The 56,024-nt window shown below is 73.4% G+C and carries 53 protein-coding genes (2 of these 53 running past the window's edge); 39 read left to right on the plus strand and 14 right to left on the minus strand.

The window, feature by feature from the left end:
• The 4 genes from dop to prcA all read left to right on the plus strand — a co-directional run.
• A protein-coding gene (gene dop, locus ACZ5NJ_RS00740; RefSeq protein WP_468761209.1) for a depupylase/deamidase Dop crosses the window boundary here: on the plus strand, window positions 1-1,115 show its 3' portion. Its footprint begins 397 nt before the window's first position; the window shows 1,115 of its 1,512 coding nt (coding positions 398-1,512); the start codon falls outside the window, past its left edge; it ends in the stop codon at window positions 1,113-1,115.
• A gap of 184 nt (window positions 1,116-1,299) precedes the next feature.
• Entirely contained in the window at window positions 1,300-1,512 is a 213-nt protein-coding gene (locus ACZ5NJ_RS00745) for a ubiquitin-like protein Pup (RefSeq protein WP_042803062.1), read from the plus strand.
• A gap of 217 nt (window positions 1,513-1,729) precedes the next feature.
• A complete protein-coding gene (gene prcB, locus ACZ5NJ_RS00750) occupies window positions 1,730-2,569 on the plus strand; it encodes a proteasome subunit beta (protein ID WP_468761211.1) in 840 nt (279 codons plus the stop codon).
• A 40-nt stretch (window positions 2,570-2,609) separates the two neighbouring features.
• Complete coding sequence (gene prcA, locus ACZ5NJ_RS00755) at window positions 2,610-3,374, plus strand: proteasome subunit alpha (RefSeq protein WP_468761213.1); 765 nt, start codon at window positions 2,610-2,612, stop codon at window positions 3,372-3,374.
• A 61-nt stretch (window positions 3,375-3,435) separates the two neighbouring features.
• On the opposite strand, the gene ACZ5NJ_RS00760 is transcribed toward prcA, so the two are convergent.
• Window positions 3,436-4,431 carry a LacI family DNA-binding transcriptional regulator gene (locus tag ACZ5NJ_RS00760; protein ID WP_468761215.1) on the minus strand — a complete coding sequence of 332 codons (996 nt, stop codon included), beginning with the start codon at window positions 4,429-4,431 and terminating at the stop codon, window positions 3,436-3,438.
• Window positions 4,432-4,568: 137 nt separating this feature from the next.
• On the opposite strand from ACZ5NJ_RS00760, the gene ACZ5NJ_RS00765 reads away from it, so the two are divergent.
• The 12 genes from ACZ5NJ_RS00765 to ACZ5NJ_RS00820 all read left to right on the plus strand — a co-directional run bounded on the left by ACZ5NJ_RS00765 (window position 4,569) and on the right by ACZ5NJ_RS00820 (window position 16,630).
• Complete coding sequence (locus tag ACZ5NJ_RS00765) at window positions 4,569-5,807, plus strand: MFS transporter (protein WP_468761217.1); 1,239 nt, start codon at window positions 4,569-4,571, stop codon at window positions 5,805-5,807.
• Window positions 5,808-5,865: 58 nt separating this feature from the next.
• On the plus strand, window positions 5,866-7,227 hold the full coding sequence (pafA, locus tag ACZ5NJ_RS00770; RefSeq protein WP_468761219.1) for a Pup--protein ligase: 1,362 nt from the start codon (window positions 5,866-5,868) through the stop codon (window positions 7,225-7,227).
• 130 nt (window positions 7,228-7,357) lie between these two features.
• Window positions 7,358-8,362 (plus strand): FKBP-type peptidyl-prolyl cis-trans isomerase, encoded by a 1,005-nt coding sequence (locus ACZ5NJ_RS00775; RefSeq protein ID WP_468761221.1) that lies wholly within the window; start codon window positions 7,358-7,360, stop codon window positions 8,360-8,362.
• Between the two features lie 55 nt (window positions 8,363-8,417).
• The gene (locus tag ACZ5NJ_RS00780; RefSeq protein WP_468761223.1) at window positions 8,418-8,810 is read left to right on the plus strand and encodes an FKBP-type peptidyl-prolyl cis-trans isomerase; all 393 of its coding nucleotides are present in this window, start codon (window positions 8,418-8,420) and stop codon (window positions 8,808-8,810) included.
• A gap of 128 nt (window positions 8,811-8,938) precedes the next feature.
• Window positions 8,939-9,895: a helix-turn-helix transcriptional regulator gene (locus ACZ5NJ_RS00785; RefSeq protein WP_468761225.1), complete on the plus strand. Its 957-nt coding sequence runs from the start codon at window positions 8,939-8,941 to the stop codon at window positions 9,893-9,895.
• 43 nt (window positions 9,896-9,938) lie between these two features.
• A complete protein-coding gene (locus ACZ5NJ_RS00790) occupies window positions 9,939-10,907 on the plus strand; it encodes a helix-turn-helix transcriptional regulator (protein WP_468761227.1) in 969 nt (322 codons plus the stop codon).
• Window positions 10,908-10,922: 15 nt separating this feature from the next.
• Entirely contained in the window at window positions 10,923-11,156 is a 234-nt protein-coding gene (locus ACZ5NJ_RS00795; protein WP_468761229.1) for a hypothetical protein, read from the plus strand.
• Between the two features lie 23 nt (window positions 11,157-11,179).
• On the plus strand, window positions 11,180-11,389 hold the full coding sequence (locus ACZ5NJ_RS00800) for a hypothetical protein (protein WP_468761231.1): 210 nt from the start codon (window positions 11,180-11,182) through the stop codon (window positions 11,387-11,389).
• Between the two features lie 213 nt (window positions 11,390-11,602).
• The gene (tatA, locus tag ACZ5NJ_RS00805; protein WP_468761233.1) at window positions 11,603-11,893 is read left to right on the plus strand and encodes a Sec-independent protein translocase subunit TatA; all 291 of its coding nucleotides are present in this window, start codon (window positions 11,603-11,605) and stop codon (window positions 11,891-11,893) included.
• A 59-nt stretch (window positions 11,894-11,952) separates the two neighbouring features.
• Window positions 11,953-12,918: a twin-arginine translocase subunit TatC gene (gene tatC / locus ACZ5NJ_RS00810; RefSeq protein WP_468761235.1), complete on the plus strand. Its 966-nt coding sequence runs from the start codon at window positions 11,953-11,955 to the stop codon at window positions 12,916-12,918.
• 112 nt (window positions 12,919-13,030) lie between these two features.
• Window positions 13,031-15,883 carry a DEAD/DEAH box helicase gene (locus tag ACZ5NJ_RS00815; RefSeq protein ID WP_468761237.1) on the plus strand — a complete coding sequence of 951 codons (2,853 nt, stop codon included), beginning with the start codon at window positions 13,031-13,033 and terminating at the stop codon, window positions 15,881-15,883.
• Window positions 15,884-15,973: 90 nt separating this feature from the next.
• Complete coding sequence (locus tag ACZ5NJ_RS00820) at window positions 15,974-16,630, plus strand: TetR/AcrR family transcriptional regulator (RefSeq protein WP_468761239.1); 657 nt, start codon at window positions 15,974-15,976, stop codon at window positions 16,628-16,630.
• On the opposite strand, the gene ACZ5NJ_RS00825 is transcribed toward ACZ5NJ_RS00820, so the two are convergent.
• From ACZ5NJ_RS00825 to ACZ5NJ_RS00840, 4 genes are all read right to left on the minus strand, one after another.
• On the minus strand, window positions 16,627-17,604 hold the full coding sequence (locus ACZ5NJ_RS00825) for a pseudouridine synthase (RefSeq protein ID WP_468761241.1): 978 nt from the start codon (window positions 17,602-17,604) through the stop codon (window positions 16,627-16,629). The two genes, ACZ5NJ_RS00820 and ACZ5NJ_RS00825, sit on opposite strands and share 4 nt — an antisense overlap.
• 18 nt (window positions 17,605-17,622) lie before the next feature.
• Window positions 17,623-19,179, minus strand: coding sequence for a serine hydrolase (locus ACZ5NJ_RS00830; RefSeq protein WP_468761243.1), 1,557 nt, complete (start codon window positions 19,177-19,179; stop codon window positions 17,623-17,625).
• A gap of 103 nt (window positions 19,180-19,282) precedes the next feature.
• Entirely contained in the window at window positions 19,283-20,128 is an 846-nt protein-coding gene (locus tag ACZ5NJ_RS00835; protein WP_468761245.1) for a siderophore-interacting protein, read from the minus strand.
• Between the two features lie 49 nt (window positions 20,129-20,177).
• Window positions 20,178-21,083: a 5'-3' exonuclease gene (locus tag ACZ5NJ_RS00840; RefSeq protein ID WP_468761988.1), complete on the minus strand. Its 906-nt coding sequence runs from the start codon at window positions 21,081-21,083 to the stop codon at window positions 20,178-20,180.
• Window positions 21,084-21,209: 126 nt separating this feature from the next.
• Here ACZ5NJ_RS00840 and ACZ5NJ_RS00845 point away from each other — a divergent pair, with 126 nt between their 5' ends.
• The 3 genes from ACZ5NJ_RS00845 (at window position 21,210) to ACZ5NJ_RS00855 (ending at window position 24,862) form a co-directional block, all read left to right on the plus strand.
• On the plus strand, window positions 21,210-23,324 hold the full coding sequence (locus ACZ5NJ_RS00845; protein ID WP_468761247.1) for a Dyp-type peroxidase: 2,115 nt from the start codon (window positions 21,210-21,212) through the stop codon (window positions 23,322-23,324).
• Between the two features lie 268 nt (window positions 23,325-23,592).
• Window positions 23,593-24,141, plus strand: a complete 549-nt coding sequence (locus tag ACZ5NJ_RS00850; RefSeq protein ID WP_395512980.1) for a helix-turn-helix domain-containing protein — start codon at window positions 23,593-23,595, stop codon at window positions 24,139-24,141.
• Window positions 24,142-24,145: 4 nt separating this feature from the next.
• Window positions 24,146-24,862: a helical backbone metal receptor gene (locus ACZ5NJ_RS00855; RefSeq protein ID WP_468761249.1), complete on the plus strand. Its 717-nt coding sequence runs from the start codon at window positions 24,146-24,148 to the stop codon at window positions 24,860-24,862.
• A gap of 42 nt (window positions 24,863-24,904) precedes the next feature.
• Here the strand turns inward: ACZ5NJ_RS00855 and ACZ5NJ_RS00860 are convergent, their stop codons facing one another.
• A complete protein-coding gene (locus tag ACZ5NJ_RS00860; RefSeq protein WP_468761251.1) occupies window positions 24,905-26,032 on the minus strand; it encodes a TDT family transporter in 1,128 nt (375 codons plus the stop codon).
• A gap of 70 nt (window positions 26,033-26,102) precedes the next feature.
• On the opposite strand from ACZ5NJ_RS00860, the gene ACZ5NJ_RS00865 reads away from it, so the two are divergent.
• Both ACZ5NJ_RS00865 and ACZ5NJ_RS00870 read left to right on the plus strand, forming a co-directional pair.
• Complete coding sequence (locus tag ACZ5NJ_RS00865; RefSeq protein ID WP_468761253.1) at window positions 26,103-27,023, plus strand: LysR family transcriptional regulator; 921 nt, start codon at window positions 26,103-26,105, stop codon at window positions 27,021-27,023.
• Between the two features lie 276 nt (window positions 27,024-27,299).
• The gene (locus tag ACZ5NJ_RS00870) at window positions 27,300-27,650 is read left to right on the plus strand and encodes a hypothetical protein (protein ID WP_468761255.1); all 351 of its coding nucleotides are present in this window, start codon (window positions 27,300-27,302) and stop codon (window positions 27,648-27,650) included.
• Between the two features lie 28 nt (window positions 27,651-27,678).
• Here ACZ5NJ_RS00870 and ACZ5NJ_RS00875 read toward each other — a convergent pair whose 3' ends face one another.
• The 4 genes from ACZ5NJ_RS00875 to ACZ5NJ_RS00890 all read right to left on the minus strand — a co-directional run bounded on the left by ACZ5NJ_RS00875 (window position 27,679) and on the right by ACZ5NJ_RS00890 (window position 31,617).
• Window positions 27,679-28,458 carry a hypothetical protein gene (locus ACZ5NJ_RS00875; protein ID WP_468761257.1) on the minus strand — a complete coding sequence of 260 codons (780 nt, stop codon included), beginning with the start codon at window positions 28,456-28,458 and terminating at the stop codon, window positions 27,679-27,681.
• A gap of 85 nt (window positions 28,459-28,543) precedes the next feature.
• Window positions 28,544-29,251 (minus strand): gamma-glutamyl-gamma-aminobutyrate hydrolase family protein, encoded by a 708-nt coding sequence (locus ACZ5NJ_RS00880; protein ID WP_468761259.1) that lies wholly within the window; start codon window positions 29,249-29,251, stop codon window positions 28,544-28,546.
• 54 nt (window positions 29,252-29,305) lie between these two features.
• Window positions 29,306-30,763: an ethanolamine permease gene (gene eat, locus ACZ5NJ_RS00885; RefSeq protein ID WP_468761261.1), complete on the minus strand. Its 1,458-nt coding sequence runs from the start codon at window positions 30,761-30,763 to the stop codon at window positions 29,306-29,308.
• Between the two features lie 107 nt (window positions 30,764-30,870).
• Window positions 30,871-31,617, minus strand: coding sequence for a FadR/GntR family transcriptional regulator (locus ACZ5NJ_RS00890; RefSeq protein ID WP_468761263.1), 747 nt, complete (start codon window positions 31,615-31,617; stop codon window positions 30,871-30,873).
• A 77-nt stretch (window positions 31,618-31,694) separates the two neighbouring features.
• Here ACZ5NJ_RS00890 and ACZ5NJ_RS00895 point away from each other — a divergent pair, with 77 nt between their 5' ends.
• From ACZ5NJ_RS00895 to ACZ5NJ_RS00910, 4 genes are all read left to right on the plus strand, one after another.
• Entirely contained in the window at window positions 31,695-33,059 is a 1,365-nt protein-coding gene (locus ACZ5NJ_RS00895; RefSeq protein WP_468761265.1) for a glutamine synthetase family protein, read from the plus strand.
• Window positions 33,060-33,261: 202 nt separating this feature from the next.
• On the plus strand, window positions 33,262-34,641 hold the full coding sequence (locus tag ACZ5NJ_RS00900) for an aldehyde dehydrogenase family protein (RefSeq protein WP_468761267.1): 1,380 nt from the start codon (window positions 33,262-33,264) through the stop codon (window positions 34,639-34,641).
• A gap of 5 nt (window positions 34,642-34,646) precedes the next feature.
• Window positions 34,647-35,438 (plus strand): 3-oxoacyl-ACP reductase, encoded by a 792-nt coding sequence (locus ACZ5NJ_RS00905; RefSeq protein WP_045948825.1) that lies wholly within the window; start codon window positions 34,647-34,649, stop codon window positions 35,436-35,438.
• A 115-nt stretch (window positions 35,439-35,553) separates the two neighbouring features.
• The gene (locus ACZ5NJ_RS00910) at window positions 35,554-36,831 is read left to right on the plus strand and encodes an HAD family hydrolase (RefSeq protein WP_468761269.1); all 1,278 of its coding nucleotides are present in this window, start codon (window positions 35,554-35,556) and stop codon (window positions 36,829-36,831) included.
• Here ACZ5NJ_RS00910 and ACZ5NJ_RS00915 read toward each other — a convergent pair.
• Window positions 36,828-38,021 carry an amino acid deaminase/aldolase gene (locus tag ACZ5NJ_RS00915; RefSeq protein WP_468761271.1) on the minus strand — a complete coding sequence of 398 codons (1,194 nt, stop codon included), beginning with the start codon at window positions 38,019-38,021 and terminating at the stop codon, window positions 36,828-36,830. The two genes, ACZ5NJ_RS00910 and ACZ5NJ_RS00915, sit on opposite strands and share 4 nt — an antisense overlap.
• Window positions 38,022-38,150: 129 nt before the next feature.
• On the opposite strand from ACZ5NJ_RS00915, the gene ACZ5NJ_RS00920 reads away from it, so the two are divergent.
• From ACZ5NJ_RS00920 to ACZ5NJ_RS00930, 3 genes are read left to right on the plus strand one after another with little or no spacing between them, the layout of a single operon-like run.
• Window positions 38,151-38,975 (plus strand): hypothetical protein, encoded by an 825-nt coding sequence (locus ACZ5NJ_RS00920; RefSeq protein ID WP_468761273.1) that lies wholly within the window; start codon window positions 38,151-38,153, stop codon window positions 38,973-38,975.
• Entirely contained in the window at window positions 38,972-40,234 is a 1,263-nt protein-coding gene (gene mycP / locus ACZ5NJ_RS00925; RefSeq protein ID WP_468761275.1) for a type VII secretion-associated serine protease mycosin, read from the plus strand. Before ACZ5NJ_RS00920 ends, mycP begins: the two co-directional genes overlap by 4 nt.
• 12 nt (window positions 40,235-40,246) lie before the next feature.
• Window positions 40,247-40,987, plus strand: a complete 741-nt coding sequence (locus ACZ5NJ_RS00930; protein WP_468761277.1) for an SseB family protein — start codon at window positions 40,247-40,249, stop codon at window positions 40,985-40,987.
• Window positions 40,988-41,069: 82 nt separating this feature from the next.
• Here ACZ5NJ_RS00930 and ACZ5NJ_RS00935 read toward each other — a convergent pair whose 3' ends face one another.
• The gene (locus tag ACZ5NJ_RS00935) at window positions 41,070-41,435 is read right to left on the minus strand and encodes a DUF1844 domain-containing protein (protein WP_468761279.1); all 366 of its coding nucleotides are present in this window, start codon (window positions 41,433-41,435) and stop codon (window positions 41,070-41,072) included.
• A 325-nt stretch (window positions 41,436-41,760) separates the two neighbouring features.
• On the opposite strand from ACZ5NJ_RS00935, the gene infC reads away from it, so the two are divergent.
• The 10 genes from infC (at window position 41,761) to ACZ5NJ_RS00985 (ending at window position 52,942) form a co-directional block, all read left to right on the plus strand.
• Window positions 41,761-42,474, plus strand: a complete 714-nt coding sequence (infC, locus tag ACZ5NJ_RS00940) for a translation initiation factor IF-3 (protein ID WP_468761281.1) — start codon at window positions 41,761-41,763, stop codon at window positions 42,472-42,474.
• 102 nt (window positions 42,475-42,576) lie between these two features.
• Window positions 42,577-42,771: a 50S ribosomal protein L35 gene (gene rpmI, locus ACZ5NJ_RS00945; RefSeq protein WP_030387121.1), complete on the plus strand. Its 195-nt coding sequence runs from the start codon at window positions 42,577-42,579 to the stop codon at window positions 42,769-42,771.
• Between the two features lie 101 nt (window positions 42,772-42,872).
• Window positions 42,873-43,259 (plus strand): 50S ribosomal protein L20, encoded by a 387-nt coding sequence (rplT, locus tag ACZ5NJ_RS00950; protein ID WP_007263143.1) that lies wholly within the window; start codon window positions 42,873-42,875, stop codon window positions 43,257-43,259.
• A gap of 135 nt (window positions 43,260-43,394) precedes the next feature.
• Window positions 43,395-44,252: a TrmH family RNA methyltransferase gene (locus ACZ5NJ_RS00955; protein WP_468761283.1), complete on the plus strand. Its 858-nt coding sequence runs from the start codon at window positions 43,395-43,397 to the stop codon at window positions 44,250-44,252.
• A 55-nt stretch (window positions 44,253-44,307) separates the two neighbouring features.
• Window positions 44,308-45,429 carry a sensor histidine kinase gene (locus ACZ5NJ_RS00960; protein WP_468761285.1) on the plus strand — a complete coding sequence of 374 codons (1,122 nt, stop codon included), beginning with the start codon at window positions 44,308-44,310 and terminating at the stop codon, window positions 45,427-45,429.
• A 167-nt stretch (window positions 45,430-45,596) separates the two neighbouring features.
• The gene (gene pheS / locus ACZ5NJ_RS00965) at window positions 45,597-46,724 is read left to right on the plus strand and encodes a phenylalanine--tRNA ligase subunit alpha (protein WP_468761287.1); all 1,128 of its coding nucleotides are present in this window, start codon (window positions 45,597-45,599) and stop codon (window positions 46,722-46,724) included.
• Entirely contained in the window at window positions 46,724-49,252 is a 2,529-nt protein-coding gene (gene pheT / locus ACZ5NJ_RS00970) for a phenylalanine--tRNA ligase subunit beta (RefSeq protein WP_468761289.1), read from the plus strand. Before pheS ends, pheT begins: the two co-directional genes overlap by 1 nt.
• A 174-nt stretch (window positions 49,253-49,426) precedes the next feature.
• Window positions 49,427-50,560 (plus strand): PP2C family protein-serine/threonine phosphatase, encoded by a 1,134-nt coding sequence (locus ACZ5NJ_RS00975; protein ID WP_468761991.1) that lies wholly within the window; start codon window positions 49,427-49,429, stop codon window positions 50,558-50,560.
• Between the two features lie 461 nt (window positions 50,561-51,021).
• A complete protein-coding gene (locus ACZ5NJ_RS00980; protein WP_468761291.1) occupies window positions 51,022-52,359 on the plus strand; it encodes a transcriptional regulator in 1,338 nt (445 codons plus the stop codon).
• A gap of 52 nt (window positions 52,360-52,411) precedes the next feature.
• Complete coding sequence (locus ACZ5NJ_RS00985; RefSeq protein ID WP_468761293.1) at window positions 52,412-52,942, plus strand: NUDIX hydrolase; 531 nt, start codon at window positions 52,412-52,414, stop codon at window positions 52,940-52,942.
• Here ACZ5NJ_RS00985 and ACZ5NJ_RS00990 read toward each other — a convergent pair.
• A complete protein-coding gene (locus ACZ5NJ_RS00990) occupies window positions 52,929-54,260 on the minus strand; it encodes an acyltransferase family protein (RefSeq protein WP_468761295.1) in 1,332 nt (443 codons plus the stop codon). The two genes, ACZ5NJ_RS00985 and ACZ5NJ_RS00990, sit on opposite strands and share 14 nt — an antisense overlap.
• Before the next feature lie 72 nt (window positions 54,261-54,332).
• Complete coding sequence (locus ACZ5NJ_RS00995) at window positions 54,333-55,235, minus strand: 3-hydroxybutyryl-CoA dehydrogenase (protein ID WP_389610736.1); 903 nt, start codon at window positions 55,233-55,235, stop codon at window positions 54,333-54,335.
• A gap of 155 nt (window positions 55,236-55,390) precedes the next feature.
• Between ACZ5NJ_RS00995 and ACZ5NJ_RS01000 the strand changes: the two genes are divergently transcribed.
• Window positions 55,391-56,024, plus strand: the 5' portion of a protein-coding gene (locus ACZ5NJ_RS01000) for a glycoside hydrolase family 10-like protein (protein ID WP_468761298.1). Its footprint extends 644 nt past the window's final position; only the first 634 of its 1,278 coding nucleotides appear in the window; its start codon is at window positions 55,391-55,393; its stop codon lies beyond the right edge, outside the window.

Below are 56,024 nucleotides of genomic sequence, written 5' to 3' on the forward strand. Positions count from 1 at the left end.
TGCCCGGCGCCCAGCCGATCCACCTCTACAAGAACAACACCGACAACAAGGGCGCCTCCTACGGCACGCACGAGAACTACCTGATGAAGCGGGAGACCCCCTTCTCGGACATCGTGCGCCACCTGACGCCCTTCTTCGTCTCCCGCCAGGTCGTCACCGGAGCCGGCCGGGTCGGCATCGGGCAGGACGGGCGCGAGCACGGCTTCCAGATCAGCCAGCGCGCGGACTACTTCGAGGTCGAGGTCGGACTGGAGACCACCCTCAAGCGCCCCATCATCAACACCCGCGACGAGCCCCACTCGGACGCGGAGAAGTACCGCCGGCTGCACGTGATCATCGGGGACGCGAACCTCTCCGAGATCTCCACGTACCTCAAGCTGGGCACGACCGCGCTGGTCCTGTCCATGATCGAGGACGGGTTCATCAACGTCGACCTGGCCGTGGACCAGCCGGTGCGCACCCTGCACCAGGTCTCCCACGACCCGGACCTCCAGCACCTGATCACGCTCCGCAGCGGGCGCACCCTGACCGCCGTACAACTCCAGATGGAGTACTTCGAGCTGGCCAGGAAGTACGTGGACGAGCGGTTCGGCACCGACGCGGACGAGCAGACCAAGGACGTCCTGAGCCGCTGGGAGGACGTGCTGGGCCGGCTGGAGACCGACCCGATGAGCCTGGCCGGGGAGCTGGACTGGATCGCCAAGCGGGAGATCCTGGAGGGCTACCGCAGGCGCGACGGACTCGGCTGGGACGCGGCGCGGCTGCACCTGGTGGACCTCCAGTACTCGGACGTACGGCCCGAGAAGGGCCTGTACAACCGTCTGGTGGCCCGGGGGAAGATGAAGCGGCTGCTGGAGGAGCCGGCCGTCGAGCGGGCCGAGAGCAAGCCCCCGGAGGACACGCGGGCGTACTTCCGCGGGCGCTGCCTGGAGCAGTACGCGGACGACGTGGCGGCGGCCTCCTGGGACTCGGTGATCTTCGACCTCCCGGGCCGCGACTCCCTCCAGCGGGTCCCGACCCTGGAGCCCCTGAGGGGGACCCGCAAGCACGTCAAGGAGCTCCTGGACCGCTGTCGTACGGCGGAGGACCTGGTGCGGGTGCTTTCGGGACAGTGAGCGGCGCCTTCGGGGCCTGAAAAGCCTCTGGCGAGGGAATCATGAAGGCAGCCGGACGTTGTGAAAGTACGGGGACGAATGGCGGACCCTCCTTGTAGGGTCCGGCGTAGGGTCTGATCTTGAGAGGTCCCGAATCCCGGGGTCTCTCCGTGTGAGCGCGCGAACCGAGCGGGGTGAGGTAGACATGGCGACCAAGGACACCGGCGGCGGACAGCAGAAGGCCACTCGCTCGACCGAAGAGGTCGAGGAGCAGGCCGCGGAAGCGCAGTCCGACCTCAAGGAACGACAGGAAAAGCTCTCCGACGACGTCGACTCCGTCCTCGACGAAATCGATGATGTGCTCGAAGAGAATGCCGAGGACTTCGTGCGCTCCTTCGTGCAAAAGGGTGGCCAGTAAGGTCTCTTGACCTTCGAATCGAAGGTCGTCTTCGGGGTGGGGCTTGTCCACGAGCACCGATCGGTGTCGCACCGGTGTCGTGGGGGTGGCCGGGTCCCACCCCGGAGCGGGCCCCGGTCCCCAGGGATCGCGATCATCGGACGGGTAGGGTCCGGGGCGTAGTTCAAGATCGGCCGGACGTCATAAGGCGTGCAGCCGCTTACGTGGAAGGAAACCTGTGGAACCCAACACTCGTGGCACAGGGCGTCTGCCGGCAGCCTTCCTGACGCCGGGGTCGTCGTCCTTCATGGACTTCCTGGGCGCGCACGCGCCCGAGATGCTGCCGGGGAACCGGAAGCTTCCCGAGGGGATCGTCGAGGCCCCGCACGGGACGACCATCGTCGCCGCCACCTTCCCCGGCGGGGTCGTCCTCGCCGGTGACCGGCGGGCGACCATGGGGAACATGATCGCGCAGCGGGACATCGAGAAGGTGTTCCCGGCCGACGAGTACTCCGCGGTCGGCATCGCCGGTACGGCCGGTCTGGCCGTGGAGATGGTCAAGCTGTTCCAGCTGGAGCTGGAGCACTTCGAGAAGGTCGAAGGCGCGACGCTGTCGCTGGAGGGCAAGGCGAACCGGCTCTCGACCATGATCCGGAGCAATCTCGGGATGGCCATGCAGGGGCTGGCGGTCGTGCCGCTCTTCGCCGGCTACGACGAGAGCAAGGAGAAGGGCCGGATCTTCTCCTACGACGTGACCGGCGGCCGCTCCGAGGAGCACGGCTACGCCGCCACCGGTTCCGGTTCCATCTTCGCCCGGGGCTCCATGAAGAAGCTCTACCGCCCCGATCTGACGGAGGAGCAGGCCACCACGCTGGTCGTGCAGGCGCTGTACGACGCCGCCGACGACGACTCGGCGACCGGCGGCCCGGACCTGTACCGCAAGATCTTCCCCATCGTCACCGTCATCACCGACGAGGGCTTCCGCAGGCTGGACGAGGACGAGTCGCAGGCGCTCGCCCGCAAGGTGACGGACCGTCGGCTCCAGGAGCCCGACGGACCGCGCGCCGCCCTGCTCTGACCAGTCCTCTCGTCGCCCAGAAGAAAGGGACGGACAACCGGTGTCGACTCCGTTCTACGTGTCACCCCAGCAGGCCATGGCCGACCGGGCGGAATACGCCCGCAAGGGCATCGCCCGCGGCCGCAGCCTCGTCGTGCTCCAGTACGCCGACGGCATCGTGTTCGTCGGCGAGAACCCGTCCCGCGCGCTGCACAAGTTCAGCGAGATCTACGACCGGATCGGCTTCGCGGCCGCCGGCAAGTACAACGAGTACGAGAACCTGCGCATCGGCGGCGTCCGCTACGCCGACCTGCGCGGATACACCTACGACCGGGACGACGTGACGGCCCGCGGGCTGGCCAACGTCTACGCGCAGACCCTCGGCACCATCTTCTCCTCGGCCGGCGAGAAGCCGTACGAGGTGGAGCTGGTGGTGGCGGAGGTCGGTGCGACGGCGGCCGGGGACCAGATCTACCGGCTGCCGCACGACGGCTCGATCGTCGACGAGCACGGTTCGGTCGCGGTCGGCGGGAACGCCGAGCAGATCAGCACCTACCTCGACCAGCGGCACCAGGACGGGATGACCCTGTCCGAGGCGCTGAAGCTGGCGGTGCAGGCGCTGTCGAGCCAGGCCAACGGGGCCGACAAGACCATTCCGGCCGAGCGGCTGGAGGTCGCGGTGCTGGACCGTACGCGGTCGCAGCAGCGCAAGTTCAAGCGGATCCGGGGTCGGCAGCTGGCGCGGCTGCTGGCGGCGGAGGTCCCGGTGGACGCGCAGGTGGACGCCGTGTCGAACGACGAGGCGCCGGAGGACGACGCCGAGTAGCGGCCGAGGTCCCGGGAGGCCCCGGTCCCTCCCTGCGGGGGAGGGCCGGGGCCTTCGTGCGTCAGGCCCGGGCGGGGCCGGTGGAGTCGCGGACGACGAGTTCGACGGGGATGTCGGGGGCGGTCCAGGGGCGGCCGTCGAGGACGGCGAGGAGGGCGTTCATGCCCTGTTCGCCGACCTGCTCGGCGGGGAGCCGGACGGTGGTGAGCTCGGGTTCCACGGCGGTGGCCAGGCCGAGGTCGTCGATGCCGGTGACGGAGAGGTCCTCGGGGACGCGCAGGCCGAGGCGGCGGGCGGCCTTGCAGGCGCCGGCGGCGAGGACGTCGTCGTCGCACAGGACGGCGGTGGGCCGGTCCCCGGGGGCCGCGAGGGCCGCCTCCATGGCCGTGCGGGCGGCGTCGACGCTGAGGCCGGCCCGTACGGTGCGCAGCTCGGTGGAGGGGTCCAGGAGGCCGGCGAGGGCGCGGGCGCGGATGTGGAAGGTCCAGGTGTCGACGTCGGCGGCGAGGTGGAGGAAGCGGCGGTGGCCGTGGCCGAGGAGGTGGGCGGCGGCCTGGCGGACGCCGTCGGTCATGGCGAGGTTGACGTGGGCGGCGGCGCGGCCGGAGGCGGGGTCGCTGTCGAGCATGACGAGGGGGAGGTCGTCGCCGCCGATGGCGTCGAGGGCCGCGGCGGCCATGGAGGAGGCGATGACGCCGTCGAGGGCGGCGCGGGCGGAGGCGAAGGGGTCGCGCGCGGGGCCGGTGCCGTCGGGGGAGGGGTAGAGGACGACGCCGAAGCCGTGGGCGGCGGCGACGCGGGCGGCGCCGGTGTAGACGCGGGCGAAGAACTCGTTGGTGAGGGCGGGGACGACGAGGAGGGCGGTGCGGGTGCTGCCGAGGCGGAGGTTGCGGGCGGCGAGGTTGGGGCGGTAGCCGAGGGCGGTGGCGGTTTCGCGGACGAGGGCGGCGGTGCGTTCGGAGACGCGGCCGCGCCATTTGTCGCCGAGGACGAGGGAGACGGTGGCCTGGGAGACTCCGGCGGCGGTGGCGACGTCGCGGCTGGTGGGTCTCGTCACAGGAAACTCCTGAAGTGCCAGGTGGGGCGGGTGGGGCTGGTCCGCGGGGTGGACCCCGGGTCTGCGGCCATGGTACGTATGACGGGTCGAGTTATACGTATTACCCCGGCGGAGAGTCCGGGCAGAAGGGGGCGCTCATGGCCGCGGGATACGCGGAGCTGCTCAGGACCCGTTACGCGGCGAGGCTGCTGGCGGGCACGCTGCTGGGCCGGCTGCCGAACGCCACCGCGGCCATCGCGATCGTCCTCTTCACCCGCTCCGAGGGCGGCAGCTACAGCCTCGCGGGCGCGCTCGCGGCCGCGTACGGGCTGGCCAACGCCGTGGGCCAGCCGCTGCTGGGCCGGGCGGTGGACCTGTACGGGCAGCCGCGGGTGCAGCTGCCGGCGGCGCTGCTCTCCGCGCTGGGCATGGTGTGGCTGGCCGTCGCGGGCACGGGGACGATGGCGGCCGCCTATGCGGCGGTGCTGCTCTCGGGCCTGTTCACGCCGCCCCTGGAGGGCGGGCTGCGCGCCCTGTGGCCGACGGTGCTCGGGGGCCGCGAGGAGCGGGTGCACGCGGCGTACGCGATGGACGCGGTGGCCCAGGAGATCATGTACACGGTCGGCCCGCTGCTGGTGACGCTGTGCGTCGCGCTGTGGTCCCCGGCCGCCGCGCTGCTCGTCCTGAACGCCCTGGGGCTGGTGGGCGTGCTGATGGTGGTGCTCTCCGAGCCCTCCCGGACCTGGCGCTCGGCGCCGCGCGAGGCCCACTGGCTGGGCGCGCTGCGTTCGCGGGGGCTGCTGGCGCTGCTGGGCGCGTTCTTCTTCGTGGGCATGGCGCTGGGTTCGATCGCGGTGGCGGCGATGGCGTACTCCGACGGCCACGGGGGCCAGGCCGTGTACGGCTGGCTGATGGCGGCGCTGGGCCTGGGCGCCCTGGCCGGCGGCGTGGTCTACGGCGCCCGGCAGTGGGCGGGGGCCCCGGAGCGGCGGCTGCGGCTGCTGGTGGGCCTGCTGGCGCTGGGCTACCTGCCGCTGATGCTGACCGTCGGGCCGGTGGCGATGGCGGCGCTGGCCGCGCTCTCGGGCGTGTTCCTGGCGCCGTCGCTGGCCTGCGCGTTCATCGTGGTGGACCGGCACGCGCCGACGGGCACGGTGACCGAGGCCTTCTCGTGGCTGGTGACCTTCTTCGGCGTGGGCGCGGCCATCGGCACGGCGGCGGCCGGGCCGGCGGTGGAACTGGGCGGGACGACGGCCGGTTTCGCGGTCGCCGGCGGTGCGGGCCTGGCGGCCCTGGTGGTCCTGACGGCGACTCAGGGGATCCTCGCGGCGGGCGGCCGCAGCCGGGCCGTGGCGCGGTCCGCGGGGGCGCCTTCGGAGCAGTTGATCAAAAACTGATCGGAACGCCGCTCTCGAACCCGGTTTCAGAAGAGGGCAGAAGGCGTAATGTTCAGTCATGGACCGCCGCATTTTCGGGCTGGAGAACGAGTACGGCGTCACGTGCACGTTCAGGGGACAGCGCCGGCTGTCTCCTGACGAAGTGGCGCGCTACCTCTTCCGCCGTGTCGTGTCATGGGGCCGCAGCAGCAATGTGTTCCTGCGGAACGGCGCCCGCCTGTACCTCGACGTGGGATCGCATCCGGAATATGCAACACCCGAATGCGACAACCTGACCGAACTGGTCACCCACGACAAGGCCGGGGAGCGCATTCTCGAAGGCCTGCTCGTCGACGCCGAACGCCGCCTGCACGAGGAGGGAATCGCCGGCGACGTCTACCTGTTCAAGAACAACACCGACTCGGCGGGCAATTCGTACGGTTGCCACGAGAACTACCTCGTGGCCCGGCACGGTGAATTCTCCCGTCTGGCGGACATCCTCATTCCCTTCCTCGTCACGCGCCAGCTGATCTGCGGCGCGGGCAAGGTGCTGCAGACCCCCCGGGGCGCGGTGTACTGCGTCAGCCAGCGGGCCGAGCACATCTGGGAGGGTGTCAGCTCCGCCACCACCCGTTCCCGGCCGATCATCAACACCCGCGACGAGCCGCACGCGGACGCGGAACGCTACCGCCGCCTGCACGTGATCGTCGGGGACTCCAACATGTCCGAGACGACCATGCTGCTCAAGGTCGGCGCCACCGACCTCGTGCTGCGCATGATCGAGGCGGGCACGGTGATGCGGGACCTGACCCTGGAGAACCCGATCCGGGCGATCCGCGAGGTCAGCCACGACATCACCGGCCAGCGCAAGGTGCGCCTGGCCAGCGGCCGCGAGGCCTCCGCCCTGGAGATCCAGCGCGAGTACTACGACAAGGCCCTGGACTTCGCCGAGCGGCGGGGGATCCGTACCGGGGTCGTGGAGCAGGTGCTGGAGCTGTGGGGCCGCACCCTGGACGCCATCGAGGCGGAGGATCTGGACCGGATCGGCCGTGAGATCGACTGGGTGATGAAGTACCAGCTGATCGAGCGCTACCGGGCCAAGCACAACATGACCATGTCCAACCCGCGGGTCGCCCAGATAGACCTCGCCTACCACGACATCCACCGCCGGCGGGGCCTGTACTACCTGCTGGAGCGCAAGGGGCAGGCGGAGCGGGTCTGCAACGACCTGAAGATCTTCGAGGGCAAGTCGGTGCCCCCGCAGACCACCAGGGCGAGGCTGCGCGGGGACTTCATCCGCCGGGCGCAGGAGCAGCGGCGGGACTTCACCGTGGACTGGGTGCACCTCAAGCTGAACGACCAGGCGCAGCGCACCGTGCTGTGCAAGGACCCGTTCCGGTCGGTGGACGACCGGGTGGAGAAGCTCATCGCCGGCATGTGACCGGTGCGGCCGGGGGCCCCGTACGCGTTCCGCGTGCGGGGTCCTCGCATGCCAGAGCCTTGTGGCGCAGGGGGCAGCCCGTAGAGTGGGGCCGCTACGACGGACCATTCCAGCGACCCTGAGGACCACTGTGCGACGCCGACTTGCTGCCGCGCTCATCGTGCCGGCTCTGATGCTCACCGCGGCCTGCGGAGGGGGCGACGACTCCGGGAAGAAGGACTCCTCTCCGTCGGCCTCCGCCTCCAAGCCCGCCGACGTGCCGAAGCCGGTGGCGTCCGCGGACCCGATGCCGACGGTGGCCGGTGACGCGGGGAAGAAGGCCGAGATCACCATCCCCAAGGGTGAGCCGAGCGGCAAGTTCGTGGTCAACGTCCTCAAGGAGGGCACCGGCCCGGAGATCAAGAAGAACGACCTCGTGGTCACCAAGTACACGGGCAAGATCTGGAAGAGCGGCAAGGACATCAAGGGCTCCTACGACCAGGACGGCGAGCCGGTCGTGGTCCCGGCGGGCTCGCCGCAGATGCTGCCGCTCTTCAGCGACTCCGTGCTCGGCAAGAAGGTCGGCAGCCGTCTGCTGGTCGTCGCCCCTCCGGCCGCCGCCTTCGGTGACCAGGGCCAGCCGCAGCTGGGCGTGGGCGCCAAGGACAACCTGGTGTTCGTGATGGACGTCGACTCCGTGATGCCGAAGAAGGCCGAGGGCACCCAGGCCCCGATCCCGTCGGACCTGCCGCAGGTCAAGGCCGACGAGGAGAAGGAGGCCACGATCACGATCCCGAAGAACGACCCGCCGAAGGAGCTCGTCGACAAGGTCCTGATCGAGGGCAAGGGCCCGGAGGTCAAGAACGGCCAGACCGTGTACATGCAGTACAGCGGTGCGGCCTGGGCGCCGAACGCCGGCAAGGACTCCGCCAAGCTCTTCGACACCTCCTGGAAGACGGGCGCCCCGTTCTCGACGAAGATCGGCCAGGGCCAGGTCATCGAGGGCTGGGACAAGGGCCTCGTGGGCAAGAAGGTCGGCAGCCGCGTCCTGCTGGTGATCCCGCCGGAGCAGGCGTACAAGGACCAGGCCAAGGGTGAGGACCTGCCGGCCAACTCCACCCTCGTCTTCGTCGTGGACATCGTCGGCGCGGTGTAAGACTGGTGGGGTCGCCCCTTTCCGCCTCCGCGGTGAGGGGCCCGCATTCGTACGCATGAGGAGCAGTTCCGTGAGCGACAAGCTCGAAAAGCCCGAGATCGACTTCCCCGATTTCCCGGTCCCGGCCGACCTGGTCATCGAGGACATCTGGGAGGGCGACGGCGCCGAGGCCAAGGCCGGCTCCGTGGTCTCGGTCCACTACGTGGGCGTGGCCTACTCCACCGGCGAGGAGTTCGACGCCTCCTGGAACCGCGGCTCCGCGCTGCAGTTCAAGCTGGGTGTCGGCCAGGTCATCGAGGGCTGGGACCGGGGCGTCCAGGGCATGAAGGTCGGCGGCCGCCGCAAGCTGGTCATCCCGGCCCACCTCGCCTACGGCGACCGCGGCGCCGGCGGCGCCATCAAGCCGGGCGAGACGCTGATCTTCGTCTGCGACCTGATGGCCGCCTGATCCACGGGCAGTCACCGCGCAGGGCCCCCGCCGTGAGGCGGGGGCCCTCGCTTTTGCCCGGGAGCGCCTTGGCGGTACGGTCAACGGTCACGAGAGTGTGTGCCGAGCAAGGTGGGGGAAGGGCGTCGATGGCGATTGCCAAGGCCGAGCGGCTGATGAACCTGGCGCTGTGTCTGCTGGGGACCCGACGTCCCCTCAGCAAGCGTGAGCTGCGCGGTTCGATCGAGGCCTACCTGGAAGCCGGGAACGACGACTCCTTCAACCGCATGTTCGAGCGGGACAAGGACGACCTGCGCGAACTCGGCCTGGTGATCGAGACGGTGGAGAACCTGGAGGGCGAGACCGGCTACCTGGCCCGCCGCGACAGCAACCGGCTGCCGCCCGTCTCCCTCGACACCGAGGAGGCGGCCGCGCTGGGGCTGGCCGCCAAGGTCTGGCAGCAGGCCCGCCTCGCGGGCGCGGCCAGCGGCGCCCTGCAGAAGCTGCGCGCCGGCGGGATGCCGGAGGCCGGCGACCCGTACGAGGGCCAGCACAGCGCCATCGAGCCGCGCATCCCCGTCCACGAGGCGGCCTTCGAGCCGCTGATGCTGGCCTGCCGCGACCGGCGGCCCGTGGTCTTCGACTACCGCAAGTCCAACGCCGCCCGGCCCGAGACGCGGCAGGTCGAACCGTGGGCCCTGGAGTGCTGGCGCGGCCACTGGTACCTGGCCGGCCACGACCGCGACCGCGGGGCGGAGCGGGTGTTCCGGCTCTCCCGGATCACCGGGAAGGTCCGCTCCCGGGCCGGGAAGTACACCGCCGAGGTGCCCGACGTGGTCACCGTGCGCGAGACCGTCGCGGCCTGGGCCGGCGAGGGCGCCCAGCGCTCGGCGCTGATCCGGCTGCGCGCCGGGTCCGGCTATCCGCTGCGGGCCAAGGCCACCGCGGTGCGCGAGGGCGCCGACGGCTGGGACGAGCTGGAGATCCCCTACGGGCACGGGCTGGACGCCTGGCTCGTGGAGTTCGGCCCGGACGTGGTCGTGGTGGAACCGGCGGACCTGCGGGCCGACGTGGTGGACCGGCTGCGCGCCGTCGCCCAGGGCTGACCCGCACTTCACTAGCAACGCCCTGAGGGGGAGACGTACCAGCATGGCCGCGAACGCCATCGACCAGACCCGCCGGATGCTGTCCCTGGTGACCTACCTGCGCGAGCGCCCCGGGGCGCACGTCGCGGACGTCGCCCGGGCCTTCGGCATCACCGAGGACGAGCTGATCTCGGACCTCGACGTACTGCCCATGTGCGGCACCAGCTTCCGCGGCGGGGACCTGCTCGACATCGACACCGACGGCGACCGCATCTGGTGGCACAACGCCGACGCCTCGGGGGAGTCCACCGCCGAGCCGCTGCGCCTGGCCGCCGACGAGGCCACCTCCCTGCTGGTCGCCGCCCGCGCGGTGGCGACCCTGCCGGGGCTGCGCGAGAGCGACCGGGACGCCCTGCTGCGGGCCACCGCCAAGCTGGAGGCCGCCGCCGGCGAGGCCGCGGGCGCCAGCTCCCGGCTGTCGGTGACCTTCGAGTCCGAGGGCGGGGTCTTCGCCGACGTCGACCGGGCCATCTCCGAGCGGCGCCGGCTGTGGCTGCGCTACTACTCTCCGGCCCGCGACGAGCTCACCGAGCGCACCGTCGACCCGATCCGGCTCTTCGCGGTGGGCCACACCTACCTGGAGGGCTGGTGCCACCTCTCGGAGGCCCGGCGCACCTTCCGCCTCGACCGGGTCGCCGAGATCCGCCTCCTCGACGAGCGCGCCGATCCGCCCGCCATCGAGCCCCGCGACCTGTCCGAGGGCCTCGTCCAGCCCGCCGCCGAGGACCCGGAGGTGGTCGTCGAGGTCGGCCCCGGCGGGCGCTGGGTCGCCGAGTACTACCCGCACGACAGCGCCGACGAGCTGCCCGACGGCGGCCTGCGGATCGTGCTGCGCAGCCCCGACCCGGCCTCGCTGCGCCGCCTCGCGCTGCGCCTGGGCCGCGACGGGCGGATCGTCTCGCCGCCGGAGCTGGCGCACAGCGCCCGCAAGGCCGCCGCAGAAGCACTCGCGGGGTACGGGGAACAGGTCTAGAGGGAGAACGGAGAGATGTCGCCATCTTCCGGTCCCGAACCGGTCACCTTCAAGGCCGCCTGTCCCGAGTGCCGGGCGCGCTTCGAGCTCGCGGCGGACGCCCTGAGACTGGCGATCGGCGGCAGCCGGCGGACCACCTTCTACTCCTTCACCTGCCCCGAGTGCGCCGTCCAGGTCCGCAAACCCGCCGGTGAGCGCATCGTGGAGCTGCTGACCGGCGGGGGAGTGAGCACCCTGCGCAGCCTCTGAAACGGGCGCGCTAGGCTCCTCCCATGCTGTGGCCGATGCTTGCGATTGCCCTGGGCTTCCTCGGGGTCGCCGTCCTGTCCGTGCTGGCCCTGCGGGTCTTCCTGGAGGTACGGCGTCTGTCGGGGCAGGTGGCCCGGGCCAGCCGCCGGATCACCGAGGCCTCCGGGGACCTGGAGCGGGCCGCGGCCGACCTGGCCGGCGCCGCACGCCGCGAGGGCTCGCTCCGACCCTAGGCGCCCTGTGCGCAGGCGTTCACGCACCGGTCATGGAAACCGCGCGGCCGGAGCCGTACCGTCGGAGCCGCAGGCAAGCCTTGACACCCCTGGGGATTGCCGGGCGTTCACCCCCGGGGGTTACGATCCATGTCAGAGAGGTACCGGACGCGGTCTGTCCGGTATCGCGAGGCCACCCCAAACCAGCCGTTTCGGTGAGTAAGGAAGACACACATGATCGGCAATCTGAAGCCCCTCGAGATCCTTCTGATCATCGCTGTCATCGTGCTGCTGTTCGGTGCCAAGAAGCTCCCCGAGATGGCCCGCTCGCTCGGCAAGTCGGCCCGGATCCTCAAGAGCGAGGCCAAGGCCATGAAGAAGGACGGCGAGGCCGACGACGCGCCCGCCGCCGCCCCGGCCGCCGACGCCCAGCAGCCCGTCGCCCCGCGCACCATCCAGGCCTCGCCCGGTGACGTCACCAGCTCCCGTCCGGTCGGCGAGCCGGGCCGTACCGCCCAGGGCTGACGCCACCCGGGGGTCATCCCCAGCACGCCGGTCATTTGCAACGAGACAAGGGACGTGGGTTGCTCAAGTCTGCCCGCAAGCAGGGGAACCGAGATCGGCTTCCGAAGGACGCCGAGGGGCGCATGCCGCTCGTGGAGCACCTGCGTGAGCTGAGAAACCGCCTGCTGAAGTCGGTCCTGGCGATCGGCCTGATCACGATCGTCTGCGCCTACTTCTACCGGCCGATCATCGACTTCCTGCTGGAGCCGATGCTGTCCTCCGTCGGCTGCGTGAACGGGGCCACCCACCAGAGCAACGGCGCCCCCTGCGCCGAGATGACGGCCAACGGCCTCACCGGGCCCTTCTCCATCGCGCTGAAGGTCGGCCTCTCCGCGGGCATGGTGCTGTCCGCTCCCGTCTGGCTCTACCAGCTGTGGGCGTTCGCCGCCCCCGGCCTGCACAAGAACGAGAAGCGGTACACGCTGAGCTTCGTGGCCGTCGGCGCCCCGCTCTTCCTGGCCGGCGCCGTCCTCGCCTACAAGATCCTCCCGCAGACCGCGGAGATCCTCCTCGGATTCACCCCCGACCACGTCAAGAACCTGCTCCCGGTCGACGACTACCTCGACCTGGTCACGCGCATGGTCGTGGTCTTCGGCCTCGCCTTCGAGCTCCCGCTGATCCTGGTGCTGCTGAACTTCACCGGCATCCTCAGCGCCAAGCGGCTGGGCAGCTGGTGGCGCGGCATGGTCCTCGGCATCACGATCTTCGCGGCCTTCGCCACGCCCACCGGCGACCCGGTCACCATGCTGACCCTGGCCTCCCCGATCGTGGCCCTGTACTTCCTCGCCCTCGGGATCTGCCTCCTCAACGACCGCCGGCGCCGGCGCGCCAACCCGGACGCCGACCTCGACGACGACGAGGCCTCGGAGCTGGACCTGACGCCCTCGTCCCTCGGCACGGCGGACCCGGCCCCGGCCCCCTCCGTCCTGCCCGAGCAGGCCGACGGCGGTCGCCGCCAGATCAACGGCTACGACGACGCCACCTGACCCCCGGGGCCCGCTCCCGGGACCGGCCGCGTGCCGGCCCGGGGGCGCCCGGGGCCGATCACATAAATGATCGAGACTGTTGTCAGAGGCGGCGGGTAGGCTCGACAGCAAGATGACCGAAGAACTCTCACCCGCCGAGCGGTACGCCGCTGCCCGGATCCGCGCCGTCGAAGAGGCCTCCGCCCTGGCCCCCTTCCGGGAGATGTACGAATTCGACCTGGACCCCTACCAGGTCGAGGCCTGCAAGGCACTGGAGGCCGGCAAGGGCGTCCTGGTGGCCGCCCCGACCGGCTCGGGCAAGACCATCGTGGGCGAGTTCGCCGTGCACCTGGCCCTCCAGCAGGGCCGCAAGTGCTTCTACACGACGCCCATCAAGGCCCTGTCGAACCAGAAGTTCGCCGACCTCGTCAAGCGCTACGGCGCCGACAAGGTCGGCCTGCTGACCGGCGACAACAGCGTCAACGGCGACGCACCCGTGGTCGTGATGACCACCGAGGTGCTCCGCAACATGCTCTACGCCGGCTCCCAGGCGCTCAGCGGCCTCGGTTACGTCGTGATGGACGAGGTGCACTACCTCTCCGACCGCTTCCGCGGCGCCGTCTGGGAAGAGGTGATCATCCACCTCCCCGCATCGGTGACCCTGGTGTCGCTCTCCGCGACCGTCTCCAACGCCGAGGAGTTCGGCGACTGGCTCGACACCGTGCGCGGCGACACCGAGGTGATCGTCTCCGAGGAGCGGCCCGTCCCGCTGTGGCAGCACGTCATGGCCGGCCGCCGGATCTACGACCTCTTCGAGGAGGAGTCCGACCACGGAGGCCGCGGCTCCGCCCGCCGCGAGGTCAACCCCGACCTGCTGCGCATGGCCCGCGAGGAGAACAGCCGCGGCTACAGCCCCAAGGACCGGCGGCGCGGCAAGATGGTCCGCGAGGCCGACCGCGAGCGCGAGCGCCGCTCCCGCAGCCGTATCTGGACCCCCGGCCGCCCCGAGGTCATCGCCCGCCTGGACAACGACGACCTGCTCCCCGCCATCAACTTCATCTTCAGCCGGGCCGGCTGCGAGGCCGCCGTCCAGCAGTGCCTCTTCGCGGGCCTGCGGCTCAACGACGACACCGCGCGGCTGAAGGTGCGCGAGCTCGTCGAGGAGCGCACCGCCTCCATCCCCGCCGAGGACCTCCACGTCCTGGGCTACTACGAGTGGCTCGAAGGTCTGGAGCGCGGCATCGCCGCCCACCACGCGGGCATGCTCCCCACCTTCAAGGAGGTCGTCGAGGAGCTGTTCGTCCGCGGCCTCGTCAAGGCCGTCTTCGCCACGGAGACCCTCGCCCTGGGCATCAACATGCCCGCGCGCACGGTCATCCTGGAGAAGCTCGTCAAGTGGAACGGCGAACAGCACGCCGACATCACCCCCGGCGAGTACACCCAGCTCACCGGCCGGGCCGGCCGCCGCGGCATCGACGTCGAGGGCCACGCCGTGGTGCTCTGGCAGCGCGGCATGGACCCGGTGCAGCTCGCCGGCCTCGCCGGCACCCGCACCTATCCGCTGCGCTCCAGCTTCAAACCCTCGTACAACATGGCCGTCAACCTGGTCCAGCAGTTCGGGCGGCACCGCTCGCGCGAACTCCTGGAGACCTCCTTCGCGCAGTTCCAGGCCGACCGCTCGGTCGTCGGGATCTCCCGCCAGGTGCAGCGCAACGAGGAGGGCCTGGACGGCTACCGGCAGGGCATGACCTGCCACCTCGGCGACTTCGAGGAGTACGCGCGGCTGCGCCGCGACCTCAAGGACCGCGAGACCGAGCTGGCCAAGCAGGGGGCGGCGCAGCGCCGCGCCCAGGCGGCGAGCTCGCTGGAGAAGCTCAAGCCGGGCGACATCATCCACGTCCCCACCGGCAAGTTCGCCGGGCTCGCGCTGGTCCTGGACCCGGGCGTGCCGGGCGGCCGGAGCAACGGGCACCGCGGGTACGAGTACCACGAGGGCCCGCGTCCGCTGGTGCTCACCGCCGAACGGCAGGTCAAGCGGCTCGCCGCGATCGACTTCCCCGTGCCGGTCGAGGCCCTCGACCGGATGCGGATCCCGAAGACGTTCAACCCGCGCTCCCCGCAGTCCCGCCGGGACCTGGCGACCGCCCTGCGCAACAAGGCCGGGAACGTCCAGCCCGAGCGGCAGCGGCGCGGCCGGGCCGCGGCGGCCGACGACCGTGAGATCGCCCGGCTGCGCGCCGAGCTGCGGGCCCACCCCTGCCACGGCTGCGACGAGCGCGAGGACCACGCCCGCTGGGCGGAGCGCTACCACCGGCTCAAGCGGGACACGCAGCAGCTGGAGCGGCGCATCGAGGGCCGGACGAACACCATCGCCCGCACCTTCGACCGGATCCACGCCCTGCTCACCGAGCTGGACTACCTGCGCGAGGACGAGGTCACCGTGCACGGCAAGCGGCTGGCCCGGCTCTACGGCGAGCTGGACCTGCTGGCCTCGGAGTGCCTGCGCGAGGGCGTCTGGGAGGGGCTGAACCCGGCCGAACTGGCCGCCTGCGTCTCCGCGCTGGTCTTCGAGGCCCGCCAGTCCGACGACGCGACGCCGCCGAAGGTGCCGGGCGGCGCGGCGAAGGCGGCGCTCGGCGAGATGGTCCGCATCTGGGGCCGGCTCGACGCCCTGGAAGAGGAGCACCGCATCAACCAGGCGGAGGGCGTGGGCCAGCGCGAGCCGGACCTCGGCTTCGCGTGGGCGGCCTACCAGTGGGCCTCCGACAAGAGCCTGGACGAGGTGCTGCGCGAGGCGGAGATGCCGGCCGGCGACTTCGTCCGCTGGTGCAAGCAGGTCATCGACGTCCTCGGGCAGATCGCCGCGGCGGCACCGGCCTCCACCGCCCCGCCGTCCTCGGCCGGGGGCAGCACGGTGGCGAAGAACGCCCGCAAGGCCGTCGACGCCCTGCTGCGGGGTGTCGTGGCCTACAGCTCGGTCGGATAGCCCTTTCGGTGTTTCCTCCGAGTCCGTCGACGGCCGGATCTCATCTCTTGCCATGATCGGTTCGCCGCGCCCTGTGCGACGATCGGACGCATGAGCGGGGGAACGGACGAAGGGCCGAGACGGGTCGGTCGGCCGCGGGCCGATCGGCTGAGAGCGCCGAGCAGCCGGCCGCCGCGCGAGGAACTCCTCTGCGCGGCGGCCGAGCTGTTCACCGTACGGGGGTACGCGGCCACCACCACACGGGCGGTGGCCGAACGGGCCGGGATGCGGCAGGCCACGATGTACCACTACTTCGGCGGCAAGGAGGAACTCCTCGCCGAACTGCTGGAGTCCACCGTCGCCCCCTCCCTCGCGCTCTCCCGCCGGCTGCTGGCCGACAGCGGCCGCCCGGCCGCCCGCCGGCTGTGGGAGCTGTGCCGTTCGGACGTGCTGCTGCTGTGCGGGGGCCCGTACAACCTGGGCGCCCTGTACCTGCTGCCCGAGCTGGACCGGCCGCGGCTGGGGCGGTTCCGGCGGATGCGCGACGAACTGCGCGACAACTACCGGGCGTTGCTCGACGCCACCCCCCTGGGCTCCGAACTGGCCGGGGACCGGGCCGGACTGTCCCTGCGGGGCGACCTGGTCTTCGGCCTGGTCGAGGGCGTCATGCTGGTCCGCCGCTCCGACCCGGACCGCCCGGTGGCGGCCTTCGCGGAGGCCGCCGCGGACGCCGCGCTGCGCGTCGCGGGCGTGTCCCCCGCCGGCTAGGACGTCTCTTCGGGTGGCCCTGCCTCCCAGCCCTCCGGGTCGTCCCAGGCCTGGAGGGTCAGGCCCGATTCCAGGTGGTGGGCGAGGCCCGTGACCGGGTCGGTGAAGGACAGGGTGCGGGCCAGCAGCTGGAGCGGCCGCCGGTAGTCGGCCGGGTCGGCCGGTCCGGCCACCACCGGGTACACCGGGTCGCCCAGGATGGGCAGGCCCAGGGCGTTCATGTGCACCCGCAGCTGGTGGGTGCGTCCGGTGTGCGGGGTCAGCCGGTAGCGGCCCAGGGCGCCGCGGACCTCCAGGAGTTCGACCAGGCTCTCGGCGTTGGGCTCGGCGTCCGGCAGCTCCACCGCCGCCATCACCCCGCGGACCTTCTCGATGTGGCTGCGCACCGTCCGGGGCAGGCCGACCGACGGGTCGTGGGGCGCGAGGGCCTCGTACTCCTTGCGCACCCGCCGCTGCTGGAAGAGGAGCTGGTAGGCGCCGCGGTCCTCGGGGCGGATGCTGAACATCACCAGCCCCGCCGTCATCCGGTCCAGGCGGTGCGCCGGGCTGAGCGCGGGCAGGTCCAGCTCCCGGCGCAGCCGGGCCAGGGCGGTCTGCGTGACGTGGCTGCCGCGCGGGGTCGTCGCCAGGAAGTGCGGCTTGTCCACCACCAGGAGGTGGCGGTCGCGGTGGACGACACGGATCGGGAAGGGCACGGGCGGCTCGGCCGGCATGTCCCGGTGGAACCACAGCCAGCCGCCGGGCTCGTACGGGTCCTGCGGCCGCAGCACCCGCCCGCCCTCGCCCAGCACCCGCCCGTCCGCGAGCAGCCGGGCCATGGACTCGGCGCCGCGCGTGCCCGCGTAGCGCTCCGTCAGGTAGTCGCCCAGGTGCGGCCAGCGTCCCTCGGGGTCGGGGGGAAGGCGCATCCGGACCGGGTCGATGCCGTCCTGCTGGGGGAGGGGCGCGGGCGGGATGTGGGATCTGCGGCTCATCGGGACCAGGGTAGGCGGCTACTTCCGGGTGAAGGTGCCCAGGTGCTCGGCGTCCAGGTACTCGATGCGGACCTTTCCGTCGGAGAAGGTCACCCCGGTGCGGCCGACGGCGTTCTCGCCGGCGGTGACGAAGCTGAACGTGTCGCCGTCGTAGGGGGTGAGGGGGAAGCGCAGGGGCTTGGGGCCGAGGGAGAGGGTGAGGGCGCCCTTGGCGTCGGCGGTGACGGTGAGGGGGCCGTAGAAGGCGTTGTCGTAGGTGCCGGTGTACGCGCTCGCCGCCCGTGGGGGCCGGGCGCCGGCCGGGGGGTGGGCGTAGTCGGTGGTCGAGCGGTGGCCCTCGTTCAGTTCCTGCGCGTACAGGGCGCCGGTCAGGGCCAGCCAGTCGGTGGTCGGCCCGCCGTGTTCGGCGGTGTCGAAGAAGTCCAGGGCGATCGCGTCGGCCTGGCCGATCGGGGCCGCGTTGGTGAGGACGACGATCCCGAGCTGTTCGAGCGGGAGCATGGTGACGTTGGTGTTGGCGCCGAGCTCGAAGGCGCCCGAGTGGCCCAGACGCAGCCGGCCGGCCTCGTCGTAGCTGACGTTCCAGCCGAGCCCGTAGAACTGCGGGACGCCGCGGACGGTCTGGGCCTGCGAGACGATCTCGGGGAGGCGGGTGCGGTTCAGGGCGTCGGCGGGGATGATCCGCTTCCCGTCGAGGACGCCGTCGCCGAGCTGGAGGCGCAGCCAGCGGGCCATGTCGCGGGCGGTGGAACTGGCCCCGCCGGCCGGGGCCTGGGCGTCGGCGTCGCGGACGAAGCGGGGGCTCCAGGTGGCGGCGCCGTTCTTCCCGGGGCCGGCCTTCACATGGCCGTAGGCGCGGTCGGGGGCGTGCGCGTAGGCGGAGAACTCGGTGCTGGTGTGCGTCATCCCGGCGGGCTTGAAGAGGGTGTCCGCGCTGAGTTTCTGCCAGGTGGTGCCGTGGTCGCGGGCGATGGCCTCGGCGGCGGCGGTCAGGCCGAAGTTGGTGTAGGCGTAGCTCGCGCGGAAGGGGGAGAGGGGTTCGAGGCGCAGGTGGTCCAGGATGTACGACTGGTCGTAGCCGAGGTCTTCGAGGAGGTCCCCGGCGTGGTCGGGGAGGCCGCTGCGGTGGGAGAACAGGTCGGCGGGGGTGACGTGGGAGGTCACCCAGGGGTCCTTCAGCGCGAAGCCGGGCAGGGAGGAGCCGAGGGGCCTGTCCCAGGCGCCGGGGTCGGGGAGGGCGCCGGCGACGACGGTGGAGGAGACGGGCTTCGAGAGGGAGGCCAGCTGGAAGACGGTGTCGGGGTCGACGGTGGCGGCTTCGCCGGTGCGGCGGAGGCCGAAGCCCTTGAGGTAGAGCACCTTGTCGTGGTGGACGACGGCCACGGCGACGCCGGGGACGCCGGTGCGGCGCATGACGTCCGCGACGGTGGCGTCGAGCCGGGTCACCGCCTTGGCGACGGCGGCGTCGCCGATGCGGGGCTCGGGCGGCGGGGGCGGAGTCGGCTCCGCCGCGGCCGTCCCGGCTGCCAGCAGGATCGCCGCCCCGGCGAACGCGGCGGCGCGGTGCGTACGCATGTCGCCATTGTGGCGTTCGGGTGGATTCGGCGCGCGTCGTGGGCCGCTGCGCGGGGTGGGGAGAGGCTCCGCGCGGCGGGACCGGCGGAGCGCCCCGCGGGGATCAGGCGGCCGCTCGGGCCGGGAGGTCCTGTTCGGCTTCCACCGTGGCGTTCCAGTCCCGCTTGATCGCGCGCCAGCCCTCGTCCGTCTCGCCGTGGCGCCAGTAGCCGGAGATGGACAGCCGCTCGCGGGCGATGCCCCGCTCCAGGCGCAGGTGGCGGCGGAGCTCCTTCACGAAGCCCGCCTCGCCGTGGACGAAGGCCTGCACGTCCGTCGAGGGGAAGTCCAGGCCGGTGACGGCCTCCAGCAGGGCCGCGCCCACCGGGCGGTCACCGCGGTGGAGCCAGAGGGGGGTGACCCCGTCCGGGGTGGCGATGTCCTGCTCGTCCTCGGGACCGTCGACCTCCACGAACGCGTACACCCGCGCCCCGCGCGGCATCCGCTCCATCGACGCGGCGATCGCCGGCAGCGCGCTCTCGTCGCCCGCGAGGAGGTGCCAGCCGGCGGCGGGGTCCGGGGCGTAGCCGCCGCCGGGGCCGAGGAAGTGGACCGTTTCGCCGGGCTGGACGCGGGCCGCCCACGGGCCGGCGAGGCCCTCGTCGCCGTGGACGACGAAGTCCAGGGTCAGCTCCCGGCGCGCCGGGTCCCAGGCGCGGACCGTGTAGGCGCGCTGGCGCGGCCAGGCCTCGCGGCGGTGCGTGGCACGGATCACGTCCAGGTCCCAGGGCTCCGCGTACCGCACGCCCTCGGGCTCGAAGAGGAGCTTGACGTAATGGTCGGTGTGCGCGCCCGCGTCGAATCCGGCCAGTCCGTCTCCGCCCAGCACCAGGCGCACCATGTGCGGTGTCAGCCGTTCGGTGCGTACGACGACTGCGGTGCCGACGGTGCGGGCGCGTCCTTCTGCCACGGTGTCTCCCCTGACGCTCACGAAGCTTAGGATTACCTAAGTTAGCATCTCATGGGCGCAGCGCGCTGCTCAGGCGTGACACCGCTCCTCCCAGACCCCACCGATGGGCGAGCGCGTCGACCGTGTCGGGCCGGGCGGGCGCCTGCGGCAGGGCCGGGTCGAAGGCGGGCAGGGGGACGTCGGCGGCCACCCGGACGACCTTCGGGGCCACCGCCAGGTAGGGGCGGGATTCGTCCAGGCGCTTGCGCTGGGTGGGGGTCAGCTTCGACTTCGGGTCGTCGACTGCCGCGATGATCCCGGCCAGGGATCCGTACGCGTCCAGCAGCTTGGCGGCGGTCTTCTCGCCGATGCCGGGGACGCCCGGCAGGCCGTCGCTCGGGTCGCCGCGCAGCAGTGCCAGGTCCGCGTAGCCGGGGCCGTCCACCCCGTACTTCTCGCGCAGCCACGCCTCGTCGGTCACCTGGAGGGTGCCCACGCCCTTGAGCGGGTACAGGACCCGGCGCGCCCGGGCGTCGTCCACCAGCTGGTAGAGGTCCCGGTCGCCGGTGACGATGTCCACCGGGCCGGTGGCACGGGCCGTCAGGGTGCCGATCACGTCGTCCGCCTCGTACCCGGCGACCCCCACCCGGGCGATGCCGAACGCGTCCAGGGCCGCCTCGATGATCGGGACCTGCGGGGCCAGGGTGTCCGGGGTCTCCTCCACGTCCGGGCCCGACTCCGTGACCTCCGCGACCCGGTGCGCCTTGTACGAGGGGATCAGCGCCACCCGCCAGTGCGGCCGCCAGTCGGCGTCCATGCACGCCACCAGGTCGTCGGGGCGGTGGTCCTGCACCAGCCGCCCGATGAAGTCGAGGAGCCCGCGCACCGCGTTGACCGGAGTGCCGTCCGGGGCCTTCACGGAGTCCGGGACGCCGAAGTAGGCGCGGTAGTAGAGGGACGCGGTGTCCAGGAGCATCAGCCGTCGTGTCGTCATGGGGGCGATGATGCCGTAACCCGCCCGGCCGCCGCCCGTCACCCCTGGTGGGTGAATGATCACTCAAACAGTTCCTCCGGCGCGCGCGCCCGCCCTTCCTCCCCGAGGGTGTGGATCACAGGCGGCCCGCTCGGCCGCGCCCGGTCCCCGCGCGAGGAGCTCCGTACGCCCCTGCCCGCACGCGCCGTCGGCGCGCTGCCGGCCGGAGCGGCGCGGCCCCGCCCCAGCCCCCACCAGGAGGCCCCGATGGATGCCGCCCAGTCCACCGCACCCGCCCGCCGGACCGTCATCAGGGCCGGGGCGGTGGCCGCCGCCGCGCTGGCCGGGTGCCCGCGCACCGCGGCGGCGGCCCCGCCGCCGGCGCCCGCACCGCCGGCCCCCGCGCCCGCCCCGGCCGCCGACGGAGCCGCGGAGCTGCCGCTGCGCTCCGACCGCAGCACCCAGGGCGACATCCTGGCGGGCTCCCGCAAGGACCACGCCTGCCTCCTGCTGCTGCGCTTCCGCGACCCGGTCCTGGCCCGCCGCTGGCTGCGCCGGCTGCTGCCGCAGATCTCCACCACCGAGGAGATGGCGAGGTTCAACGCCGCCTTCAGCGCGGCCCGGGTCAAGGCGGGCGGCACCGACCCGGCCTCCCTGTCCGCGCAGTGGACCGGGCTCTCCCTCACCCACGCCGGGCTCCGCTTCCTCGCCGGCCGCGACCCCTTCCCCGCGCTGCCGCCCGGAAGCACCGCCGAGGCCTTCGCCCAGGGGCCCGCCCAGCGGGCCGAGGCGCTCGGGGACACCGGGGACAGCTCCCCCGACTCCTGGCTGTTCGGCGGCGAGGGGCCGCACCGCGCCGTGCACGCGGTGCTCAACCTGTCCGCCGACGACCCCAGGAAGCTCGCCGAGGCCGTCGACCGCCACCAGCAGGCCCTGGGGGCGGCCCAGGGCGTGCTGGTCTTCCGGCAGGACGGCGGCACCCTGCCCGGCGCCCTGCGCGGGCACGAGCACTTCGGGTTCACCGACGGCATCAGCCAGCCGGGCGTGCGCGGCTTCCACGCCCCCGACCCGGCGACCGGGAACACCGTCCTCGGCAAGCCCGGCGCCCGGCTGGTCCCGGCCGGGGAGTTCCTCGTCGGGCAGGAGAAGGCCGGCAAGCGGCCCGCCGGGCTGCCCGCCTGGGCCACCGGGGGCTCCTTCCAGGTGCTGCGCCGCCTCGCCCAGGACGTGCCCGGCTGGTGGGCCCAGGCCCGGGAGCGGCTCGCCGACCTCAAGCGGGCCGGGGCCGCGCCCGCCGACGCGACCGACACCTGGCTCGCCGCCCGGCTCGTGGGCCGCTGGCCCGGCGGCACCGCCGTCGCGGGCTGCCCGCTCGCCGAACGGCCCTGCCCGGCCGGCGCCGGCCCCGGCGCCCTCTCGTACCGGGACGACCCGCAGGGCTGGCGCACCCCGCTGTTCGCGCACATCCGCAAGGGCAACCCGCGCGACGGCCTCGTCTCCGCCCCCGGCCGCCCCCCGCTGGACCCCGCCGTCACCGACGCCCACCGCATCATCCGCCGCGGCATCCCCTACGGACCCGCCTACGACCCCGCCCAGGACCCCGGCCGGGGGACGAACGGGGCCTCGCGCGGGCTGGTGTTCATCGGCTACCAGGCCGACCTGGTCCAGCAGTTCGAGTTCGTCGCCCGGCAGTGGATCAACGAGTCCGACTTCCCGGCCGGCCGCAACCCGCGCACCGGCGCCGACCCCCTGCTCGGCCCCGGCTCGCCGGTCGCCTTCGAGAGCGAGTCCGACGGCGGCAGCCGCGCCACCACCCTGCGCTTCGGCCGGTTCATCCGCACCGAGGGCGCCCTCTACGCCTTCACCCCCTCGATCCCCACCCTGCGGGCCCTGGCCGAAGGCCGGCTCGACGTCTCCGTGGAGGTCCACCCCGGCACCGTCCTGCGCGCCGGAGACGTCCTCGACGCCGGCGCCGCCCGCCTGACCCTCGGCGCCGACGGGGACCTCGTCCTCCTCGACCCCTCCGGCGCCCGCCTCTGGAGCGCCGGCACCGAGGGCCAGGGCGGCGAGGCCCTCTACTCCGACGGGGAGCTCACCGTCCGCACCGCCGACGGCACGGCCGCGTGGAGCAGCGGCACCGCCGGCCACCCCGGCGCCCGGCTGCTGGTCCGCCCGGAGGGCGACGCGGTGATCCTCGACGGCGACCGTGTGCTGTGGCGGGCCGGCCACGACCACGCGGGGTGACGGTGCGGGCACGGGAATCGGCCGGGGAACGGCTCGGAGAGCCCTTGCGCGCGAATCCGGGGGCGGTTGCTGCGTAAGGTGCTTACAGCACACCGATGTGCGACGACGGGTAGGGGAGGGCAGCCCCGACATGAACGGCAAGGAAGACGGAAGCATCGCGGACGCCACGGACGGCACGGAATACGGCTTCGCCCGGGCGGGCACGCCGGACGCCGACGACCCGAACACGCACGACAAGGAGAAGGACGCCAAGGACCAGCCGCTGAGAGTGGGCGTGGCCGTGCGCAAACGGCGGCGCGCCCTCCACCTCACGCTGGCCGCGGTGTCGGCGCGCAGCGGGCTTTCGGTGCCCTTCCTCAGCCAGATAGAGAACGAGCGCGCCCGCCCCAGCATGCGCTCCCTGGAGCGCGTCGCGGACGCCCTGGAGACCACGGCGGTCGACCTGCTCGCCGCCTCGGACACGGCCCGCACGGTGGACCTGGTGCGGGCCGGCGACGACTCCGGGCTCGCGCCCGTCAACGGCGTGCGTCCCCTCGTACGGGGCCACCACCAGCTGCACGCGCTGGAGTTCAACGGGGACCAGGACGCCGGACGCGAGTACCAGCACCGCAACGACGAGCTGATGTACGTGGTCTCCGGCGCCTGCCAGGTGGAGGCCGAGGGCCGCGCCTACCGGCTGGAGGAAGGGGACGCGCTGTTCCTCTCCGGCGGGGTCCGCCACCGCTGGAGGGCCGTCAGCGACGACACCCGGCTGCTGGTCGTGGCCGTCGGCGACCACATCCACGCCACCTCCGAGCCGCCCTCGCCGGGGCGCTGACCCGGTGCGCGTCGTCTCCCTCGTGCCCTCCCTGACGGAGGCGGTCGCGGTGAGCGCGCCCGGCCTGCTCGCCGGGGTGACCGACTGGTGCACCCACCCGGCGGACCTGGGGGAGGCACGGCGGATCGGCGGGACCAAGAACCCCGACGTCCGGGCCGTCGTCGAGCTGCGCCCGGACCTGGTGATCGCCAACGAGGAGGAGAACCGGGCCCCCGACCTGGAGGCGCTGCGCGCGGCCGGGCTGGAGGTGCTGGTGACCGCGATCCGGGACCTGCCCCAGGCCTTCGCCGAGCTGGACCGGGTCCTGGTGGGGGCGCTGGGGCTGGAGCGGCCCGAGTGGCTGGACCGGGCCGAGGAGGCCTGGACGGCGGTGGAGCCCGTCGGGGACCTCACCGCCTTCGTGCCGATCTGGCGGCGGCCGTGGATGGTGCTGGGCCGGGACACCTTCGCCGGCGACGTCCTCGCCCGGCTCGGCGTACGCAACGCCTACGCCGGCCACCCCGAGCGGTACCCGAGGGTGCCGGTGGAGGAGCTCGCGGGGAGCGGGTGCGATCTGGTGGTGCTCCCCGACGAGCCGTACCGCTTCACCGCCGGTGACGGCCCCGAGGCCTTCCCCGGTCTGCCCGCCGCGCTCGTCAGCGGCCGCCACCTCACCTGGTACGGGCCTTCGCTGGTGGAAGCCCCGCGGGTGCTGGCGGCGGCCGTGCGGGCGGCGTCGTAGGCGGGGGCCGTCCGGCGGCGGGGGCCGTCCGGCTGCGGGGAGCTATCCGGCTGCGGGGAGCAGCCGTCCGGTGAGCAGACCGCGCAGGGTGTGCCCGGCGGCCAGCACCCAGGCGGTGACCAGACCCAGGAACAGGGCCGCGGCCAGCCAGGCGAAGGCGTCCAGCCCGGTGTGCCGGGCCAGCCCGGCGGCGCCGGTCACGCAGGTGCCGACGGGGAAGGTCAGCGCCCACCAGGTCATCGCGAAGCCCATGCCCTGCCGGGCGGCCCGGACCAGCATCGCGGCGGCGAGGGCCAGCCACAGCAGGGCGAAGCCCATGACGGGCACCCCGTAGACCACGGCGAAGGCGCCGAGCGCCCCGGCGTAGGGGGCGTCGACGGCCCCGGGCGCCACGTCGGCCAGCTGGTTGACGGCGGTGGTGGACTGGCCGAGGGGGCCGAGCACCAGGAACAGGGCGGGGGTCAGCGCCAGGGGCAGGGGCCCGTGGGTGATCAGCCGGCCGAAGACCAGGGGGAGCAGCAGCAGGGTGGCGAGCAGGCTGATGCCGAACATCGCGTAGCAGGCCAGCAGCAGGGCCTCACGGGGCTGCCCGGCGGGCAGGTGGGGGACGAGCAGGGGGCCCACGGCGGCGGACACCATGGGGGAGACCACGGGCAGCAGCCAGACGGGGCTGGCCTGGGAGGCCTCGACCTTGTGGCGGACCACCATCAGGTAGGGGACCACGACGGCCAGGACCAGCCCGACGGCGGTACCGGCGGTGAACAGCACGGTGTCGACGGCGATCGCGGCGCTCGGGCCGATGAGGTCCCCGCCGACGAGGAGGGTCCCGGCGCCGACGGCCAGCAGGGCCATCGACAGGCAGCCGTAGAAGGGGGCCACGGCGGGGTCGAGGAGGTGGGCGCGGGCCCGGTCGCGGTGGTGGCGCCAGTGCCCGGCGCGGGCGGCGAGCAGGACGGCGAGGGCCGCGGCGGACAGCGCCCAGAGGAGTTCGCAGACCGCGCGCTGGCCGGGGAGCTGGTACGGGAGGGTCGCGCCGGCGTTGGCGATGATCGCCGTACCCATGACGGAGGCGTACCAGTTGGGGCCGAGGTCCCTCAGCCGCGGGGCCTTGTGGGCCCGGGGAGCGGCGGGGGCGGTGGTTCGGAAGTGCACGGGGGCGGTGGTGGCCATGGGTCCAGCGTCCCGTCGTATACGGCCGGACGGCAGAGGCCGCACGTCTATCAGGCCATAAACTGATGTTATGGGTAACGAGGAGACGGTTCCGCTCGCACACCGCGTGCCGGACCTGGGCGCGCTGGAGCTGCTGCTCACGGTGGCGCGGGTCGGCAGCCTGAGCGGTGCCGCGCGCCGCATGGGCATCACGCAGCCGGCGGCGAGCAGCCGGATCCGGGCGATGGAGACCCGGCTGGGGGTCGCCCTGGTGGACCGCTCCCCGCGCGGCTCGACGCTGACGGCCGAGGGCGCGCTGGTCACGGACTGGGCCCGGCGGGTGGTGGAGGCGGCCGAGGCCTTCGACGCGGGCGCGCAGGCGCTGCGCGGGCGGCGGGACTCGCGGCTGCGGGTGGCGGCCAGTATGACCATCGCCGAGTACCTGCTGCCGGGGTGGCTGATCGCCCTGCGCGGGGAGCGGCCGGGCACGGCGGTGTCCCTGCACGCCGGGAACTCGGCGGACGTCGCCCAGCGGGTCCTCGCCCACGAGGCCGACCTGGGGTTCGTGGAGGGGCTGTCCGTCCCCGACGGACTGGACTCGGCCGTCATCGCGCAGGACCGCCTGGTGGTGGCCGTGGCCCCGACCCACCCCTGGGCACGCCGCTCGGGCGGGGTGGAGCCGGCGGAGCTGGCGGCAGCGCCGCTGATCCTGCGGGAGCGGGGGTCGGGGACGCGGCAGGTGCTGGACGCGGCGCTGGCTCCGTCCGGGGGTCTGGCGGTGCCGCTGCTGGAGCTGGCCTCCACCACCGCCGTCAAGGCGGCGGCCGTGAGCGGGGCGGGGCCCTGCGTCCTGTCGGAGCTGGCGCTGGTCGACGAGCTGGCGGCGCGCCGCCTGGTCGCCGTCCCCGTCGCGGGGGCCCCGCTGGCCCGCGCCCTGCGCGCCGTCTGGCCCACCGGAGCCCGGCCGGCGGGCCCGGCGCGCGACCTGCTGTCGCTGACCCGGCGCCGGTAGCCGTCCGGCGGTGCGGTGTGCCGCTGCGCGGAGCCTCTCCCCGCCCCGCCCTTTCTCCGTTTTCCCGGGGCGAGCCCCGGACCCCTTTGCGCTCAAACGCCGCGCGGGCTGGATTCGTCCAGCCCCGCCGGCGATTGAGGCGCGGGGTCTGGGGCGGAGCCCCAGGGGCCGTTCGGGTGGCGGGGAATCGATTCGGCGCGGGGCGTGGCGTGGCCGGGGGGCCGGCCGTCGGGAGGGTGGCTCCCGCAGATTCGTTACCTCCCGAGGAGATACCCCATGCGTCTTCGCCGTGCCTCCGTCGCCGCCCTCGGCGCCTTCGCCCTCCTGCTGGCCGTGCCGAACTCCGCCTCCGCCGCCGTCGGCGAGTTCGGGTACACCTATCTCGACGCGAACAACAACGCACACCGGGCGCGTCTGCTCGACCCGGTGAGCGGTGAGTGCCTCACCATCCCGCAGGTGGCCGACCCCGAGCACAGCCAGCCCGCGTACTCCCCGCTCAACCTGACCAACTCCACGGCGACGGTGTTCGTGACCGAGGACTGCTCCGGCGACACCTGGTACGTCCTGCGCCCGCTCGTCGGCCGCGGCAGCACGGCCATGAAGTTCCGGTCGGTCGTCTTCAGCTGACAGCCGTCCCCGGCACCGGCGGGCGGGCTCAGCTCCGGGCCCCCAGGGCCTTCGTGAGGAGCCCGCCCGCCACGATCAGGGCCACGCCCAGCCACCACACGTTCCCGTCGAACACCAGCACCGCGATCCCGACCGGCACCAGCAGCCCCGCCAGCGGCAGCAGCAGGGACGCCCGGCCCGGTCCGGGTTCGCCCCGCGCGCGGGCGCGGACGACCCCCGGGTACCAGGCGGTGAACCTCAGGGCGGCGACGATCGCCAGGATCTGGATGATCCACCCCGTCCAGATGTTGTCGGGGTTGTGCAGCACCAGGTCCCCGAAGCCGCCCGCCAGGGCCGCGACCAGGAAGGCCAGCCCCCACACCCCGGTGATCACGTAGTTGGTCCGGAGGAAGACGGGCGAGTGCCACAGCGCGGGGTCGGTCTGCTCGCGGGCGTACTGGAGGGTGAAGGGCGTCCGGACCGCCATCGAGCCGAAGGCGATCACCGTCAGCGCGAGGTTCGAGACCTCGCCCGCGTACGTCTCCAGCCAGCGCAGGGTCCCGGCGCCGGCCAGGGCGCCGATGACGGCCAGCGCCGCGAAGAACACCACGTCGGCCAGTTCCAGCAGCTTCCAGGAGCTGCCCCGGTGCACCACCCGGCCGGTGACGACCAGGGCGACGATGATCGCCAGGGCCACCCCGACCGCGATCTCGAACCGTCCCGGGCCGACGAGCAGCGAGAAGACGATCCACGGCGCCATCCCGACGACCGGGTTCTCCAGGAACCCGGAAATCCGGCTCGTGGCAGCTCCGCGGGTTTGCGTCCGCATCCCTCCAGCGTGCGCGCGGTCCGCCCGGAGGGCCATTCGTGTCCGCGGGCCACGCGCGGGGACGCCCCGCGTGGCCCGCGCCGCGTCAGGAGACCGGTACCGCCCGCAGGGCGGCGGCGGCCTCGACGAAGGAGGACATCACCCGGGTGTCCTTGTCCCGTTCGGGGTGCCACTGCACGCCCACGACCCACTTCGACCGGTCGGGGTCCTCGACGGCCTCGACGGTGCCGTCCTGCGCGTACGCCGAGACGACCAGCCCCCGGCCGACGCGGTCCACGGCCTGGTGGTGGTACGTCGGGACGTCCGCGACCTCCGGCACCAGCTCCGCGTACCGGGTGCCCGCGACGGGGGTGACGGGGTGCCAGGAGGTGATGCCGGGGGTGTGGACGTGGCCGTCGATGTGCTGGATGAGGGTGCCGCCCAGGGCCACGTTCAGCGCCTGCATGCCCCGGCAGATGCCGAGGAGGGGGAGGCCCCCCGTCAGGGCCGCCTGGATCAGCGCCAGTTCCCATTCGTCGCGCACCGTGGCGGGTGCACCCGTACGGGGGTCGCGCGGGGCCCCGTACCGGATCGGGTCCACGTCCGGGCCGCCGGAGACGATGAGCCCGTCCAGCCGCCCCAGCACCTCCGCCGCCCGGTCCGCGTCGTCCGGGGGCAGCAGGACGGCCGCGCCGCCCGCCGCCTGGACCAGCTCGTAGTAGCCGGTCGGGACCAGGGAGGTGGGAAGGTCCCAGGCCCCGTAACGGGTGGATTCCTCCACGTAGGTGGTGATGCCGATGAGCGGCCTGGGCACGGTGCTACCTCCAGGGTGGTGCCGGACAGCGGAGCTTGGTGCGGGATCAGGATTTCAGTCGCGGGTCAACTCCGCCTCGGCTTCCGCCAGCGCGGCGAACTCCTCCTCGGGTGCCGAGGCCACGAGCCGGTGGCGGCTGTAGAAGGCGAAGTAGGCGAGGGCGACGGCGTACACGGCGAGGGCGATGAGGGCCGCGTCGATGTCGACCAGGAAGGTGGCGACCAGCGCCGAGAGGGCGAGGACGAAGGCGACGGACGAGGTCAGGACCCCGCCGGGGGTGCGGTACGGCCGCTCCAGTCCGGGCTCGCGGCGGCGCAGCACGATGTGGGAGAGGGCCATCAGGGCGTAGGAGATGGTCGCCCCGAAGACGGCGATGTTCAGCATCCGGGCGCCGTTGCCGGTGGCCGCGGCGAGGGCGAAACCGATCGCGCCGGGGATCACCAGTCCGAGGTACGGGGCTTTGCGCTTCGAGGTGAGCGACAGGAAGCGCGGCAGGTATCCGGCGCGGGAGAGGGCGAACAGCTGGCGGGAGCCCGCGAAGATGAGGGAGAAGAAGGAGGCGACGAGCCCGGCGAGGCCCGCGTAGTTGACGAAGCGGCTGAGGGTGGTCGGGCCGCCGTCCCCCTCCAGGGCCACCACGAGGGGGTTTCCGGCGGACTTCACGGCGTCGGCGCCCTGGGCGCCGGTGGCGGCGAAGAAGGTGACCAGCGCCAGGAGGGCGAGGATGCCCATGGAGATGGCCAGGGCCTTCGGCATGGAGCGGACCGGGTCCTTGGCCTCCTCCGCCGCGAGCGGCACGCCCTCGACGCCGAGGAAGAACCACATGCCGAAGGGGAACGCGGCCCAGATGCCGAGGACGCCGAAGGGCAGCCAGGAGCCGGAGCCGAACGCTTCGGTGTCCACGGGGATGTCGTTGAGGGAGCTCGCGTCGAAGTCCGTGAGGGCTCCGACGGCGAAGACCAGCAGGGCGGCGACGGCGATGGCGGTGACGATCAGGCTGAAGCGCAGGGCCTCGCCCACGCCCCACAGGTGGACGCCGATGAAGATCACGAAGCAGCCGAGGTAGACCGGCCAGCCGGAGGTCAGGCCGAACAGGCCCAGGGATTGGACGTAGTCGCCGATGAAGATGACGATCGCCGCCGGGGCGAGGACGTACTCGATGAGGATGGCGGTGCCGGTGAGGAAGCCGCCCCAGGGGCCCAGCGCGCGGCGGGCGAAGCCGTAGCCGCCGCCCGCCGTGGGCAGGATGGTGGACAGTTCGGCGAGGGAGAAGACCAGGCAGGCGTACATGGCGCCCATGAGCACCGTGGCGACGGCCAGGCCGCCGAACCCGCCTTTGGACAGGCCCACGTTCCAGCCGGAGTAGTCCCCGGAGACGACGTAGGCGACGCCGAGGCCGGTCAGCAGCAGCCAGCCGGCGCTGCCGCGGCGCAGGGTCCGGCGCTGGAGGTACTCCGCGTCGGCGTCCCCGACGGCGGGTGTTGCGGGCGCGGTGGAAAGGTCTTCGGCCATGTGCGCTCCTGCCCAGGGGGAATGGTTTCGCTGCGTACCTTTGCGTCAAGGGCGGGGAGCGCGCAAGACCCCTGCGTAAAACGCGGGTAACGAGAACCTCACCCTTCTCAGGCCAGGAACCCGCGCAGCAGGGCCGCCGTGCCGCAGCAGTGCTCGCGCATCACCGCCCGCGCCGCCTCCGCGTCCCGCTCCAGGACCGCCTCCACCAGGGCGCTGTGCTGCTGCTGGGAGTGCTCCAGGTTGCGCACCAGCAGCGGGATGCAGTCCAGCAGGTCGTTGACCCGGGCCCGGACGGCCGCGTACTGGGCCGTCAGGCTGGCCGAGCCGGCCAGTTCGCACAGCGTCAGGTGGAACAGGGTGTCCTGGCGGCGGTACTCGGCGAGCGGGGCGTCGTGGGTGGCGGCGAGTGCGCCCAGCAGCCGCTCGGCGCCCTCCTCGGAGAGCCCCTGTGAGGCGCACAGCCCGGCCGCGCCCACCTCCAGCACCTCGCGGAAGCGCAGCACGTCCTCGATGTCGACCCCCGCCACCCGCCGCCGCAGCTCCTCCTCGGCGACGCCGGCCGGGGCGGCGGGGCGGGCCAGCACGAACGTGCCCCCGTACCGGCCGCGCCGGGCCTCCACCAGGCCCTGGTCCTGGAGGACCTTCAGCACCTCGCGCAGGGTGACCCGGCTGATCCCCATCCGCTCCGCCAACTCCCGCTCGGGCGGAAGCCGTTCCCCGCCCGGTACCAGGCCCAGCCGGACCACCTGGAGGATCTGTTCGAGCGCCTCCTCGAAACCGTTGCCCGCCCGCACCTGCCGCAGCACGGGATTCAGCCGCGCGATCGCGCCCCCGTCGCCCGCCGTGTCGGTCATCTTGGCTCCTCCCCTTCCCAAGCAATGGTTCTGTTCAATACCTTAGGCCTCCTCGGCTCACCGAAGGAGAGATCCCCGTGGTAGACCGCAAGCCGCCGCTCGCGCCCGAGGAGCTCCGCGCCCTCGTGTCCAGCGGTGAGATCGACACCGTCGTCCTGGCCTTCCCCGACATGCAGGGACGCCTCCAGGGCAAGCGGTTCGCCGCACAGTTCTTCCTCGACGAGGTCCTCGACCACGGCACCGAGGGCTGCAACTACCTGCTCGCCGTCGACACCGACATGAACACCGTCGACGGATACGAGATGTCCTCCTGGGACCGCGGCTACGGCGACTTCGCCATGCACCCCGACCTCGCCACCCTCCGTCGGATCCCCTGGAACCCCGGCAGCGCCTTCGTCCTCGCGGACCTCGCCTGGCACGACGGCACACCCGTCGTCGCCGCGCCCCGCCAGATCCTGCGCCGCCAGCTCGACCGCCTCGCCGAACAGGGCTACACCGCCATGGTCGGCACCGAGCTGGAGTTCATGGTCTTCCAGGACACCTACGAGAAGGCCTGGAACGCCGACTACCGCGGCCTGACCCCCGCCAACCAGTACAACATCGACTACTCCGTCCTCGGCACCGGCCGCATCGAACCCCTGCTGCGCCGGATCCGCAACGAGATGCAGACCGCCGGACTGGTCGTCGAATCCGCCAAGGGCGAGTGCAACCTCGGCCAGCACGAGATCGCCTTCCGCTACGACGAGGCGCTCACCACCTGCGACCAGCACTCCGTCTACAAGACCGGGGCCAAGGAGATCGCCTCCCAGGAAGGCGTCTCGCTCACCTTCATGGCCAAGTTCGACGAGCGCGAGGGCAACTCCTGTCACATCCACCTCTCGCTCACCGACACCGACGGACGCAACGCCATGGCCGGGGACGGACCGGGCGGCATGTCACCGCTGATGCGGCACTTCCTGGCCGGCCAGCTGGCGGCGCTGCGCGACTTCTCCCTTCTCTACGCCCCCAACATCAACTCGTACAAGCGTTTCCGCCCGGGTTCCTTCGCGCCCACCGCGGTCGCCTGGGGCGTCGACAACCGGACCTGCGCCCTGCGCGTCGTCGGCCACGGCCGCTCCATGCGCTTCGAGAACCGCCTCCCCGGCGGCGACGTCAACCCCTACCTCGCCGTCGCCGGCCTGGTCGCGGCCGGGCTCTACGGCGTCGAGAACCGCCTCGAACTCCCCGAGGCCTGCGCCGGCAACGCCTACACCGCCGACTTCGCCCACGTCCCCACCACCCTGCGCGAGGCCGCGGAACTCTGGGAGAACAGCGAGATCGCCAAGGCCGCCTTCGGCCCCGAGGTCGTCGCCCACTACCGCAACATGGCCCGCGTCGAACTCGACGCCTACGACTCCGCGGTCACGGACTGGGAGCGCCGCCGCTCCTTCGAACGCCTCTAGGCCGTCTCTTCCGGATCTCGCCTGACCCGCGCCGCCCGGCACCGCACCTCGCCGCGTTGGCGTAGCGCCCGAGTACGTCCAGTACAAGGGCGCCCCGCCAACGCGCCGATGCACGGCACCGGACGACGCGGGCTTGACCGGCAAGATCCGAAAGAGACGGCCCAGGCCCTGGTCCACCCCACCCACCCCAGAAAGGCACCACGTGTCCGAAGCGCTGGACCCCTCCCACCTGAGGGTGCTCAACCCGGCCACCGAGGAACTCGTCGCCACCGTCCCGGCCGCCACACGGGACGACGTCGACGCCGCCGTCGCCCGCGCCACGGCCGCCCAGCGCGGCTGGGCCGCCGCCGCCCCCGCCGACCGGGCCCGGATCCTGCGCCGCTTCGCCGCGGTCGTCGACGGACACATCGAGGAACTGGCCCGCCTGGAGGTCCGCGAAGCCGGCCACACCCTCGGCAACGCCCGCTGGGAGGCCGGCAACGTCCGCGACCTGCTGGACTTCGCCGCCGGGGGAGTCGAACGCCTCTCCGGACGCCAGATCCCCGTCGCCGGGGGCATCGACGTCACCTTCCTCGAACCCCTCGGCGTCATCGGTGTGATCGCCCCCTGGAACTTCCCGATGCCGATCGCCGCCTGGGGCCTGGCCCCCGCCCTCGCCGCCGGCAACGCCGTCCTCCTCAAGCCCGCCGAGACCACCCCCCTCACCGCCCTGCGGCTCGCCGAACTCGCCCTCGAAGCCGGGATCCCCGAACACCTCTTCCAGGTGCTCCCCGGCCACGGAGCGGTCACCGGCGACGCCCTCGTCGAACACCCCGGCATCGCGAAGATCGTCTTCACCGGCTCCACGCGGGTCGGCAAGCAGATCATGTCCAAGTGCGCCGACCGGGTGAAGCGGGTCACCCTCGAACTCGGCGGCAAGAGCCCCAACATCGTCTTCGCCGACGCCGACCTCGAAGCGGCGGCGGCCGCCGCCCCCATGGCCTTCCTCGACAACACCGGCCAGGACTGCTGCGCCCGCACCCGCATCCTCGTCCAGCGCTCCGTCCACGACCGCTTCCTCGACCTGCTCACCCCCGCCCTCACCTCGGTCGTCGTCGGGGACCCGCTCGACGAGAAGACCCAGATGGGCCCGCTCATCTCCGCCGCCCAGCGGGAGCGCGTCCGCGCGTACGTCACCGACGACCTCGAGGCCGTCCGCGGCACCGCCCCCGAAGGCCCCGGCTTCTGGTACCCGCCGACCCTGGTCACGGACGTCGACCCCGGCGCGCCCGTGGCCGTCGAGGAGGTCTTCGGACCGGTCGCCGTCCTCCTCCCCTTCGAGGACGAGGAGGACGCCGTACGCCTCGCCAACGCCACCGACTACGGCCTCTCCGGCTCCCTGTGGACCCGCGACGTCGGCCGCGCCCTGCGCGTCTCCCGCGCCGTCCGGGCCGGCAACCTCTCCGTCAACTCCCACAGCAGCGTCCGCTACTGCACCCCCTTCGGCGGATACAAGCAGTCCGGACTCGGCCGCGAGCTCGGGCCCGACGCCCTCACCGCCTTCACCGAAACCAAGAACGTCTTCATCAGCACGGAGGCCTGAACCCCATGACCGACCGCACCGAAGAGATCGTCTGCCGCCGCCTGGTCGGCCGCACCGCCGTCATCACCGGAGCCGGCAGCGGCATCGGCCTCGCCACCGCCCGCCGCCTGGCCTCCGAGGGCGCCAACGTCGTCTGCGCCGACATCGACCCCCTCGCCGGCAAGGCCGCCGCCGAGGAGGTCGGCGGCACCTTCGTCCAGGTCGACGTCACCGACAAGGAACAGGTCGACGCCCTGTTCAAGACGGCCTTCGACACCTACGGCTCCGTCGACATCGCCTTCAACAACGCGGGCATCTCGCCCCCGGACGACGACTCCATCCTCACCACCGAGCTCGACGCCTGGCGCCGGGTCCAGGACGTCAACCTCACCTCCGTCTACCTCTGCTGCAAGGCCGCCCTGCCCTACATGCAGCGCCAGGGCCGCGGCTCCATCATCAACACCGCCTCCTTCGTGGCCATCATGGGCGCCGCCACCTCCCAGATCTCCTACACCGCCTCCAAGGGCGGCGTGCTCGCCATGTCCCGCGAACTCGGCGTCCAGTTCGCCCGCGAGGGCATCCGCGTCAACGCCCTGTGCCCGGGACCCGTCAACACCCCGCTGCTCCAGGAGCTCTTCGCCAAGGACCCCGAGCGGGCCGCCCGCCGCCTGGTGCACATCCCGCTCGGCCGCTTCGCCGAACCGACCGAGATCGCCGCCGCCGTCGCCTTCCTCGCCAGCGACGACTCCTCCTTCATCAACGCCACCGACTTCCTGGTCGACGGCGGCATCTCCGGCGCGTACGTCACCCCGCTGTAAACACCCGACGTTCACCTGGGCACGACCCCACGACAGCCGGGCGTCGCACGACGCCCGGCTGTCGTGCTCCCCCGTCACCGACGATCTCGTACGAGAACCAGGAGCGAACACCCCCGTGACCCGACCCAGCACCCGCCGCCGGCTCCAGGCGGCCGGCGCCGCCCTCGCGCTGGCCGCCGGCACCCTCACCGCCGCCGCCCCCGCCCAGGCCGCACCCGCCTGCACCACCCCGAAGCTCGCGGCAGGCTGGTACGGCGACAACCAGGCACGGCTCCAGCAGCTCATCGACCGGTACGGCAGCTGCAACCCCCACCGCCCCGGCCGCACCAAGCCCGTCGCCGTCTTCGACTGGGACAACACCGTCGTCAAGAACGACGTCGGCGACGCCACCATGTTCTGGCTCCTGCGCAACGGCAAGATCCGCCGGCCCGCCGACTGGAAGGAAACCAGCCGCTACCTCACCCCCGCCGCCGCCCGGGCCCTCACCACCGCCTGCGACCCCCTCGCCCGCCCCGGCCTCCCCCTGCCCACCGGCACCCCCGAGGGCGCGGCCTGCGCCGACGAGCTCAACTCCGTCTACGGGACCTCCGCCACCCGCACCGGCGCCCCCGCCTTCGCCGGCTGGGACCGCCGCACCACTGAACCCGCCTACGCCTGGCTGGCCCAGCTCCTCCAGGGCTGGACCCCCGGCCAGGTCCGCGGCTTCGCCGCCGCCGCCCGCACCGAGAACCTCGCCGCGCCCATCGGCGCCAAGCAGCAGGTCGGCACCACCACCGCCACCGGCTGGGTCCGCTCCTACGACCAGCAGCGCGACCTCATCAGGAATCTCCAGCGGGCCGGCTTCGACGTCTGGATCAGCTCCGCCTCCCCCCAGCCCGTCGTCGAGGTCTGGGCCCGGGGCGTCGGCGTCGCCGCCGACCACGTCATCGGCATCCGCGGCACCACCCGCGACGGGAAGCTGACCACCCACCTCCAGGGCTGCGGGTCCGTGCCCGACGGCGCCGACACGATGATCACCTACGTGGACGGCAAGCGCTGCTGGATCAACAAGGAGGTCTTCGGGGTCCGCGGTCCGGCCGCCGAGAGGGTCCTGCCCGCCGCCCGCCGCCAGGTCTTCGCCGCAGGCGACTCCGACACCGACGTCACCTTCCTGCGCGACGCCACCGCCCTGCGGCTGGTCCTCAACCGCAACAAGAACGAACTCATGTGCCGCGCCTACGACAACAGCGATGGCAAATGGATCGTGAACCCCATGTTCATCGAGCCGAAGAAGCAGAAGACCGGCCCCTACCCCTGCTCCACCACCGGCTACACCGACCACGACGGCACCCCGGCCCCCGTCCGCCGCGCCGACACCAGCGTCATACCGGACCAGGCGGACAGGGTCTTCTAAAGGAAGGTCAGCCCCTCGCCCCGGTACGTCGGGACGGACGCCGTGACCCGGTCGCCCTCCACCAGGTGCAGGGTGTCGAACCGCTCGCACAGCTCCCCGGCCTTCGCGTGCCGGAACCAGACCCGGTCGCCGATCAGCAGGTCGTCGGCCGGGCTCCCCAGCAGCGGGGTCTGCACCTCACCCGCCCCCTCCTGCGGGTCGTAGCGCAGCCCCGCGGGCAGGTACGGCACCGGCAGCCGGTCGGCCCCCGCCGCACCCGACGCCGGATAGCCCCCGCCCAGCACGGTCACCACCCCCACCCCCGGCCGGCGCACCACGGGCTGCGCGAACAGCGCCGCCGGACGCCCCCGGAACGAGGTGTAGTTGTCGAACAGCCGCGGCACGTACAGCCCCGAACCGGCCGCGATCTCCGTCACCGCCTCCTCGGCGGCCGTCTCCGCCACGCTCCCCGTACCACCGCCGTTGACGAACTCCAGCCCCGGCACCACCGCCCGCACGGCCCGCACCACCTCCGCCCGCCGCGCCGCCAGCTCCCGGCGCGCCGCGCCCTGCATCAGCCGGATCATCCGCGACCGCACCGGCCGCCCGGCCACCGCGTCCCCAACCCCGGCCACGTGCCCCTCGTACGCCATCAGCCCCACCACCCGGAACCCCGGCCGGGCGGCCACCGCACGCGCCAGCTCCGCCAGCTGCCCCGGCTCGCGCAGCGGCGAGCGCCGCGCCCCGACCCGTACCCGGCCGCCCAACAGCCGCAGCGAGGTGTCCAGTTCCAGGCAGACACGGATCTCCTCGGCCCCGCCGGCCCGCGACCGCTCGATCAGGTCCAGCTGCGCGGGATCGTCGACCATCACGGTGACGGCGGCGGCGAGCTTCGGATCCCCGGCCAGCTCCCCGAACGCGGCCCGGTCCGCGGACGGATAGGCGAGCAGCACGTCCTCGAACCCCGACCGCGCCAGCCACAGCGACTCGGCCAGCGTGTACGACATGATCCCCGCGAACCCCGGCCGGGCCAGCACCCGTTCGAGCAGCGCCCGGCACCGCACGGACTTGCTGGCCACCCGGACCGGCTTCCCGCCCGCCCTGCGCACCAGATCGTCGGCGTTCGCGTCGAAGGCGTCCAGGTCCACGATGGCCAGGGGCGCGTCGAGACGCGCGGTCGCCCGGTCGTACCGGGCCCGGTCCGAAGTCATGGGCGGCAGCTTGCCAGACCGCCGTACCGACGGGTAGGGGTAACGCCGCCCCGGCCCCGGCACGGCCGGGGCGGCGGCCCCGTAGAGTACGGGCAGGCAGCCGTACGGAACGGGGGGCGGAGCCGCCGCATGACCACGACGACACCGCGGACCGAGGTCCTGGAGGACCCCTGGCAGCCGCCACCGCCGGACCCCCTGCCCCGCCGCCACCCGGCCCGCACCACCGCCGCCGTCCTCTGCGCCCTGCTCGGCTCCGCCCTGCTCGCCGGAGGCGCCGCGACGACCTGGAGCCAGTACCGCGCCGACCACCGCCCGCTGCCCCCCGACGCCGCCTACCACCGGGCCGCGTCCCTCTGGCACACGGCCCCCGCCGACGCCCTCCTGCCCCCCGTACTGGAGGACCGCGAGGCCGGCCCCGGCGGCGCGAGCCGCACCTGGACCCGGCTGGCCCTCGCCCCCGACGCCGACTGCGCCGCGGCCCTGCCCGCCGACTGGCGCGCCGCGCTGACCGCCACCGGCTGCACCCGCGTGCTCCGCGCCACCTACACGGACTCCACCCGCAGCACCCTGATCACCGTCGGCCTGGTCTTCACCCCCGCCGACGCCCGCACCATGGACGGCCTGCGCGGCCGCCTCCCCGCCCCGCCCGCCTACGAGTACGCCGACTCCCGCCGGGCCGCCTGGACGGCCGGCGTCGTCGCCGAGGCACCCGCCGTCGTCTACGCCGTCTCCGCCTTCGCCGACGGCCGCACCATGGACGCCCCGGTCCCGGCCGAGGAGGGCGCCCGCCAGGGCGCCACCGGCACCGTCGCCGAAGCGGGCCTGGGCCACGAGGCCAAGGCCCTCGCGGTCCGCGTCGAACGCACCCTCGGCGCCCTCGCCGCCCCCCGCCCGACCGAGCCCCCCGCACAGGCCGCCGCCGCAGCGCGGCCGGGCCAGGAGCCCCTCCGATGAACCCCACCGAGGAACCGGCCCCCGCGCCGGCCCCCGACGCCGCCCGCACCCCCCGCAGGGCCGGGCTCCGGGCGGCCGGGGCCGCCTCGGCGCTGGCCGCGCTGCTCGTCGCCGTCGCCATGCCGCCCGCCGCCGCCGACACCATCCGCGACCGGCAGTGGGGCCTGCTCGCCCTGCGCGCCGAGGAGGCCTGGGGCATCACCCAGGGCGACGGGATCACCGTCGCCGTCCTCGACACCGGTGTCGACTCCACCCACCCCGACCTCGACGGCCAGGTCCTCGACGGGACCGACCTCGTCGGCATGGGCGCCGGCCGCGGCGACCGCGCCTGGGCCCGCCACGGCACGGCGATGGCCGGCATCATCGCGGGCCACGGCCACGGTCCCGACCGCGCGCAGGGGGTCCTCGGGATGGCGCCCCACGCGAAGATCCTCCCGGTCCGGGTGATCCTGGAAGAGGGCGACCCGGGCCGCGCCAAGGCCCGCGACAGCAAGTCCGGCGCCCTCGCCGAAGGCATCCGCTGGGCCGCCGACCACGGCGCCGACGTGATCAACATGTCCCTCGGCGACGACAGCGACTCCGCCCACCACGAGCCCGCCGAGGACGAGGCCGTCCAGTACGCCCTCGGCAAGGGCGTGGTCGTCGTCGCCTCCGCCGGCAACGGCGGCGAGCGCGGCGACCACACCTCGTACCCCGCCGCCTACCCCGGCGTCATCGCGGTCGCCGCCGTCGACCGCCAGGGCCGCAAGGCGCCCTTCTCCACCCGCCACTGGTACGCCACCGTCAGCGCACCCGGCGTCGACGTGGTCATCGCCGACCCGGACCGGGCCTACTACGAGGGCTGGGGCACCAGCGCCGCCGCCGCCTTCGTCTCCGGCGCCGTGGCCCTCGTCAAGGCCGCCCACCCGGGCCTCTCCCCGGCGCAGGTCAAGAAGCTGCTGGAGGACACCGCCGCCGGCCGCCCGCCCGGCGGCCGCGACGACGCCCGCGGCCACGGCACGGTGGACCCCGTCGCCGCCCTCCAGGCCGCCGGGACGCTGCGCCCCGAGTCCCCGCTCCCCGTGGCCGTCCCGGCCGGGCGGCGCTTCTTCGGCCCCGGGCCCGACCCCGTCCGCGCGGCCGACCGGGGCTCCCGCCGGACCGCCCCGGCGGCCGCCGCCGGGGGAGCGGCGCTGCTGGTGCTGGCCGCCGTACTGGCCCGGCGGCCGCGCGCCGGACGGCGGGACGCGGGGGACGGGTCCCCGCCCCCGGCGGGATAGGGTCGGGTCATTGTGGCGACCAAGAACATTCCAGACCCCGGTTTCTCCGACGACGACGGCACGGCCGATCCCCGGCTGAGCGCGGCCCTGGCCGCCTGGGCCGAGGACCGCTCGCGGGAGCCGGAGCTGCTGGCGGCCCTGAAGGACGCCCGGCTGCTGGTGCCGGTCGTGGCGGTGCTCGGCGAGGTCGAGACCGACCCGGAGACCGGCCTGAAGCGCGAGAAGACCAGCGACATGGCCGTCCCCACCCTGACGGCCGGGAACCGGCGGGCGCTGCCCGCCTTCACCTCCATCGCCTCCCTGGCCCTGTGGGACCCGGCGGCCCGCCCGGTGGCGGTCCCGCTGCACCAGGCCCTGGCCGCCGCCGCGCACGAGAAGGCGGACACGGTCGTCCTCGACCTGGCCGGACCCGTCCCGTACCAGCTGACCGGGTCCGCCCTGCTCGCGCTGGCCGAGGGCCGCACCGACGCCGGCCCGCTGGCCGACCCCGCCGTGCGCGAGGCGGTACGGGCCGCGGTCGCCGCCGAGCCGGCCGTGCTCCGCGCCCACCTGGGCCCCGGCGGGACCACCGCCGACGGCACCCTCGCCATCGTGCTGTCCGCAGGGGCGCCGGTGGCCCCCGCCGCCCGCCGGGTGGCCGAGGCCCTGGCGGCGGACGAGACCCTGCGCGGCCGCCTCGTGCGCGGCCTGGACCTGGCCCTGCTCCCGGCCGACGCCCCGGTCCCGCCGGGCGAGCCGCTGTTCACGCGCTGAGGAGCCGACGTACGCCGAAGGGCCGTCCGCGCGATCGCGGACGGCCCTTCGGCGAGTGGAAACGGAACGGGGAACGGCGGGCTCAGGCGTAGACGGGGCCCGTGAACTTCTCGCCCGGGCCCTGGCCCGGCTCGTCCGGGATGAGCGAGGCCTCGCGGAAGGCCAGCTGGAGGGACTTCAGGCCGTCGCGCAGCGGGGCCGCGTGGAAGGAGCTGATCTCGGTGGCGCTGGCCGAGACCAGGCCGGCCAGGGCGGTGATCAGCTTGCGGGCCTCGTCGAGGTCCTTGTGCTCGGAGTCGGGCTTGTCCAGACCCAGGTTGACCGCCGCGGCGCTCAGCAGGTGGACGGCCACCGTGGTGATCACCTCGACGGCCGGGACGTCCGCGATGTCGCGGGTCATCTCGTCGTAGTCGGGAGGGGTGGAATCGGAGGGCGTCGCGTCAGTCATGCGCTCCACGATAGGTCGTGCGGCGGCCTTGCCACGCGTGGGGTAGTATGTACATCGACCGGTCGGACACCTATGTGCCCGACCCACAAGTGGAGGCTCCGATCTCCCACCCGACCACCCTCCGGGGAGGCGGGTCATCCGGTCAGGCGGTATCCATCGTTCCGTACGGACGATGGAAAGCCGCCGACTTGCGCCCCGCGGTTTGCACGCGGCGGTGCTCCGGTTGTTTTGGAGCCCCTGCCTGTGCCCGGCGGGGCATTTTTGTTTCCCCGCCGCGGTTGAGGTCTGACGACAGAAGACGTCAGCGGTTGTCTGCCAGACAACCGTGTGGTGCTACCGAGGAGGATCCATCAGCACCGAGCCCCGCATCAACGATCGGATTCGCGTCCCTGAGGTGCGACTCGTCGGTCCCAGCGGCGAACAGGTGGGCATTGTTCCGCTTGCGAAGGCGCTTGAGCTCGCGCAGGAGTACGACCTGGACCTGGTCGAGGTCGCGGCCTCCGCTCGCCCGCCGGTCTGCAAGCTCATGGACTACGGCAAGTTCAAGTACGAGTCGGCCATGAAGGCCCGTGAGGCGCGCAAGAACCAGGCGCACACGGTCATCAAGGAGATGAAGCTCCGGCCGAAGATCGACCCGCACGACTATGACACCAAGAAGGGTCACGTCGTTCGGTTCCTCAAGCAGGGCGACAAGGTCAAGATCACGATCATGTTCCGTGGTCGCGAGCAGTCCCGGCCGGAGCTCGGCTACCGACTGCTGCAGCGTCTCGCGGAGGACGTCCAGGACCTCGGCTTCATCGAGTCGAACCCGAAGCAGGACGGCCGGAACATGATCATGGTTCTCGGTCCGCACAAGAAGAAGACCGAGGCGATGGCCGAAGCCCGCGAGGCGCAGGCCGCCCGCAAGGCCGAGCGCCAGGGTGGTGCCGCCGCCGAGGCCGCTCCCGCCGACGTGGAGGCCGCTGAGGCGGAGTCCGCCGAGGTGGAGCCCACCGAGGTCGACGCCGACGGCTCCGCCGAGGCGAACACCGAGGCCTGATTCGAGGCGAGCCCGTCTCGGATCACCCACACAACATGACGCTCCCGCCAGCCGGTCCGCGAGGACCGGTGGGAGCGCCACCGACGAGGAGATAACGGCGCTATGCCGAAGAACAAGACGCACAGCGGTTCCAAGAAGCGCTTCAAGATCACCGGCTCCGGCAAGGTGCTCCGTGAGCGCGCCGGCAAGCGCCACCTGCTTGAGCACAAGTCGTCCCGTGTCACCCGCCGCCTGACCGGCACCGCGGAGATGGCCCCCGGCGACGCCGCGAAGATCAAGAAGCTTCTCGGCAAGTGACGTCCCTCCGCCCCCCTGCGGGGGCGGGACGTCGAGACCGGGACCCCATCGAATTCGGGCCGTGTGAAGACAACCACGGCCCCGCTACAAGGAGTTAAAAAGTGGCACGCGTCAAGCGGGCAGTAAACGCCCACAAGAAGCGCCGGGCGATCCTCGAAGCGGCCTCCGGCTACCGCGGTCAGCGTTCGCGCCTGTACCGCAAGGCCAAGGAGCAGGTCACCCACTCGCTGGTCTACAACTTCAACGACCGCAAGAAGCGCAAGGGCGACTTCCGTCAGCTGTGGATCCAGCGCATCAACGCCGCTGCCCGCCAGAACGGCATGACGTACAACCGCCTCATCCAGGGTCTGAAGGCCGCCAACATCGAGGTGGACCGCAAGATCCTGGCCGAGCTGGCCGTCAACGACGCCAACGCGTTCGCCGCGCTCGTCGAGGTCGCGCAGAAGGCCCTCCCGGCCGACGTGAACGCGCCCAAGGCCGCCGCGTAAGGCATTCGCCGGCCCGATGGACTGGGGCCGGCACCCACGGACCCGCAGGCGCTCGCCTGCGGGTCCGTGTGCGTTCGCCCCGCCCCGCACGGCCCCGGCCGCGCACCGGACCACCCGAGAGAGAACCCTGAGAGCATGCCCACCCCCGCCGAGCTGATCTCCCCCCGATCCCCGCGGGTGGCCGCCGCACGGCGGCTGGCGCGGCGCAACTTCCGCACCAAGGAGCGCCGGTTCCTCGCCGAGGGCCCGCAGGCCGTCCGCGAGGCGGTCGCGCACCGCGGCCCCCAGGGCGCGACCCTGATCGAGCTGTTCGCCACCGTCGAGGCCGCCGAGCGCTACGCCGACATCGTCGAGGCCGCCCTGCTGGGCGGGGCGCGCGTGCACCACGCCTCCGACGAGGTGCTCGCCGAGGTCTCCCAGACCGTCACCCCCCAGGGGCTCGTCGGCGTCTGCCACTTCCTCGACTCCCCCTTCGAGGAGATCCTCCGGTCCGGCCCGAAGCTCGTCGCCGTCCTCGCCCACGTCCGCGACCCCGGGAACGCCGGCACCGTCCTGCGCTGCGCGGACGCCGCCGGCGCCGACGCGGTGGTGCTGACCGACGCCTCCGTCGACCTCTACAACCCCAAGTCCGTCCGCGCCTCCGTGGGCTCCCTCTTCCACCTCCCGGTGGCCGTCGGCGTCCCCGTCGAGCAGGCCGTGGCGGGGCTGCGGGCCGCCGGCGTACGGATCCTCGCGGCCGACGGGGCCGGCCTGGACGACCTCGACGCCGAGCTGGACGCCGGCACCATGGGCGGTCCCTCGGCCTGGGTCTTCGGGAACGAGGCCTGGGGCCTGCCCGAGGAGACCCGGGCCCTCGCCGACGCCGTCGTACGGGTCCCGATCCACGGCAAGGCCGAGAGCCTGAACCTCGCGACCGCCGCCGCCGTGTGCCTCTACGCGTCCGCGCGTGCACAGCGGGCGTCCGGAGGGTGCCGTTCCGTGACCCCCAGCTAGTAATGTGGCCGTCCGGGGGCCCACTGAGCTACCCGGAGATGTGGGGTACGGGGACATGACCGTCGGCACGAACAGCTCGCCGGTGACCGCGGAAGCCGCGGAGCCGGCCACAGGGCGCCTCCGGGACCCCCTCGGGGACTTCGCCGTCGACCCCGACGAGCTGCCGGACGGGCTCGTCGTCGCCGACCACGCCGGCCGGGTCGTCTGCTTCAACCGGGCCGCCTCCCGGATCACCGCCATCGAGGCCCGCCGGGTCCTCGGCGCCCGCATCGAGAGCGCCCTGCCGCTGGAGGACCTCGAAGGCCGCCGCTGGTGGGCGCTGACCGACCCGTACGGGGGCCTCGCCACCCGGCGCGGCCAGCCTGAGCGGAACCTGCTGCTCCCCGGCGGCCGCGAGGTGCTGGTCTGCGCCCGGTACGTGCGCACCCACCCCACCGGCCCGCTGAGCCGCCTGGTGGTCACCCTGCGCGGCACCGAGGCCCGCCGGCGCACCGAGCGCAGCCACGCCGAGCTGATCGCCACCGTCGCGCACGAGCTGCGCTCCCCGCTGACCTCCGTCAAGGGCTTCACGGCGACCCTGCTCGCCAAGTGGGAGCGGTTCACCGACGACCAGAAGCGGCTGATGCTGGAGACCGTCGACGCCGACGCCAACCGCGTCACCCGGCTGATCGCCGAGCTCCTCGACATCTCCCGCATCGACTCCGGCCGGCTGGAGGTCCGCCGCCAGCCGGTCGACCTCGCCGCCGCCGTCGGACGCCACGTCCAGGCGCTCACCGCGAACGGCCAGGCGCCCGAGCGGTTCCTCGTACGGGTCAGCAGCCCGCTGCCCGACTGCTGGGCCGACCCGGACAAGATCGACCAGATCCTCGGCAACCTCCTCGAAAATGCGGTGCGGCACGGCGACGGAACGGTCACCATCGACGTAGCGCCGCACGAGAAGGGAACAGCCGTCACCGTGACCGATGAAGGCCCCGGGATCCCCGAGGAGTCGATGGGCCGCGTCTTCACCCGTTTCTGGCGGGGGAGCAAGCGCGGCGGCACCGGCCTGGGCCTGTACATCGTCAAGGGCATCGTCGAGGCCCACGGCGGCAGCATCACCGTCGGGCGCGGACCCGGCGGCGGCGCGGAGTTCCGATTTATGCTGCCCGTGAGCGCGCCGGCCTACCTCACCCAGTAACCCTGCGGAGAGTCTCGCCAGGCGGCCCACGGGCTTCCCCACCCCCGGCGGCCCTTAGACTCGTCCTTTGGCACCTTGTGTCCTTGTGCCGATCACACCGATCAGCCGATCGAGTCGTACGTGTCGTGCGGGGACCCACCAGCCAGCCATCGGAAGTACGGGAAGAGATGTCGGCACCGAACAAGTCGTACGACCCTGTCGAGGTCGAGGCACTGAAACCGGAAGAGATCGAGCGCATGCGGGACGAGGCGCTCGCCGCCTTCGCGTCCGCCGGCGACCTCGACGAGCTCCGCGAGGCGAAGACCGCGCACATGGGCGACCGCTCGCCCCTCGCGCTCGCCAACCGCGAGATCGGCGCCCTGCCGCCCCAGGCCAAGGCCGAGGCGGGCAAGCGCGTCGGCCAGGCCCGCGGCGCCGTGAACAAGGCCTTCGGGGCCCGCACGGTCGCCCTGGAGGCCGAGCGCGACGAGCGGGTGCTGGTCGAGGAGGCGGTGGACGTCACGCTGCCCTACGACCGCGTGCCCGCCGGCGCCCGCCACCCGCTGACCACGCTGATGGACCGCATCGCGGACATCTTCGTCGGCATGGGCTACGAGGTCGCGGAAGGCCCCGAGGTCGAGGCGGAGTGGTTCAACTTCGACGCCCTCAACTTCACGCCCGACCACCCGGCCCGCCAGATGCAGGACACCTTCTTCGTCCAGGGCCCCGAGGGCACCACGGGCGACGAGTCCGGCGTCGTGCTGCGCACCCACACCTCCCCGGTGCAGGCGCGCTCGCTGCTGGAGCGCAAGCCCCCCGTCTACATCGTCTGCCCGGGCCGCGTGTACCGCACCGACGAGCTCGACGCGACGCACACCCCGGTCTTCCACCAGGTCGAGCTCCTCGCCGTCGACGAGGGCCTGACCATGGCCGACCTCAAGGGCACCATCGACCACATGGTCAAGGAGCTCTTCGGGGAGCAGACCACCACGCGCCTGCGCCCGCACTTCTTCCCCTTCACCGAGCCGTCCGCCGAGATGGACATGCAGTGCTACGTCTGCCGCGGCGCCTCGGTGGGCAACCCCGACCGCCCCTGCCGTACCTGCTCCAGCGAGGGCTGGATCGAGCTCGGCGGCTGCGGCATGGTCAACCCCAAGGTGCTCGTCGCCTGCGGTGTGGACCCCGAGAAGTACAGCGGATTCGCCTTCGGGTTCGGCATCGAACGGATGCTGATGTTCCGCCACAACGTCGAAGACATGCGAGACATGGTCGAGGGTGACGTGCGCTTCACCCGGCCGTTCGGGAGTGAGATCTGATGCGCGTCCCGCTTTCCTGGCTGCGGGAGTACGTCGACCTCCCCGCGGGCGAGACCGGCCGCGACGTGGCCGCCAAGCTGGTCGACGCCGGCCTCGAGGTCGAGACCGTCGAGCAGCTCGGCGCCGGCCTCAAGGGCCCCCTCGTCGTCGGCCAGGTGCTGACCATCGAGGAGCTGGAGGGCTTCCGCAAGCCCATCCGCTTCTGCACGGTCGACGTCGGCCGGGCCAACGGCACCGGCGAACCGCAGGAGATCGTCTGCGGCGCCCGGAACTTCGCCGTCGGCGACAAGGTCGTCGTGGTCCTGCCCGGCGCCGTCCTGCCCGGCGACTTCGCGATCGCCTCGCGCAAGACCTACGGCAAGACCTCGCACGGCATGATCTGCTCCGGCGAGGAGCTCGGCATGGGCGACGACGGCACGCACGGCATCATCGTGCTGCCGCCGGAGTACGAGCCGGGCACCGACGCGATCGAGCTGCTCCAGCTCGTCGACGAGGTCCTCGACATCGACATCACCCCGGACCGCGGCTACTGCATGTCGATGCGCGGTGTGGCCCGCGAGGCCGCCACCGCCTACGGCCTGCCGCTGCGCGACCCGGCGCTGCTCGACGTGCCCGCGCCGAACTCGTACGGCTACGCGGTGAAGATCTCCGACCCGCAGGGCTGCGACCGCTTCACCGCCCGCACGGTGACCGGCCTCGACCCCGAGGCGCGCTCCCCGATCTGGCTCACCCGCCGCCTCCAGAAGGCCGGCATGCGCCCGATCTCGCTCGCCGTCGACATCACCAACTACGTGATGCTCGAACTGGGCCAGCCGCTGCACGCCTACGACCGCTCCCGCCTCGACGGCGAGATCGGTGTCCGCCGGGCCGAGCAGGGCGAGAAGTTCACCACCCTCGACGGGGTCAAGCGGACCCTCGACGCCGAGGACCTGGTGATCACCGACAACAGCGGCCCGATCGGGCTCGCCGGTGTCATGGGCGGCGCCAACACCGAGATCGCCGACTCCGTCACCGACCCGGAGACCGGCGTCGTCACGGGCACCACCGACGTGGTCATCGAGGCCGCGCACTTCGACTCCGTGTCGATCTCGCGCACCGCCCGCCGCCTGAAGCTGTCCTCCGAGGCGTCCAAGCGCTTCGAGCGCGGTGTCGACCCGCTGGCCGCCGCCGCGGCGGCCCAGCGGACCGTCGACCTCCTGGTGCTGCTCGCCGGCGGCACCGCCGAGGCCGGGGTCACCGAGCTCATCGCCCCGGGCGCCCCGCGCACCATCGCGATGCGCGCCGACCACCCGGACCGGGTCGCGGGCATGGAGTACGGCCGCGAGACCGTCGTGCGCCGCCTCCAGGAGATCGGCTGCGACGTCTACGGCCAGGACGAGCTCGTCGTCACCGTCCCGTCGTGGCGGCCCGACCTCGCCGCGCCGAACGACCTCGCCGAGGAGGTCATCCGCCTGGAGGGCTACGGGAACCTCCCGTCCACCCTCCCGCAGGTGCCCTCCGGCCGCGGCCTCACCCCGCGCCAGCAGCTGCACCGCCGCGTCGGCCGCGCCCTGGCCGGCGCCGGCTACGTCGAGGCGCTGAGCTACCCGTTCATCGGCGAGGGCGTCTTCGACCAGCTCCAGCTGCCCGCGGACGACGCGAGCCGCCGGGTCGTCAAGCTGGTCAACCCGCTCTCCGACGAGGAGCCGGCGCTGCGCACCACGCTGCTGCCGGGCCTGCTCGGCGCGCTGCGCCGCAACGACAGCCGCGGCAGCCACGACCTGGCACTGTTCGAGACCGGCTCGGTCTTCCGCGCCGGCGAGCAGCCGGGTGCGGCCGTACGCCTGCCGGTCGACCGCCGTCCCACGGACGAGGAGATCGCCACCCTGGACGCGGCCCTGCCCGCGCAGCCGCGGTACGCCGCGGTCGTGCTGGCCGGTGCCCGCGAGCAGGCCGGCTGGTGGGGCAAGGGCCGTCCGGCCGACTGGGCCGACGCGGTCCAGGCCGCCCGCGCGCTGGCCGTCGAGGCCGGTGCCGAGCTGGTCGTCCGCCAGGGCCAGTACGGTCCGTGGCACCCCGGCCGCTGCGCCGAGCTGGTCGTCACCCTCGACGCCGCCGAGACGGTCATCGGCCACGCCGGTGAGCTGCACCCGCGCGTGGTCAAGGCCCTCGGCCTGCCGGCGCGCACCAGCGCCATGGAGCTCGACCTCGACCTCCTCGCGGCGGCCGGCGGCGAGGCCCTCCAGGCGCCCCGGATCTCCACCTTCCCGGTGGCGACCCAGGACGTCGCGCTGATCGTCGACGCGTCCGTCCCGGCCGCGTCCGTCGAGGCCGCGCTGCGCGAGGGCGCCGGCGAACTGCTCGAATCGCTGCGGCTGTTCGACGTGTTCACCGGTGAGCAGGTCGGCGAGGGCAAGAAGTCCCTCGCCTACGCCCTGCGCTTCCGCGCGCCCGACCGCACCCTGACCGCCGAGGAGTCCACGGCCGCCCGCGACGCGGCGGTGGCCCTCGCCGGCGAGCGAACCGGGGCGGTGCTGCGCGGCGCCTGACCCGCCGTGAGCAGGACCCGCTGAGGGGCCCGTCCGGACCACCGGACGGGCCCCTCAGGCATATCGGGACAAGGCTCACTCCTTCGGGTGAGAACGGCTCCCGGCCGTGTCCGGTACGTCAGGAGGTCGACACAATCGTTCCGGCCGACGAGTCGGAGGGGAGCGTCCTTGAGGATGATGACGCGCCGGGATACGCACCGGGCGCGCCTGGCGTGCGTGCTCGCCTGGGGCGCCGCCGCGGTGTCCTGGGAGCTGTCCACCCCGGGGCCGCTGGGGCCCGGCCTGACGTCCTGCGCGGCCTTCCTGCTCCTCGCGATGGGCTGCGCCCTGCACGTCCGGCGGGGCCTCGTCGCCGAGCTGCGGCGCTCGCGGGAGATCGCCGGGGCCACGCAGCGGGTGCTGCTGCGGCCGCTGCCGGGGCGGATCGGGGGCCTGGCGCTGTGCGCGGCCCAGCTGTCCGCGAGCCGGGGCGCGGCGGTGGGCGGGGACCTGTACGAGGCGGTGCCGACGGCGCACGGGGTGCGGGTGGTGATCGGGGACGTACGGGGCCACGGGCTCCCCGCGCTGGGCGGGGCCGCGGCGGTCCTGGGCTCGTTCCGCGAGGCGGCGTACGACGAGGCCTCGCTGGGCGGGGTCCTGCTCCGCATGGAGCGCTCCCTGCAGCGGTACCTGCGCGAGCGGGCGCGGGCGGAGCACCCCTCGGCCGGGCCGGCCGGACCGGAGTCCCCGGTGGCGGAGGACTTCGTCACGGTGCTGCTGCTCCAGATCGCCCCGGACGGCACCCTCCTGGCCCTCAACTGCGGCCATCCGTGGCCGTACCTCCTGCGCCGGGCCGCCGTCCCGCAACCCTGCGGGAGCCTCGCCCCGCCCCGCCCTTGCACCGTCCCCCGGGGCGGAGCCCCCGGCGCCGACCGGGCGGCACCTGAACGGAGTCCGGGGCGGAGCTCCGGGGAACGGGGGAGGGGCGGGGCGGGAAGGGGCTCCGCGCAGCGGTACACCGACGTGCGGGTGCTGGACGGGGGCGAGACCTGGCCGCCGCTCGGGGTGGCACCCGTACCCGAGGCGGTACGACCGCAGGACCTCGGCCGACTCCGCCCCGGAGAGGCACTCTTACTCCACACCGACGGCGCCGAGGACGCCCGCGACCGGCACGGGCGGTTCTTCCCGCTGGCAGCCTTCCTCGCCGCGCAGCGGACGCTCACGCCCGCGCGGCTGGTCGCGGGCGTGCACGCCGCCCTGCTGCGCCACACCGGCGGGCGCCTGGCCGACGACGTCGCCCTGCTGGCGCTGCGCAACGACCGGCCCTGACCGGTACGGCGGCCGCGACGGGCGCGACCGGTACGGCCGGACCACCCGGGCCGGGGGGAGTGGAACGACCCGGGCCGGTCCGGCTCGACCGGCGGTGCCGCTCCGCACCGGGCCGGTGGACGGACCCGGTGCGGAACCGGCCGGCTCGGGCGGGGGGCCCGGCGACCAACCGGGCGGCCCCCGCGGAGCCGTGGTGCGCCGCCCGCCTGCCATGGAGTGTCGGGCAGACGGCAAGGCGGGCGGCGCGGTGCCGGGTCGTCGCACTGTACGAGGGGGAGCCGACGACCGGGCGGCCTCCTTGGCGAGGCCCTTAAGTGAAGCGCGGCGCGGCCCCTTCGCGGCAGGGTGCGCATCGCATTTATGCGCGTTCTTGGTTCACACCCCGTGTGAATCGGGCACACCGGCCCCCGCGCGCACCCCGCAGCCACTAGCCTGAAGCCGACGAGCCCTTGGAGGGGCCCATGCAGCCCAACGCCCTGCTCGACGCCCTCCTCGCCGAGGCGGGCATGTCCCACGCCGGACTCGCCGCGCACGTCAACCAGGCGGGACGGTCCCGCGGACTCGCGCTGCGCTACGAACACACCGCGGTCTCCCGCTGGTTGAAGGGGCAGCGGCCCCGCGGCCAGGTGCCCGACCTGATCTGCGAGGTGCTGGGCGGACGCCTGCACCGCCCGGTCGGCCTCGACGACATCGGGCTCGGCATCCCCGGCCGGCAGACCCCGCACGCCGCCCGGCTCAGCGGCTTCGTGGACCGCGCCACCGCCCTGTGGCGCTCCGACGAGCTGGGCCGGCCCGCGCAGCTCACCGCGCAGGCCCTCACCGGCACCCCCGCCGTGATCCCGGTGTGGGAGTGGGAGAACCCGCCGGAGGACGCGGACGTGTCCCGCGCGGGCACGCACCGGATCGGCCCCGAGCACATCGAGATCCTGCGGGCCGCCCGCGCCCACTACGAGCTGATGTACCGCCGGGCCGGAGGCATGGCCACCCGCGCCCGCATCGTCCGCTTCCTCGGCAGCGAGACCGCCCCCATGCTGCGCGGCGGCTACCCCGACGCCGTCGGCCGGCAACTGCACCGTGCCACCGGGTCCCTGGTGGCGGTCGCGGGCATCTGCGCGTACGACTCCGACGCGCACGGGCTCGCCCAGCGCTACTTCCACCAGGCCCTGCGCCTCGCCAAGGCCAGCGGGGACCGGGGGCTCGGCGCGTACGTCATCGCCCTGCTGGTCAACCAGTCCCTGCACCTGCGGGACTTCCGCCAGGCCGTGGCCTTCGCCGAGGCCGCGCTGCGCGCCGCGGGCCGGCAGACCACCCCGGCGCTGGCCGCCGACCTGTACGCGATGCAGGCCAAGGCCTACGCCCAACTCGGGGACACCGCGGCCGCGCTGGCCTGCATCCGGCGGGCCGAGGCGGCCGCCGAGCGGATCCGGCCCGGCACCGAGCCCGCCGAGACGGGCTACGTCCAGCCCGGGCTGGTCAACGTACAGGTGGCGGAGGCGCTGCTCAGCCTGGGGGACCTGGACGCCGCGCACGAGCAGGCGGCCGAGGCCGTCGGCACCCCCGCGCACGACCGGGGACGGGTGCACCGGCTGGCCATGCTGTGCGAGATCCAGCTGCGCCAGGGGGAGGCGGACCGGGCCGTGGCCTCGGCGGCCGAAATGGCCGAACGGGCCAAGGGGATGGAGTCGCTGCGCCTGCGGGACCGGCTGCGGGCGGTCCGCGAAGCCCTGCTGGACAGCGGCTGTGCCGGGGCTCAGGAGACCGCCGACCTCATCGACGGGGCGCTGCGCGTTCCCCTGTGACCGTCCCAGCTGCTGCCATGTTGCCACCTACGAACCGGAAGGCGGCAATACCGTGCAGTGGACGAACCTGAGCGAGCAGACCGTGTACAAGAACCGCTGGTTCGACGTGAACCTGGCGGACGTGGAACTTCCCGACGGCCGGCACCTGGACCACTTCGTCATCCGGCTGCGGCCGGTGGCCGTGGCCACGGCCGTCAACGAGGCGGACGAGGTGCTGCTGCTGTGGCGGCACCGGTTCATCACCGACAGCTGGGGGTGGGAGCTGCCCGCGGGGGTGGTCGAGGACGGGGAGTCCGTCGAGGCGGCCGCCGCACGGGAGATGGAGGAGGAGTCGGGCTGGCGGCCCGGCCCGCTCCACCACCTGATGACCGTCGAGCCCTCCAACGGGCTGACGGACGCCCGCCACCACCTCTACTGGGCGGAGGGGGCCACCCGCGTCGGCGAACCGGAGGACGGGTTCGAGTCCTCGCGCCGCGAGTGGGTGCCCCTCAAGCTCGTCCCGGACATGATCGGGCGCGGGGAGGTCCCGGCCGCGAACATGGCGGCCGGCCTCCTCCTGCTGCACCACCTCAGGCTGGGCTAGCGTCCTCGCGCGCGGCGGCCGGCCGGCGCCGGGCCGCCGCCCGCTGGGCCCGCCGGCCGAGGTTCTGCATCGGTATCTCGACCAGCCGGTACAGCAGATGGCTCACGACCAGCACCGCCGCCAGGTACAGCGCGGTCCAGGCGATCCTGCCGGACACCGAGGACGGCAGCGGCGGCACCCCCGCCAGGGGGCCGAGCAGGTGCTTCAGCGGCAGGTGGACGAGGTACAGGGAGTAGCTGACCGCGCCGAGCCAGGTGAGCACCCGCGGGAAGCGCCGCCGCCGGAGCAGGAAGCCGAGCCCGAACACGGCCCAGGCGGCCAGGTAGGCCGCCGACCAGGACAGCCAGCCACGGGTCCAGGTGTGGTCCTCGAAGCCGTTCCGGTTGTAGAGCGGGCCGACCAGCACGCCCGCGACGACCACGAAGCCGCAGGCCAGCAGGGCGGGGACCCGGCGGCGGGGGGCGTGCTGCGCCCGGTACACCGCCGTTCCGGCGAACATCGTCGCGAAGATCGTCCACGTCTCGTACCCGGGGGCCCGGCTGTTCAGGGTGACCAGCACCAGCCCCAGCCCGCCGAGCAGCAGCGCCCCGGCGCGGGTCGGTCCGGGCCGGCCGCTGAGCACCCCGGCGAATCCCGCGAGCACGACCGGGACGACGGCCGGCACGAGGAACCGTACCGCCGGGGCGTCGGGCGTCAGGAGCCGCTCGCCGACGGACGTGCCGACCGCCAGGGCCAGGGCGGCGCAGCCCGCCGCGATCGGGGCGCTGTGCCGGTGCAGGCCTCGGGTGAACAGGGCGGTGACGAAGAAGTAGAAGACCATCTCGTAGCAGAGCGTCCAGGTGACGTTCATGCCGTTGGTGACCCCGAGCACGTCCTGGAGCAGCAGCCCGTTGGCGAGCAGCGAGACCGCGTCGTCGCCGGTGCGCAGGACGCGGACGGCGCTGTCGCCCGCCGGCAGCACCAGGAGCGCGACCGCGAGGGTGACGAAGAGCGCCGGATGGATCCGGAAGAACCGGCCGATCCAGAACGCGCGGACATCGCCGCGGCGTTCCAGCGAGGCCGGGATGATGTACCCGCTGACGATGAAGAACAGCATGACCCCGAACAGGCCGAGGTCGAAGCTCCGCGCCGCGGTCTGCCCGGACGGCAGCATTCCGAGCACGCCGAAATGGTGCAGGGCCACGACCAGGGCGGCGAGGCCGCGCAGCGCGTCGAGCCAGCCGAGCCGCGCGGCAGCCGGGACCGCGGCCGCGGCCGGGGAGGGGCTGGGGGCGACGGCGGACGGGAGCCGCGCCGCTGCGGTCCTGGGGCTGTTCACGGAGGGACCCTAGCCGCACCCCGGCCGCCGCGAGGGCGACCGAGGCACTTCTCACACGGGGTGCGCGGCCGCTCAGCCGTACGGGTAGAAGCCCGAGCCCGTCTTGCGGCCCAGGCGGCCCGCGTCGACCATCCGCTGGAGCAGCGGGGGAGCGGCGTACAGCGGCTCCTTGTACTCGGCGTACATCGAGTCGGCGATCGACGCGATGGTGTCCAGGCCGATCAGGTCGGACAGCTTCAGCGGGCCCATGGGGTGGGCGCAGCCCAGCTCCATGCCGTTGTCGATGTCCTCGCGGCTCGCGATGCCGGACTCGAACATCCGGATCGCGGACAGCAGGTAGGGCACGAGGAGGGCGTTGACGACGAACCCGGACCGGTCCTGGGCGCGCACGGCGTGCTTGCCCAGCACGTCCCGCACCAGGGCCTCGGCCCGCTTCACGGTCTCCTCGCCCGTCGTCAGCGCCGGGATCAGCTCCACGAGCCGCTGCACGGGCGCCGGGTTGAAGAAGTGGATGCCGATGACCTGGTCGGGCCGCGAGGTGGCGACGGCCAGCTTGACCAGCGGGATCGAGGAGGTGTTGGAGGCGAGGATCGCGTCCGGGCGGGTGATCACCTGGTCGAGGACCTGGAAGATCTCCGTCTTGACCTGCTCGTTCTCGACGACGGCCTCGATGACGAGGTCGCGGTCGGCGAACTCGCCGAGGTCGGTGGTGAAGGTGAGGCGGGCCAGGGTGGCGTCCCGCTCCTCCTCGCTGATCTTGCCGCGTTCGGCGGCCTTGGTCAGCGAGTTGTGCAGCCGGGTGCGCCCGATCTCCAGGGCCTCCCCGGTGGTCTCGGCGACCTTCACCTCAAGACCGCTGCGGGCGCACACCTCCGCGATGCCCGCGCCCATCTGGCCACAGCCCACCACGCCGACCCGGGTGATGTCGGTCGGGAGGGTAGAGAGGTCCGTCACATCGTGCCTTTCGCTGCTCATCCATCGCGGGTCCCCCGTAGTTCGGCAGTGGTAACTGCATCCCGGCGCCCGCCACGCCCCCCGACGTTACTGCCTTCCTTGCCGCCGGTGGCGGGGCGGGGCGGGCATGCTGGGCGTTCGCGAAGCGTTGTCACGGAGTGGAACGGAGTCGTCACATGGCGTACATCGGACGGCGGGGGCTGCTGGCGGGAGCGGCGGGGGCGGTGGCCGCCGCGGCGGGTGGGGGCCCTGCGCAGGCGGCCCCCGGCCCGGCGGGGCCGGCCCGGGGGGCCGCCGGGGCCAGGGTCGGGGGCGGGGGGCGGGCGGCGGCCCGGGAGTTCCGGGGGGTGTGGATCGCGACCGTGCAGAACGTGGACTGGCCCTCGGCCTCGGGCCTCACCGCCCGGGACCAGCGCGCCGGGCTGATCGCCCACCTGGACACCGCCGTCCGGCGCCGGCTGAACGCGGTGGTCCTCCAGGTCCGGCCGGCCGCGGACTCCTTCTGGCCCTCCGCGCGCGAACCCTGGTCGCAGTGGCTGACCGGGACGCAGGGCGAGGACCCGGGCTGGGACCCGCTGGGCACGGCGGTCACCGAGGCGCACGCGCGCGGCCTGGAACTGCACGCCTGGTTCAACCCCTACCGGGTGGCCAACCACACCGACCCCTCCCGGCTCGCGGCCGCGCACCCGGCCCGCCGCAACCCCGACTGGGTGGTCCCGTACGGCGGCAAGCTCTACTACAACCCGGGGCTGCCCCAGGTGCGGGCCTTCGTGCAGGAGGCGATGCTCGACGCCGTCTCCCGCTACCCGG

Source organism: Streptomyces sp. NPDC032091 (assembly GCF_055580265.1).

Coding starts and splice junctions, on each gene's coding strand:
- ACZ5NJ_RS00745 (WP_042803062.1), top strand. CDS start 1,300: ATGGCGACCAAGGACACCGGCGGCGGACAGCAGAAGGCCACTCGCTCG.
- ACZ5NJ_RS00765 (WP_468761217.1), top strand. CDS start 4,569: ATGGCCGCGGGATACGCGGAGCTGCTCAGGACCCGTTACGCGGCGAGG.
- pafA (WP_468761219.1), top strand. CDS start 5,866: ATGGACCGCCGCATTTTCGGGCTGGAGAACGAGTACGGCGTCACGTGC.
- ACZ5NJ_RS00780 (WP_468761223.1), top strand. CDS start 8,418: ATGAGGAGCAGTTCCGTGAGCGACAAGCTCGAAAAGCCCGAGATCGAC.
- ACZ5NJ_RS00785 (WP_468761225.1), top strand. CDS start 8,939: ATGGCGATTGCCAAGGCCGAGCGGCTGATGAACCTGGCGCTGTGTCTG.
- ACZ5NJ_RS00790 (WP_468761227.1), top strand. CDS start 9,939: ATGGCCGCGAACGCCATCGACCAGACCCGCCGGATGCTGTCCCTGGTG.
- ACZ5NJ_RS00795 (WP_468761229.1), top strand. CDS start 10,923: ATGTCGCCATCTTCCGGTCCCGAACCGGTCACCTTCAAGGCCGCCTGT.
- ACZ5NJ_RS00800 (WP_468761231.1), top strand. CDS start 11,180: ATGCTGTGGCCGATGCTTGCGATTGCCCTGGGCTTCCTCGGGGTCGCC.
- tatA (WP_468761233.1), top strand. CDS start 11,603: ATGATCGGCAATCTGAAGCCCCTCGAGATCCTTCTGATCATCGCTGTC.
- ACZ5NJ_RS00815 (WP_468761237.1), top strand. CDS start 13,031: ATGACCGAAGAACTCTCACCCGCCGAGCGGTACGCCGCTGCCCGGATC.
- ACZ5NJ_RS00820 (WP_468761239.1), top strand. CDS start 15,974: ATGAGCGGGGGAACGGACGAAGGGCCGAGACGGGTCGGTCGGCCGCGG.
- ACZ5NJ_RS00825 (WP_468761241.1), bottom strand. CDS start 17,604: ATGAGCCGCAGATCCCACATCCCGCCCGCGCCCCTCCCCCAGCAGGAC.
- ACZ5NJ_RS00830 (WP_468761243.1), bottom strand. CDS start 19,179: ATGCGTACGCACCGCGCCGCCGCGTTCGCCGGGGCGGCGATCCTGCTG.
- ACZ5NJ_RS00840 (WP_468761988.1), bottom strand. CDS start 21,083: ATGCTCCTGGACACCGCGTCCCTCTACTACCGCGCCTACTTCGGCGTC.
- ACZ5NJ_RS00860 (WP_468761251.1), bottom strand. CDS start 26,032: ATGGCCACCACCGCCCCCGTGCACTTCCGAACCACCGCCCCCGCCGCT.
- ACZ5NJ_RS00865 (WP_468761253.1), top strand. CDS start 26,103: ATGGGTAACGAGGAGACGGTTCCGCTCGCACACCGCGTGCCGGACCTG.
- ACZ5NJ_RS00870 (WP_468761255.1), top strand. CDS start 27,300: ATGCGTCTTCGCCGTGCCTCCGTCGCCGCCCTCGGCGCCTTCGCCCTC.
- ACZ5NJ_RS00875 (WP_468761257.1), bottom strand. CDS start 28,458: ATGCGGACGCAAACCCGCGGAGCTGCCACGAGCCGGATTTCCGGGTTC.
- eat (WP_468761261.1), bottom strand. CDS start 30,763: ATGGCCGAAGACCTTTCCACCGCGCCCGCAACACCCGCCGTCGGGGAC.
- ACZ5NJ_RS00890 (WP_468761263.1), bottom strand. CDS start 31,617: ATGACCGACACGGCGGGCGACGGGGGCGCGATCGCGCGGCTGAATCCC.
- ACZ5NJ_RS00905 (WP_045948825.1), top strand. CDS start 34,647: ATGACCGACCGCACCGAAGAGATCGTCTGCCGCCGCCTGGTCGGCCGC.
- ACZ5NJ_RS00915 (WP_468761271.1), bottom strand. CDS start 38,021: ATGACTTCGGACCGGGCCCGGTACGACCGGGCGACCGCGCGTCTCGAC.
- ACZ5NJ_RS00920 (WP_468761273.1), top strand. CDS start 38,151: ATGACCACGACGACACCGCGGACCGAGGTCCTGGAGGACCCCTGGCAG.
- mycP (WP_468761275.1), top strand. CDS start 38,972: ATGAACCCCACCGAGGAACCGGCCCCCGCGCCGGCCCCCGACGCCGCC.
- ACZ5NJ_RS00935 (WP_468761279.1), bottom strand. CDS start 41,435: ATGACTGACGCGACGCCCTCCGATTCCACCCCTCCCGACTACGACGAG.
- rpmI (WP_030387121.1), top strand. CDS start 42,577: ATGCCGAAGAACAAGACGCACAGCGGTTCCAAGAAGCGCTTCAAGATC.
- ACZ5NJ_RS00955 (WP_468761283.1), top strand. CDS start 43,395: ATGCCCACCCCCGCCGAGCTGATCTCCCCCCGATCCCCGCGGGTGGCC.
- ACZ5NJ_RS00960 (WP_468761285.1), top strand. CDS start 44,308: ATGACCGTCGGCACGAACAGCTCGCCGGTGACCGCGGAAGCCGCGGAG.
- pheS (WP_468761287.1), top strand. CDS start 45,597: ATGTCGGCACCGAACAAGTCGTACGACCCTGTCGAGGTCGAGGCACTG.
- pheT (WP_468761289.1), top strand. CDS start 46,724: ATGCGCGTCCCGCTTTCCTGGCTGCGGGAGTACGTCGACCTCCCCGCG.
- ACZ5NJ_RS00975 (WP_468761991.1), top strand. CDS start 49,427: ATGATGACGCGCCGGGATACGCACCGGGCGCGCCTGGCGTGCGTGCTC.
- ACZ5NJ_RS00980 (WP_468761291.1), top strand. CDS start 51,022: ATGCAGCCCAACGCCCTGCTCGACGCCCTCCTCGCCGAGGCGGGCATG.
- ACZ5NJ_RS00995 (WP_389610736.1), bottom strand. CDS start 55,235: ATGAGCAGCGAAAGGCACGATGTGACGGACCTCTCTACCCTCCCGACC.